Genomic DNA, 56592 nt, shown 5'->3' with positions numbered 1-56592 from the left:
CCGTCCTGCGCGGCACGGGGATGAGCGTCAAACTCGTCCGGCGCGCCCTGGACGAACCGGACACCGCACCCGTCCTGCTGCAGCAGCACATCGCGGAGGTGCGGCTTCTGCGGCAGGCCCAGGACGAAGCGATCAGTGACGCGCGCGAGTTCCTCACCTCGTGGCCGCAGGTGCGGCGGCACCATGTCCCCGAGATGACCGTGGTCTCGAAATCGGCGCCCGCCCTCCCGGCCGGCAGCGGCGAGTACGACTGGGACCAGGTCGACGCCGGCACGAACACCACCGTTCACGACGTGATCAAGGCCGTGGAGGCGTGCGGAGCCGTCGTGTCGGGCACCCCGTGGCGGACCTGGGCCACCAAGAGCGCGGAGCAGAAGCGAGCGAACCTCACCATGGAGGGGCCGTACTGGCTGGTGAAGATCCCTGTCACGGCGGACGAGCAGGCGCTCGCGGCCCTGCCCGGCGACCTCGAGGTCCAGAGCTTCGAGGCTCGGGACGAACTGTCGATATTCATCCCGGGCAGAAGCTCGATGGCGAAATTCGGCACGGCCATCTCTCGCCTGCTCACCCATCCCCTCGAGACCGCCTACCTCGACATCTCCCGCATGCGTCAGCTGCTGCACGACGACGGCATCGAAACCGCCGCGCCGCTCTGCGACCTCGACGCGCCTGAAACGACCGACTGACCCGGTGCACCGTGCCCCGGACGCAGGAACACACCGTTCCCGGAGAAAGCGCCGCATGGCAGACCCTGACCCCGAACAGGACCCCGAACAGGACCCGCGCGGCGAGACGCCGGGTGAGGGGATGGGCGTCGGCGAGCGGTTGCGGGTCGACGCCGCTCAAGCGCGCGCTCGACAACAACGTGAGCACGTCACAGTACGGGGCACCTGTCCACGCGTGCGGCCAGTCGACGACCACGACCCGATCCGTGGTCGGCAGGATGTCGACCGGATACAGGTCTCCAAGGACGAGCGTGTCGCCGGCGAACGGCGACACCGCGGCCTCCTCCACCGCGACCAGGACGTCGAAACGGTCCGCCGCCCAGGGCTCCAGCCGATCACGGTGGGGGCCGGCGCGTGCCATCCGCCCACTCGCGGTGGGGCCAGAAGGCTCCCGTCGATGGGCGACGGCGTGAGCAGCGCGGCCAACTCGGCGAGCGTCTCCAGAGCTCAATGCAGCTCGCCGCCGCGCCATGGCTGGGCGGGGAGGCGACCGTCGACCTCCTCGAAGGCCAGGGCGATCCAGTCGCCGTCGTCGTACGTGCCCAGCAGGCGCGGCACTGGTGCCTGCGCGGGGAGCCGCTCGGAGATCGCCTCACGGCGATGGAACGCCGCCACCGCGGGCGCACGCGCCGACTGCGCGGCCTTGACGAACGCAGCCCTGCCGTCGGCCAGACGCACCCGAGCCGCCAACCCCTCGCAGAAGCCGCCCGGCTGACCGGCCGCGGCGATCACCTGGCGCCGAGCAGCCGCTCGACCCCGGCGGCCACCCCGGCGGCCACCCCGGCGCCACCTCGGCGGGCACGGCCGCCCACGCCAGCCTCCGCCCGCCGGTGTCACGCGGCATGTCCACATGACCTCCACCACGTGACTCCGCACCGGCCATGTGCCCTCCGGGCACGCTCTCACGACATCACATTTCGGGGAGCTGTGTCGTCGGTGGGGTGTAACCGTCGACACGACAGGAGATCAGGATGGACGCCCGTCTCAACTACCTCGCGAACCCGGCCACGGGGAAGTTCCTGAAGCACATTCTCGGCGCGGGCAAGGTGCTGCACGAGTCGAGCGTGCCCGCCACGACGCAGGAGCTCGTGGCGCTCCGGGTGAGCCAGATCAACGGCTGCGCCGCCTGCATCGACATGCACACCAAGGAGGCCACGCGGGCGGGGGAGAGCTCCGTACGGCTCAACCTGGTCGTCGCCTGGCGGGAGGCGACGGTCTTCACCGAGGCCGAGCGGGCCGCCCTGGAGCTGGCCGAGGAGGGCACCCGGATCGCCGACGGCGCCGGTGGTGTCAGCGATGAGGTCTGGGCGAACGCCGCCAAGCACTACGACGAGGACGAGCTCGCCGTCCTGGTGGGTCTCATCTCCATGATGAACACCGTCAACCGCCTGAACGTCATCACCCGGCAGCCCGCCGGCGCCTACCAGCCCGGCCAGTTCGGATAACCGATCCGCGTCAGGCCGGATGGGATCGTACCCGGCCTGACGCCCGCGTCAGTTACGCCGTCCAAGGGCGGAGCTTCTCGGGGTTCAGGACCGCCCAGATGTGCTGGATCCGGTCGCCCGCGACGTCGAACGCCAGCACCACGGTGAAGTCGTGCAGCTGGGCCACCAGGCCGGGCTGGCCGTTGACCGTGCGCTCCGTGATCGTCAGGTCGGGCGCCTTGCCGATGGCGCCGGCGAAGAGGCGGGCGAGCCGCTTGGCACCTTCGATCGGGGGGAGCACGGCGCCGGCGAGGCCGCCGCCGTCGGTGACGCCCGTGGCGTCGGGGGCGAGCAGGCCGATGAGGGCGTCGATGTCCTGGGCCTCCCAGGCCCGCTTGAACTCCCTGACGACGCCGGCGCGCTGGGCCGCCGGAGTCGCGGGAGCCTGAGACTCGCGGATGCGGCGGCGGGCCGAGGTGGCCAGCTGGCGGCAGGCGGCCGGCGTACGGCCGACGATCTCGGCGACTTCGGTGAAGGAGTAGCGGAAGACGTCGTGGAGGATGAACGCGACGCGCTGGGCCGGGGTCATGGATTCGAGCACGACGAGGAAGGCCATGTTGATCGACTCGTCGAGGGTGATCCGGTCGGCCGGGTCGATCGCGGCGCCGCCCGACCGCCCGTTGATCCACTCCGTACGTTCCGCGGGCAGCGGCTCAGGGATCCATTCGCCCACGTAGCGCTCGCGCCGGGCCCGGGCCGAGCCGAGCACGTCGAGGCAGATGCGACTGGCGACCTTCGTCAGCCAGGCGCCGGGGGAGTCGATGGCCTGCTGCTGCTGGGGCGACATGGCGTACCAGCGGGCGTACGTCTCCTGCACGACGTCTTCGGCATCGGCCAGGGAGCCGAGGAGCCGGTACGCGACGTTGATCAGCTGATGACGCTCGCTCATGATCGCGCTCAGGCTCGGGTCGAGCCGGTCGTGTGCCGGCTCGGATGGAGTGGTCATGGCGCGCTGGCTCCCTTTGTCGTACTCGCTCTCACCAGTACGACGAGACAGCGCCCCGAAATGTGAGATGGAACGGCCTATCGTAAATCCGTTCCTGCGCCAGCGGGCCCGCTCACGCCGAAGGGCGCTCAGACCGGGGTGTCCGACTTCTCAGCCGTGACAGTCCGCAGGAGCGGGACGGCGGCGGCGAGAGCGGCGAGCGTGGCGACGGCCACCCCGGGGAGCAGCGTCGGGGGCGTGGCGGCCGTCTCCAGCAGCTCGCCCAGTGCGTCGGCCAGCGTGGCGAGCGCCAGGAGGAGGCCGCCGACCCGGCCGAGCAGCCGATCCGGGGTGAGCGCCTGACGGTGGCTGAGCAGGGCGAGGGCGGCGACGGCCGTTCCGGTCATCGGGACGAGTGTGCCGACGACGTACCAGATCGCTCCTCCGGGGGACCCGGACAGCGCGAGCAGCAGCGTGAACGGCTGGCTCACCAGGAGAGCCGCGCAGGCCAGCCGGAAGACGCCGACCCTCCGGTGGAGCAGCACGGCCAGCAGCGCCCCCACGAACGGCACGAGGAGGGCCGACAGGTTGACCACGGAGAAGTAGGAGCCGAGCGGGATCGCCGCCGACTCCGCCGCCACCCGCAACGCCTCGTCCGCCACCTCGTCGGCGAACTCCGCGACCAGCGCCGACACCACGAGGTACAGGGCGATGGCCCGCAGCACCGGGTGGCGCGCGGTGAAGCGGATCGCCTCCGTCATCTCCCACCGCAGCCCCGCGGGGGGCGGCGCCGGCTCCTCGGCGGCGTCGACCGTGCGGAACAACAACGCCGCCAGGGACGCCATCGTCACGGTGAGGATCGGGGCCGTGACATCGACCAGGTCGTCGAGCAGCGACAGGACCGACGCCAGGCAGAGGGCCAGGATCAGCGGCACCACCGACAGCAGGGCGTTCGCGGGAACCAGGCGCTCGCGGCCGGCGATGGAGGGCAGGCAGGCGTCGCGGACGACGGACGCCACCGTTGTCAGCACCCCCATCGTCGTCAGCACCGCGATGGCGTGGCCGTCGCTCTGCGAGCCGAGGGCGTCGGCCGCCAGGACGGAGAGCCCTCCGGCCGCCACCAGGAGAGGAACCACGGTCATCGCGGATCGGCGGCGGGCCCGGTCGATGAGCACGCCGAGGGGCAGCCCGAGCAGCACGAGCGCGAGGGTGGCCGCGCTCCCGCCGATCTCTTTCACTGCGCGGGGGTCAACCTGCATGTGCACGACCAGGTCGAAGTCGGCGAACATGGAGACGATCGACAGGACGGACCAGGCGAGAACGAAGACCAGGAAGCACCGGAACCGTAACGGGGGTGTCATCCGGGCATCCTTTCGATGATCATCTGTTCCTGGCAAAACGACACGAGAGGTGCCGCCATGTCCACGCCCTTATGGCCGGAGGAGCTCGTCAGCACGGGCACGGAACGCGACGTCCTGGAGGCGTTCCTCGACTGTCAGCGCAGGCAGATCGTCGCGAAGGTCGCCGGGGTCCCGGAGGAGGCCGCGCGCCGGCGCATCGTGCCCTCGAAGACCACGCTGGCGGGGCTGGTCAAGCACCTGACCGCGGTGGAGCGGAACTGGTTCCACCGGCAGCTGGCCCAGCGCGATCCCGCCGACATCCCCGGCAACTCGCGAGGCGACGACGAGAGCTGGGAGCTGGGCCCGGACGACACCCTCGACGGCCTCGTCGCCGAGTACGACCGGGTGTGCCAGGAGAGCCGGCGGATCGCGGCGGGGTTCGCGCTCGACGACACGGTGCCGTCCAAGCGGCTCGGTGAGGTGTCGCTGCGGTGGATCTACGCCCACATGATCGAGGAGACGGCGCAGCACGCCGGCCACGCCGACATCCTGCGCGAGCTCACCGACGGCGCGACCGGGCTGTAGCGGGCCCGGGGCCGGAAACGGCCCCGGGCCTGGTTCACGGGCGCGATTGGGTGCGGGGGACGTTGTAGCCGTCCACGCGGACGACCGGTTTGCCGGAAGGCAGGGCGTCGGCCGGCCAGGAGAGGGCGAAGGCGCGCGACTCGCCCGGCAGCAGCCAGACGTAGTTGTCGCTGTACAGCGTCGGCAGGACGCGCTCGCCGGTCCTGGCGTCCAGCAGCGACAGGCGGACCATCGCGGCGACCGCCTGGCCGCGGTTGCGGAGCTCGGCGGTGAGCGTGTGCCGCGTCCCCGACCTGGTCACCTTGCCCGCGTCGACGGAGAGCGCGGTCCGCTGGAGGTCGTTGAGCGCCCGCAGGTCGGACGGCTCCCGGTAACGCCAGTAGTCGTTCCTGGACAGCGGCTCGCCCCTGCCGTCCTCCAGGGTCAGGCGGAGGAGGTGGACGTCGGGCAGGTCGTCGGTCCAGCCGGCGGTGAACGCCTCGGCCGTCGCGGAGGGGGCGACGTCCACCGACTTCCGCTGGGCCGGGCCGAGCGGCCGTCCGAGGAGGTCGAAGGCGCGCGCCGTCACCGTCACGTCCTTGAGCGCCCGGGGGGTGTGGTTGACGGCGACGACCCGCCAGTCGTCGAGGCCGGCCTGCACGTGGACGGGTTCGCACGCGGCGCGGGCCCCGTAGTACATGCCGTTGACGTCGAAGTCGTAGTCGTACGTCTGCCACACAGTGCTGTGCCAGGCGGGATGGGACATCCAGAGCATCAGGCCCGTGGCGTCCTCCCACAGGTGGGCGTTCCACGCCTCGAACATGGCGCGGCCGTTCTCGTAGTTGACGAACTGCGCCTTGCGCGCGAAGTCGTCGAGGTCCGCGGCGGGCCCGAGGCGGGTCTCGATTGCCGCCTGGTAGTTCTGCGGCGCCTGGTTCCCCCTCGTGCTCCAGTCGTGGTAGTACCAGACGCCGCCGATCGGCCACTCGGGCTGGTCGCCGGCGAGTTCGCGCATGCTCTCGGCCGTGGACACCACCGGCATGCCGATCTCGGTGTGGAATCCGAAGCTCTGGCTGCCGTACGTCGTGGGCGAGTAGTAGCGCTGCGGCTCGACCCAGCCGTACGGGCCGCCGCCGGTGACGATGCCGCCGGCCGAGTTGTTCTGGTACAGGATGCCCGGGGCCTGCGACTCGACGGCGTCGCGCATGCCGGCGTCGATGGCGGCGGGCGGGTTGCCCTCGTTCGCGCCGCACCAGACCACCACGCACGGGTGGATGCGGTAGCGCCGGACGGTGTCCGCGGCCAGGTCGTTGAACGCCTGGTGGTCCGGCGGGTCCATCGCCCAGGCGTTCGGGAAGTCGTTCCACACCAGCAGGCCGTGCTCGTCGCAGGCGGCGTAGAACTCCTCGCGGGTGCTGCTGCCGACCCAGTTGCGGATCATGGTGAAGTTCATGTCGCGATGCATGCGCGCCGCCGCGTCCATCCGGCCGGCGGGCATCCGGCGCAGCAGCTCGTCCCATCCCCAGTTGCCGCCGCGGGCGAAGACGCGCACGCCGTTGACGCTGATCTTCAGCGGTTCCGGGGTGTTGTCGACGGACTTCACGTCCGTCCACGTGGAGCCGTCGTCGGAAACTTGGATCGTGTACGTCTTCGGGTAGGCCGACTCCCAGACGAGGACCACCCGGTCGAAGGAGACGGGGGAGCCGAGGTCCACCTGGATCCACTGGCCGTCCTCGTAGGCCGAGCCCCAGCGCGTGCCGGGGTCGCCGTCCGTCGCGTGGGCGGCCGGGTGGGACGACTCCTCCGTCGAGGCGGTGGCCGTCTTGCGCAGGGCCAGGTCGGTCGAGGGGGAGGCGCTGTCGATCACGGAGAGGGTCCACAGCGAGTTGCCCCAGCTCGTCGCCCGGGCGCCGCCGGTGATGCGGACGTAGCGGGCGGTGCGGGCGGGGAAGTCCACGCTCTGCAGGCTCGCGTCGCCCCGGTTGAACGGCAGCGGTACGGCGGAGTTGTCCACCGTCCTGACGTCCCGCCACGTCGCGTCGTCGTCGGACACCTGCACCACGTAGGTCTTGGCGTACGCCTGCTCCCAGGTCAGGTCGATCCGGTCGAACGAGACCACCGAGCCCAGGTCCACCCGGATCCACTGGTCGTCGGCGAACTCGGAGGACCAGCGGGTGCCCGGGTCGCCGTCGGTGACGTTCTCCGGCCGATTGCCCGGATCGTCCGCGGAGGACGCGGTGGCGGGCCGGCGCAGGGCCAGGTCGGTGCCCGGCGCGGCGCTGTCGACGACCGACAGGCTCCACAGGGAGCTGCCCCAGGAGGTGGCGCGGGTCAGGCACCTGACGCGGACGTACCGGGCCCGCTGCGGGCCCAGGTCCACCTTCTGCGTGTACGAGTCGGCGCCGCCGCCGAAGGGCAGCGGCACGTCGTGCTCGTAGCCGAACTGGCGGATGCCGAAGCGGGCGGTGCGCCGGTCGCTCTCCCGGCCGTCGATGGAGGCGAGCAGGGTGAGGTCGTGCAGGGCCGGCTCGCCGTACCCGTTGGGCCACCACAGCTCTGGGTCGCGCAGGCGCAGCCTGTCGTAGACGTCGGGAGCGAACGTGACGTCGGCCGTCCCGCCCGCGGGCACGGCGACCGTCTGGGAGACGTGCACGCCGCCGAATGCCGCCTCGACGGTGACCTGCCGGTCCTCGGCGCCGGCGTTGCGGACCGGGACCACGATCGTCACGTCGGCACGGCTGGTGTCCGGCAGGTCGGGCAGCCGGGTGTCCACCCAGGGGTCGCCGACGACGGCGTCGCCGGTGGAGCGGAGCCGTACGTGGTTCCAGATGCCGGAGACGCGGTCGCGGACCGCCGGCATCCAGTCCCAGCCCGAGGCGGCGAGGTACGTCGGCGAGTTGCGGTTCATCATGGTCGCGCCGGCGTCCACGAAGGCCAGCCCCTCAGGGCCCTTGTCGCCGGGGCTGCCGGGGTAGGGCATCGGCGAGACGTGTACGGCCAGCGCCTGCTCGCCCTCGGCGGCCAGCAGGTCCGTGATGTCGTGGGCGGAGCGGCCGAAGGGGTAGGTCAGGTCGCCCACCCGCCGGCCGTTGAGCCAGATCTCCGCCTGGTGATTGATCCCGTCGAACTCCAGCCAGACGCGGCGTCCCGGCCCGCTGCGCAGGCCGCGCGGCAGGACGAAGCCGCGCCGGTACCACCACGAGTGACGCGACAACGCCTCGGGGACGCGCAGGTTGTTGAAGCCCTGCACCGGGTCGGGCAGATGTCCCTGCTCGACCAGTGCGGCCAGCACGGTGCCGGGCACGACGGCGGGCAGCCAGGAGCCGGTGTCCACCCCGGGCCGCGACAGGGCGGCTCCGTCGCCGCCGGCCCAGTCGTCCATGGTGAGCGTCCAGCCCGACTCCAGCGGCACCGTCCCGTCGGCGGCGACCGCCAGTTCCGGCGCCTTGTGCCGGTGGGTTCCCCAGTCGGTCCAGCCGGTGGCCGCCGGGCGGTGGCCCCTGGCGGTGCCGTACACCTGGAAGCCGTTGAGGCCGAGGGGGTTGGCGTTGGAGCGCTTGTGCACGGTCATCCGCACCCAGCGGGCGACGGCGGGCTGCTCCAGGCCGATGTCCATGACGCCGCCGGTGCCGGAGCTCGTGCGGTGGACGGCGGTCCACGAGCGGTTGTCGCGGGAGGTCTCGATGACGAAGTCGACGGCGCAGCTCGACAGGATCTCCTGGCCGGTCGTGCTGTCACGCGGGTTGCCGCTCGTGGAGGGGACGAAGACGGGGTCGTCCACCGTGGCCTCGAAGACCAGGCGCAGGGCGGTGATCTCGCATTCGCCCTGGAGGTCCACGGAGATCCACTGAGGGTCGCCGGCGGCGGCCCGCCAACCGGTGCCCCGTACCCCGACGGTGCTGATCCTGTCCACCGCGAACTCGCCCGGAGTGGGCGCGTAGTCGGTGGACGACACGGTGACGGGGCGGTGGACGGCCAGTTCTTCCTGGCCGGGGGTGCGGCCGGCCGCCCGGGCCGGCGAAGGGGAGATGCCCAGGCCGAACCCGGCGAGGAGGGTCGCGCCGGAGGCGATGACCGACCGGCGTGAGAGCTGATGCGACATGGAGTGCGGAGTCCAATCCTTGCTGACAACGTTGTCATAGTTCAGCACTCAGCCGATCATGGCAAGAGGGAAGTCACTCGCACGCGGCGAGGAGGCGGCGGGCGAAGGCGGCGCAGGCCGCGCGGAAGTCGTCGGGCTCGCTGATCGAGAAGTCGGCGTCCAGGAACGCGAGGTTGAGCACGAGCCACTCCCAGGAGTCGAGCCAGACGTCGACGCCGGTCTCCCGGTCGGCCACCCGCTCGATCCGGGCGTCCTGGTACTTCAGCGCGTCCGCGACCTCGTCCGGCTCGGCCCGCACGGTGAGCCGGACGCGGCGGCGCTCGGCGTTCAGGCCCTGGCGGAGGTAGGCGAGGGCCGTGTCGGCCGGCAGCGTGCGCGAGGAGTGGCGGACGCCGGTGCGCACGAGGTCGCCGACGCGGTCGAGGCGGAACACCCGCCAGTCGTCGCGGTCGAGATCCCAGCCCAGCAGATACCAGCGCAGGCGCAGGTGGACCTGGCGGTGCGGCTCCACCCGGCGCCGGAGCGCGTTGCCGCGCCTGTCCGTGTAGTCGAACGACACGATCTCCTGGGCACTGATCGCCTCGGCGAGGTCGGCCAGCGCCTGCGGGTTCACGCTGGGCGCGCGTTGCCGGTCGGTCTCCAGGCTGGCGCGCAGCGCGGCGGCCCGCGGCCGCAGGCGCGCCGGGAGGAACTGGTCGAGTTTGCCGTACGCGCGGGTGGCCGCGTCGTCGAGGGTCCCCTCCTCGTCGGAACGCGCGGAGGCGAGCGTGGCCAGGCCGAGCAGCGCCGCGATCGCCTCGTCGTCGTCGAGCACGAGCGGGGGCATCGTCCGGCCCGCCACCAGCCGGTAGTAGCCGCCGGGCCCCGGCTGGGTCTCGACCGGGTAGCCGTAGCCCCGCAGGCGTTCGACGTCGCGGCGGACGGTCCGCGGGCTCACCGCCAGCCGGGAGGCCAGCTCCTCCCCGCTGAACGGCCGGCCCGTCTGGAGGGTGGACAGCAGGGCGAGCATGCGTTCGGTGACATCGGCCATGTCTCCATGATGCGCAGAGATGCGGTCAGGATCCGGCCACATCTCGTCGTACGTTCGGGAGCATGAACCGCAGCATCCGCATCAGGGGCGCCCGTACGAACAACCTCCGCGGCCTGGACGTGGAGATCCCCCGCAACCGGCTCGTGGTGTTCGCGGGCCTGTCGGGGTCGGGCAAGTCGTCGCTGGTCTTCGACACGATCGCGGCGGAGGCGGGTTACCAGCTCAACGACACTTTCCCGCCGTTCGTCAGGAACCGGCTGCCGAAGTGGTCGCGTCCTGACGTGGAGCACATCGAGGGGCTCTCGCCGGTGGTCGTGATCGACCAGCGGCGCATCGGCGGCAACGCCCGCTCCACGGTCGGCACGGTCACCGACGCCTGGACGTACCTGCGGCTGCTGTACTCCCGGATCGGCGAGCCCCACGTGGGCGAGTCCAACCATTTCTCCTTCAACGACCCGGCCGGGATGTGCCCGACGTGCTCGGGGCTCGGCGATGTCGTGGCCCCGGCCGTCGACAGGTTCCTCGACCTGGACAGGTCGCTCAAGCAGGGCGCGATCCTGCTGCCGGGCTTCGGCGACGGAGGCTACTGGTACTCCCAGTACGCCGACATCGGCACCTTCAGCCCCGACACGCCGCTGCACGAATGGAGCCAGGAGGAGCGGGACGCCCTGCTCCACGGCGGCACGGCGGCGGCGCGGCTGGGGCGCAGGCCGCCCAAGGACTACGAGGGCGTCGTCGAGCGATTCGTACGCATCTACCTGCACACCTCCGACAACGTCTCCGAACGCAAGCAGGAGACGATCCGCCGGTTCACCAGGTCGCAGGTGTGCCCGGACTGCCGTGGAGACCGGCTCAACGAGCGCTCCCGCTCCGCCACCGTGCTGGGGCGCACGATCGGCGAGATGTCGCGCATGGAGGTCACCGAGCTCGCCGCGCTCGTCCGGGGCATCGACGCGCCACGGGTCGCCCCCGTGGTGGGCGCGCTGGTCGCCAGGCTCGACGCCATGGACGCCATCGGGCTCGGCTACCTCACCCTGGCGCGGGCGACCACGACGCTGTCGGGCGGCGAGTCGCAGCGCGTCAAGATCGTGAAACGGCTCGGCTCCAGCCTCACCGAGATGATCTACGTGTTCGACGAGCCCACCGTCGGGCTGCACGCCACCGACGTCGAATCCGTGACCCGGCTGCTGCGGCGGCTGTGCGACAGCGGCAACAGCGTCCTCGTCGTCGAGCACGACCCGGCCGTGATGGCCGTCGCCGACCAGGTCATCGAGATCGGCCCCGGCGCCGGGGCCGACGGGGGGCGGCTGGTCTTCCAGGGCGGCTTCGAGGAGCTGCGGCGCGCCCGCACCCACACCGGCCGCGTGCTCGCCCGGCCAGGACGCGCCGCGCGGACCCCGCGTACGGCGAAGGGGGCGATCAGGATCGCCGAGGCGAGCCGCAACAACCTGCGGCGCGTCACCGTGGACGTGCCCGTAGGGGTGATGACCGTCCTGACCGGCGTCGCGGGGTCGGGTAAGTCGAGTCTCGCCGCCGAGCTGGTCGAGCAGCACGACGTCACCGTCATCGACCAGCGGCCGGTCAGCACCAACCGCCGGTCCACGCCCATCACCTACACCGGCATCGCGCCGGCCGTCAGGAAGGTGTTCGCCCGGCGCAACGGCGTCCCGGCCGCCCTGTTCAGCGCGAACTCGGAAGGGGCCTGCCCGGAGTGCGCCGGCCTCGGCATCGTCCACACCGACCTGGCGTTCATGGACGGGCAGGAGGTCGTCTGCGAAGCCTGCCAGGGGCGGCGCTTCACGCCCGAGGTGCTCGCGTACACCGTCGAGGGCCTGTCCATCGCCGACATCGACGCGCTCTCCGTGGACGAGGCCAGGCGGCGGCTGCCCGATCAGGGCATCGCCGCGGCGCTGCGCCACCTGTCGGAGGTCGGCCTCGGCTATCTGCGGCTCGGCCAGTCGCTCACCACGCTCTCCGGAGGCGAGTGCCAGCGCCTGAAGATCGCCAAGGAGCTGCGCGACAGTGAACAACCCACCACGTACCTGCTGGACGAGCCCACCACGGGCCTGCACCCGAGCGACATCGGCACCCTGCTCCACGTGCTGGACACGCTGGTCGAGCAGGGGCACACCGTGGTGGTGATCGAGCACGACCTCGACGTCGTACGCCACGCCGACTGGCTCGTCGACCTGGGGCCTGGGCCGGGCAAACACGGCGGGACGATCCTGTATGAGGGGCCCGTCGCCGCGTACACGCCGGACAAGGGCACCCCGACGGCCCGGGCCCTGCGGCGTTGACCGTCGAGGGACGCGCGCCGGAAACGGGCAGGCATGCCTTTTCCCTAGGTCTGGGTTATGGTCGGGCCTATGGCGGGGTCGTGGAGAACACCACGAGGGTCCATCGCGTTCACCGGCGCGATGGGCCTCATTCTGCTGTCCCTGCTCCTGTTCGGCCTCTCCCCGGTGTGGAACGACGCAGCTCCGGCCCACCCGGCGGGCACCTCTTCGAGCCCGGCCTGGACCGCGGGTGCGTCCGACGCGGGCCTGACGAGCCTGCCGCCGCAGGCCACCAGCGTCCGCGAGCACCACGTGCTGTCGTTGTGGCCGCCGCTGCGCGGTGACCGGCAGGGCGAGCACGCCCATCTGGCGCTGCTGACCTCCCCGGGTGCCGACACGGACGCGATCCGCGATCCCCAGCAACTCGGGCATCGCACGGCGGGCTCGCGCAGCCCGCCGCTCACCTAGCCGACGCCTTCACCTCCGCGACGCCTCCGGCCTGCGTGCCGTGAGGCCTGGCCGTGCGTGCCCACGGCCATGGACGTCGCCGCGGGCGCCCCTGCCCGGAAAGGGGCGGCCCGCTCTCACCGGCGCAAGCTAGGAGCCGATCATGGCCGATTTCAGATCAGTGCTGTACGACCAGCTCGCCGCCGCCCCGCCGCACGCGGCCGTGCTGCCCGGCGGGCTGGTGGCGCTCGACCTCGGGACCGCGCGCACCCGCTCGCTGTCGTCCGACGGGAACGCCATCGTCGAACGACCCTCGGCGGTCGGCGGAACGGACCCGGTGCGTCCCCTCCGCCACGGCATGGTCGCCGACCCGGCGGCCTGCCTGCGGCTGGTGCGCCTGGCGCTGCGCGACACCGGGGTGGCCGGCGGCCGGGCGCTCGAACGCGTGCTGGCCGGGGTGCCGGTCGCGGCGACGCGCAGCGACCGCCGGGCCGTGCGCGCCGCGGTGTCCGAGGCCGCCGGGTGCGCGGTGACGCTGGTGGACGAGCCGCTGGCCGCGGCCGTCGGCGCCGGCCTGGACGTCACCGCGCCCTGCCTGCTGCTGGACGTGGGCGCCGGCGTCGTCGAGGCCGCCGCCATCCGTGACGGCGTCATCGCCGACGCCGCCGCGCTCCAGCTGGAGGTCACCACCCGCGCCGGGCTGCCGCCGTACGCGCTGGAGGGCGTCGTCGAGATGACCGCCGGGCTGGTGCGCCGGCTGCCCGAGCACCTGCGACCGGCGGTGCGTGCGCGCGGGCTGGTCGTCACCGGTGGCGGCGCCCGGCAGGCGGAGCTGTTGCGCCGTCTGCACGCCGCGCTGCGCGTGCGGGTCGAAGCGGCGCAAGAGCCGCAGTACGCCACCGTCCGCGGCCTGATGCGCCTGTGCCTGCTGCCGGACCCGGCGGCCGGCGTCGCGCTCGGCCGTTGAGCTGCCACGTCAGCGTCTTCATCCCTTCCAGAAAGGACGTTTCACCATGACCGAGACCAGGGGAACCTCGCACCTCAGCAGCGTGCAGCTGCAGACGCTACGGCAGGACCTGCAGGAGCAGCTGGAGCGCCGCAGCCGTCACGTGCTCGGCCTGCGCGCCGAGGCGGAGGACGGCAGCGGGGCCGACGACACCTGGCAGGAACTGCTCGTCACGCTCACCGCCGCCGACCGCGCCATCGCCGAGCTCACCCAGGCGCTGGAGCGGATCGAGGCGGGCACGTACGGCCGCTGCGCCCGCTGCGAGGCCGGCATCCCGTTCGAACGGCTCAAGATCCGGCCGCTGGCCCGCTACTGCATCGGCTGCCAGCGCCACGCCGAAGCCGCCTAGCGGAGTCCACGGGGGAGCCCGGGCCGGGCTCCCCTTCACGGGAGCTGTTCATGATCACATTGGATCGGCTGGTCAACGTGCTCGGCGGGTACGGCGTGCGCCTGTGCGGCCGGCCGGAGACCCGCTCGGTACGGCTGCGCAGCGTCGCCATGCCGGATCCGGGCGACGACCGGGTCACGGGCGACGTGCTGCTCGCCGTCGGGGCCTGCTCGGTGGCCGAGGCGGTGCGGTGGGCCGTGGCCGCGCGGGCCGCCGTGGTCGTCGTACGCGGGCAGGCCCCTTCGGCCCTCGACGACCAGGGCCCGGCCGTGCTGCTCGCCGATCCGTCGGTGTCGTGGAGCCAGCTGGCGGGCGTGGTGTACGGCCTGGTGCTGGAAGGGCGCGAGACGGCGGCGGGGCGGGGCCCGACGGACCTGTTCGCGCTGGCCGACGCCCTGGCCGACCTGATCGGCGGCGCGGTGACCATCGAGGACGGGCTGTCGCGGGTGCTGGCCTACTCGCGTTCGCAGCAGGCCGGCGACCCGGCACGGCTGGAGACGATCCTCGTCCGGCAGGTCCCCGACCGGCTGCACGAGCTGTTCCGGGCGCGCGGGGTGTTCGCCCGGCTGGAGGCGAGCGACGAGCCGGTGTTCGTCGAGCCGGACGCCGGCAACGGCCTGACCGGGCGGATGGCGGTGGCGGTACGCGCCGGCCGCGAGCTTCTGGGCTCGGTCTGGGTGACCTGCGACCGCCCGCTGACCGGGGCACGACTGCGCGCGCTGGCCGACGGCGCCCGTACGGTGGCGCTGCACCTGCTGCGCTCGCGGGCGAGCGCGGACCTGGAGCGGCAGGTGGAGTCGGATCTGGTCGTGCGCCTGCTGGAGGGCACGCCGGACGCCGCGACGGTGCTCAGCCAGCTCGGGCTGGCCCCGCGCGCCATGCGGGTGGTCGCCGTCCGCGCCCACGCCGACGAGCAGGCCGCCCTGTTGCTGGCGTTCGAGCGGGCCACCGACGGCTTCGGCTGGTCCAGGCCGGGGCGCAGCGCCCTGCTGGGCACCACGCTCTACACGATCCTGCCCGTCGAGCAGGCGGACGCGGCGCGGGAATGGGTGGCGGCCCTGCGGGCCGGGCTGCCGCCGCAGGTGGGGATCACGGCCGGGATCAGCGCCCCCGCCGCGACGGCCGAGCTGCCTGCCGGGCGTCAGGAGGCCGACGAGTGCCTCGCCCTGCACGAGGCCGGGCCGCGTGAGGCCGACGAGTCCCTGGCCCTGCACGAGGCCGGCCCGCGCGCCGCCGCGCCGCCCGCCTACGACGAGTCGTGGGACGACATCCTGCTGCGGCGGCTGCGCGCCGCCGCCCGGGCGGGACGGACCCCCGCGCGCAGCCCGGTCAGCGAGCTGCGCCGGCACGACGTCCGCCACGCCACCCACTTCGTGGCCACGCTGCGCGCCTGGCTGGAGGCCCAGGGCGACCTCGCCGTGGCCGCCGAACGGCTCGGCGTGCACCCCAACACCGTCCGCAACCGGATGCGCAAGATGGCCGAGGTCACCCCGCTGGACCTGGACGACGCCCGCAAACGCCTGGCCATGATCATCACGCTGGCGGCGTACGAGGTGTAGCCGGCGTACAAGATCGGCGCGGCGATTGTCGGTTCCGTACAGCGGCCTGTGACGCCGTGGGGGCCATCCTTGGCGTGGAATGTCGTATTTCGGGAGGTCGGGCATGGGCATCGGTGAATGGCCGCGATCGGTGGTCGTGGTCGGCGCGGGCATCGTGGGGCTGTCCACCGCGTGGTTCCTGCAGGAACGCGGGGTCAAGGTCGACGTGGTCGACCGCGGCGGCGTGGCGGCGGGGGCGTCCTGGGGCAACGCCGGATGGATCGCCCCCGCGCTGGCCATCCCGCTGAACGAGCCCTCCGTCCTGCGGTACGGGCTGCGCTCGCTGCTGAGCCCGTCCGCGCCGCTGCACGTCCCGGCGAGCGTCGACCCGGGGTTGTGGGCGTTCCTGGCGCGCTTCGCCGCCAACTGCCGCTGGCCGTCGTGGACCCGTGCCGTCCGCGCCAACCTGCCGCTCAACGAGGACAGCGTCGGGGCGTACGAGGTGCTCGCCGCGGGCGGCGTGGCCGCGCCGATCGAGCAGGCGCCGATCACGGCGGCCTTCCGCACGCCGCGCCAGGCCGAGGGGCTGCTGCGCGAGCTGCGCCGGCTGGCCGAGGCCGGGCAGCACGTCGAGCACACCGTGCTGGACGGCGACCGGCTGGCCGAGCACGTGCCGCTGGCCTCCGGCGCGCTGCGGACGGGCGTGCGGATCGACGGCCAGCGCTACGTCGACCCCGGCGGCTTCGTCCACGCCCTGGGCAGGGCCGTCATGTCCCGCGGCGCGACCGTCTACGCCTTCGAGGTGGACGACGTGCGCACCGACGGCAGGAAGGCCATCGTGCTCTCCCGCAAGGGCACCACCCTGTCGGCCGACGCCGTGGTGCTGGCCACCGGGGCGTGGCTGCCGCGGCTGGCCCGCCGGTGGGGTGTGCGGGTGCCGGTGCGGGCCGGGCGCGGCTACTCCTTCACCGTGCCGGTCGACCGTCCCGTGCCCGGCCCGATCTACCTGCCGGACGTGCGGGTCGCGTGCACGCCGTACCAGGGCGGGCTGCGGGTGGCGGGCACGATGGAGTTCCGCGGCCCTGACGACCCGTTCGTCCCCGCCCGGATGGAGGCCGTCATCGGCTCCGCGCGGCCGCTGCTGGACGGCGTGCGCTGGGAGGAGCGCACCGACGCCTGGGTCGGCCCCCGGCCCGTCACCCCCGACGGACGGCCGCTGGTCGGCGCGACGAACACCCCCGGGATCTACGTGGCCGGCGGGCACGGCATGTGGGGCCTGGCCCACGGCCCGGCCACCGGGAGGCTGCTCGCCGAGCAGATCACCACCGGCAAGCAGCCCTTCGAACTGCGGGACTTCGATCCCCTGCGCTGACCCTTCCATCGGGGCGGAGCTTCTCGGCGGAACAGTCACGGCGAACACGTCACTCGTCGTTCCTCGGGTCGTATCTTGACTGGTTCCAGAAAGTGGGACAGTCTTTGGGCCGTGGCCACGACCTCGGACTACCAGCAGATGTTGCGCGGGGCCGCTTTACGGGTGACCCGTCCTCGGGTGGCGGTGCTGAGTGCGGTGCACGCACTGCCGCACGCCGACACGGATTCGATCATCCGTGAGGTGCGCCGTGAGCTGCCCGAGGTGTCGCACCAGGCCGTGTACGACTCGCTGCACACGCTGACGGCCTCGGGCCTGGTGCGGCGCATCCAGCCCTCCGGCTCGGTGGCTCGTTACGAGTCGCGTGTCGGCGACAACCACCACCACGTCGTATGCCGGTCGTGCGGTGTGGTCGCCGACGTCGACTGCGCGGTCGGCCACGCGCCCTGCTTGACCGCGGCCGACGACCAAGGGTTCACCATCGACGAGGCCGAGGTCGTCTACTGGGGCCTGTGCTCCGACTGTTCCACCACCAGCAGTGCCTGAGCTGCGTGTACCCCTGAATACGGAAGGATTCCATGTCCGAGAACCATGAGGCGATCGTCACAGACCCGAAGCCGGAGGAGGCAGGTGGCTGCCCGGTCGCGCACGGGCGCGCACTGCACCCGACGCAGGGCGGAGGGAACCGTCAGTGGTGGCCGGAACGGCTCAACCTGAAGATCCTCGCCAAGAACCCGGCCGTGGCGAACCCGTTCGGCGAGGACTTCGACTACGCCGAGGCGTTCAAGAGCCTCGACCTCGCGGCGGTGAAGCGGGACCTCGCGGAGGTCATGACGACCTCGCAGGACTGGTGGCCGGCCGACTTCGGCCACTACGGCCCGTTCATGATCCGGATGGCGTGGCACAGCGCGGGCACGTACCGGATCAGTGACGGGCGCGGTGGCGCTGGGGCCGGGCAGCAGCGGTTCGCGCCGCTCAACAGCTGGCCCGACAACGGCAACCTGGACAAGGCGCGCCGCCTGCTCTGGCCGGTCAAGAAGAAGTACGGCAAGAACATCTCCTGGGCCGACCTCATGATCCTGGCCGGCAACGTCGCCCTGGAGACGATGGGCTTCAAGACCTTCGGCTACGCCGGCGGCCGTGAGGACGTCTGGGAGTCGGAGGAGGACGTCTACTGGGGCCCCGAGACCACCTGGCTGGGCGACCAGCGCTACAGCGGTGACCGGGAGCTGGAGAACCCGCTCGCCGCGGTCCAGATGGGCCTCATCTACGTCAACCCCGAGGGCCCGAACGGCACCCCCGACCCGCTGGCCGCGGCCCGCGACATCCGTGAGACGTTCCGCCGGATGGCGATGAACGACGAGGAGACGGTCGCCCTGATCGCGGGCGGTCACACGTTCGGCAAGACCCACGGCGCGGGCCCGTCCGACCACGTCGGCCCCGACCCCGAGGCCGCCCCGATCGAGGAGCAGGGCTTCGGCTGGCGCAACAGCTTCGGCACCGGCAAGGGCGGCGACACGATCACCAGCGGCCTGGAGGGCATCTGGACCTCCACCCCGACCCGGTGGAGCAACGGCTTCTTCGAGAACCTCTACGCCTACGAGTGGGAGCTCACCAAGAGCCCCGCCGGCGCGTGGCAGTGGACGCCGAAGGACGGCGCCGGCGCCGGCACCGTGCCCGACGCGCACGACCCGTCGAAGAGCCACGCTCCGACGATGCTCACGACCGACCTCGCGCTGCGCATGGACCCGATCTACGACCAGATCTCGCGGCGCTTCAAGGACAACCCCGAGGAGCTCGCCGACGCCTTCGCCCGCGCGTGGTTCAAGCTGACCCACCGCGACATGGGCCCGGTCGTGCGCTACCTCGGCCCCGAGGTCCCGAACGAGGTGCTGCTGTGGCAGGACCCGCTGCCCGAGCGGACTTACGAGCTCATCGACGCCGACGACGTCGCCGCGCTCAAGGCCCAGATCCTGGCCTCGGGTCTGACGGTGTCGCAGCTCGTGTCGACCGCGTGGGCGTCGGCCTCGACGTTCCGCGGCAGCGACAAGCGCGGCGGCGCCAACGGCGCCCGCATCCGCCTGGAGCCGCAGAACGGGTGGGAGGTCAACGACCCCGACCAGCTCCGCACGGTGCTGCGCACCCTCGAGGGCATCCAGCAGTCCTTCAACGCCGCCCAGACCGGCGGCAAGCAGGTCTCGCTGGCCGACCTGATCGTGCTGGCCGGCAGCGCGGCCGTCGAGCAGGCGGCCAAGGACGCCGGCTACTCCGTCGCGGTGCCGTTCACGCCGGGCCGCGTGGACGCCGCGCAGGACGAGACGGACGTCGAGTCGTTCGCGGCGCTGGAGCCGACCGCGGACGGCTTCCGCAACTACGTCGGCAAGGGCCACCGCCTGCCGGCGGAGTACCTCCTGCTCGACCGGGCCAACCTGCTGACCCTGAGCGCCCCCGAGATGACGGTGCTCGTCGGCGGCCTGCGCGTCCTGGGCGCGAACTACAAGCAGTCGCCGCACGGCGCCTTCACCGAGGCCCCCGGCCGGTTGACGAACGACTTCTTCGTCAACCTGCTCGACCTGGGCATCGAGTGGAAGGCGACCTCGGCGGACGCGACCACGTTCGAGGCCCGCGACGCCTCCACCGGCGAGGTGAAGTGGACCGGCACCCGGGCCGACCTGCTCTTCGGGTCGAACTCCGAGCTGCGCGCGCTCGCCGAGGTCTACGCGAGCGACGACGCCGTGGAGAAGTTCGTGAACGACTTCGTCGAGGCGTGGGTCAAGGTCATGAACCTCGACCGGTTCGACCTGGTCTGATCGAATGAGAGGTCCGGGCCGGCCGGCCCGGACCTCTCATTTCCGGCGGCACCGCGGGCACAGGCCCCAGAACGTGACGTCGGCCTCGTCGACCAGGTAGCCGCCGTCGTCGACCGGCTCCAGGCAGCCCGGCTGCCCGACGGCGCAGTCGACGTCCTTGACCGCCCCGCAGTCGCGGCACACCAGGTGGTGGTGGTTGTCGCCGACGCGGCGCTCGTAGCGGGCCGGGCTGCCGGCCGGTTCGATGCGGCGCACGAGCCGGGCCGCGGTGAGCGCGTGCAGGGCCTCGTAGACGGCCTGGAGCGAGACGTGGCCCACGCGGTCGCGCACGCCGGAGGCGATCGTCTCGGCGTCGAGGTGGTCGCCGTCGCGTACGGTCTCCAGCAGTGCGACCCGGGCGGCCGTCACCCGCAGGCCGGCGCCGCGCAACTCCTCGGCGGTGGTCGGGGATGCGGTCATGGCGCGGCACCTGCCTTTGTCGAACGCGAACGGTTCAGGACCTTAAATAGCCCAAGTTTAGTGGTGGAACGGGCAATGCTGCCGCGTCCCGCCGGCGTCGAACCGCGGGCAAAGACCTCCCCCGCCTCTCGACGACCCTGCCATCGGTCAGGGGGCCCCGCGAGATCGTCAGCCGATCAGGCCGGCCTCGTGGGCCTGCTCGATGGCCGCGAGGGTGGAGGCCAGGTGTTGCAGCGTCAGCTCGATGATCGCGGCCTCGTCGCCCTCGCGGTAGAGCGCGATCAGCTGCTTGTGCTCGGCGTTGGCCTCGGGCACCTGCAGCGGGCGCGCCTCCAGGGAGAGGCTGATGTACGGGGCCGCGCTGTCGCGCAGCCCGGCCAGGATGCCCGCCAGCCGGCTGCCGTCCTCCAGCTCGCTGAAGATCGCGTGGAAGCGGCGGTTGAGGTCGACCCACGCCCCCAGGTCGGTCTCGGTCTCCATGGCCTGCTGGAGCTGCTCGGCCTCGGCGAGGTGGGCGTCGCCGACGGAGGCGATCATCCGCCGCACCATGAGCGGCTCCAGCGTCATGCGCAGCTCGTAGATCTCGCGCACCTCGGCGATGTCGAGCGGTCGCACCACGGCGCCCTTGTGCGGGTCCATGACGACCAGGCCCTCGGTGGCGAGGTCGCGCAGCGCCTCGCGGACGGGAGTCGTGCTGACGCCCAGCTCGGCGGCCAGCTCGGCCTGCACCAGCCGGGTGCCGCCCTTGAGCGTGCCGCCGAGGATCGCCGAGCGCAGCGTGGTCAGGACGTACTCGTGCGCGGTGCGCGACCGGTTGGCTGTCGCGAACCTGCCAAGCGCCACTGTTCCTCCTCTATCCGGATTCGCATCCGACTGTAGGGCCTGGCGCCCCTGCTCCGCGCGCCGCGAACTCCGCCCGCAGCCGCTCCTCCGGCACGCCGAGCGCGAGCAGCGAGCCGAGCAGGACGCGGGACTTGCGGGCGTCGAGGAACCCGGCGGGGATCGCCCCGCGCGCGATGAGGTCGCGCTCGGACCCGGGGAAACCATAGGTCCGGCTGGCCGTGCTGCCCGCACCGGTGCGGCTGGCCAGCACCACGGGGACGCGCGCGGCCGAGACGGTCTCGGCCAGGGCGGCCGGCACGTGTCCCACGCCGAACCCGGCCAGCACGACGCCGTCGTACTCGGCCGCCGCGTACGCGAGCAGGCCGCCGTCGTCGTCGAAGCAGGTCTCCACCAAGGCGACACGGGGACGGGGCCGGTCCTCCGGCGGCAGCGGCAGCGGCCGGTGCCGCGCGACGGGGTTGCCGTAGCGGACGCGGCGCTCGGCGACGTGGCCGAGCGCGCCGAAACCGGGCGAGGCGAACGCCTGCAGGGCGCTGGTGTGCGTCTTCCGCACCCGGTGGGCGGCGTGCACGGTGTCGTTCAGCACGACGAGCGCGCCGAGGCCGCGGGAGGCGGGGTCGGCGGCGGTGGCGACCGCGGCGTACAGGTTGGCCGGGCCGTCGGCGCCCGGCGTCGCCGGGTTGCGCATGGCGCCGGTCACGACCAGCGGCTCGTCACGGTCCCAGTGCAGGTCCAGGAAGTACGCCGTCTCCTCGATGGTGTCGGTGCCCTGGACGATGACGGCCCCGGCGGCCCCCGTCCGTACCGAGTCGCACGCCCATGTGAGGCAGCGGCGCAGGTCGGCGGCGCCGAGCGAGGCCCCCGGCGAGGTGGCCAGGGTCGTCACGGTCAGGTCGGCCGCGTCGGCGAGCCCCGGGACCGCGGAGACCAGGTCGGCGGCCGTGAGCGAGGGCCGCACCCCGCCGTCGCCGTTGCCGGTCATCGTGATCGTGCCTCCGAGCGAGGCGAGGGCCACGGGGGGTCTGCTCATTCTGCGGGTTCCTTCGTCTTGACGTGTTGCATCATGCATTTTATAGGATGCAACATCAATAGCACGGGGGGGAAGTGTTCAGGAAGGGCGAGGTAACGTGTCCGAAACAACAGCCCGGAAACCACAGGAGGGGCAGAGCGGCGCCCTACGGCTGACCAAGTCGGTCGCCATCGTCAGCTTGATCGTCCTGGCCGGCTCCTACGTCATCAACGCCATGGACCGGCAGGTCTTCTCTGTCCTGGTCCCCCACATCCGCGAGGAATTCGGCTTCTCCCTCGGCCAGGGCGGCCTGCTCGCCACGATCTTCACCCTCGGCATCGGCCTCGCGGGCGTGCCGACCGGCTACCTGCTCGACCGGCTCTCCCGCAAGGCGGTCATGCTGCTCGGGATCGTCATCTACTCGGCGTTCACCGTGCTGACCGCGGTTTCGGTGGGCTTCTTCGACATGTTCGCCTACCGCGCCCTGTCCGGCGTCGGCGAGGCGATGCAGAACGCCGCCCTCTTCTCCGCCGTCGGCGCCTACTTCTTCGCCAACCGCGCGCTCGCCCTCGGCAGCCTCAACTTCGCCTACGGCCTGGGCAGCTTCTTCGGCCCGTTGCTCGGGGCCAACATGACGACCGCCACCGGCGAATGGCGCACGCCGTTCTGGGTCTACGGGGCGATCGGCTTCGGCTTCGCGCTGCTCATCCTGGTGGCCATCAAGAAGACGTTCACCGAGCAGCGCGACGGCGGCCCCGGGGAGGCGACGCCCCGCAGCTACGACCACGTGCCCGCCGCCCTGCTCAACAAGAACATCGTGCTGCTCGCGGTGACGGCCGTCGTCGTCGGCCTGGCGATGTACGGCTACCTCGGCCTCTACCCGACCTACCTGCAGGAGGAGCTCGGCCTGTCGACCGGCGACGCGGGGCTGGCGGTCAGCATGTTCGGCATCGGCGCCCTGGCGGGCCTGCCCGCCGGCTGGCTCGGCGACCGCCTGAACCAGCGCACCGTGATGATCGTCGCGCTGCTGGCCGGCTCCGTGGTCGGCTACCTGCTGTTCAACGGGCCCACCACGGCCGGGTGGCAGATCTTCCTGTCGTTCGCCGAGGGGGCCATCGCCAGCGGCTTCCTGTTCGTCAACATCTACTCCTCCATGCAGCGCGCCGTGCGCCCGATCATGATCGGCCGCGCCTCCGGCCTCTACGTCGCGAGCTTCTACGTCCCTGCGGCCATCGCCGGGTACCTGTTCTCGGCGCTGGTCGAGTCGACCGGCTGGGGCGGCGCCGGGCTCTGGCAGCTCGCCGTGCTCCCGCTCGCCGGCGTCGTCGCGCTGCTCTTCGTCGACGTCTCCCAGTTCAGCAACGCCCGCAGGGTGGAGGTTCACTGATGGTCAAGAAGTCCGGGCCGAAGCGCTGGCACGAGCAGCGCTGGCTGATCGACTCGATCCTGCGCACCGACGGCCTCGAGTGGGACCAGCCGCGGGTGGCGTACACGCTGCGGCCGATGGGGGTGGACGCGACCGCCGACTTCCAGGTCGCGCAGTCGCGCATCCACAAGTTCGCCGACATGACGCCGGTCTTCACCGAGCTGGCCGAACGGCGCCACCGCCTCGCGGAGGAGGCCGAACGCGACGGCCGCGACGTCACCGCCCGCGAGCACTACTTCCACGCCGCCCTGCTGTACGCCACCGCCGAATGGCCCGTCTGGGAGGACACCCCGGCACTCGTCGAGCTGGACGACCGCAAGAACGCCTGCTACGCCGCCTACGGCCGGCTCGCCGACCACCGGGTGGAGCGGGTCGAGATCCCGTTCGGCGAGTCGTACATCCCGGCCTGGTTCCACCTGCCGCCCGGATACGTCGGGGGTCCGCTGCCCACCGTCATCTCCTGCGGCGGCATGGACGCGGCCAAGGAGCTGAACGTCAACCTCTACGGCGACAAGTTCCTCCAGCGCGGCTTCGCCGTCCTCGCCTTCGACGGCCCGGGGCAGGGCGAGGCGCCGATCCGCGGGGTGAAGTTCACGCCGACCGCGTGGATCGAGGCCGGCGAGAAGATCATGGCGTGGTGCCGCGACCGGGCCGAGGTGGACGACGACCGGATCGTCGGCTTCGGGCTGTCGTTCGGCTCGTACTGGATGTCGCAGATCGCCGCCACCCAGCCCGGGCTGCGCGGCGCGGCGGTCGGGCTGGTGTGCCACGAGCCCGGCTGCCACATGATCTTCGAGATGGGCTCGCCCAGCTTCAAGGCCCGCTACATGTGGATGTCGGGGCTGGAGCACGACGAGGAGGCGTTCGACCGGATGGCGCAGGAGATCGACCTGCGCCCGCTGATGCCGAACATGAGCGTGCCGTGGCTGGTCGTCGCCGGCGACGAGGACGAGCTGTCGCCCATGGAGCACAGCTACGACCTGGCCCGCCGCTCACCCGCGCCCGCGCCGATGCTGGTCTACCAGCAGGGCCGGCACGCCCTCTCGCTGCCCACCCCGTCGGTGGCGCTCGGGCCGAACTGGGTGACGTACGCGGCGGACTGGCTGCTCGACCGGACCAAGGGCCTGCCCGCCGCGGACCACGTCGACTACGTGCTGCCCACCGGCCGGATCGAGCGCCGCCCGCACCCGAAGGAGAGCGCCCGATGAGCCTGCCCGTACTCGACCGCGGCAGCACCGCCGTCGTCACCATCGACCTGCACCGCGGCCACCTCGACCCCGAGGTGGCCACCATGCCGCTGCCCGCGGCGACGGCCGAGCGGGTCACGAAGGCCAACGCGCGGCTGCTGGCCGCGGTCAGGAGCAGGGGAGTGCCGGTCGTGCACGTCGTCACCTCCTACCGGTCGGTGGCGGAGATCGCCACGAACCCGTGGTGGGCGGCCGTGGCCGGCACCGACGCGACGCGGGCGAACGTCCTGCGCCACCAGGTGCCCGCCCTGGGGCTGATGCCGGAGGTGTACGACCCCGCGTACGACCTGGTCGTCGACACCAAGAAACGCTACGACTGCTTCGCGGCCACCGACCTCGACCACGCGCTGCGCGCGCTGGGCGCGAAGACGCTGCTGCTCACCGGGGTCAACACCAACAGCTGCGTGCTGGCCACCACCGTCGCGGCCAACTCCCGCGACTATGCGCCGGTGGTGGTCGAGGAGTGCGTCGACACGATGGACCCGGCTCTGCACGACGCCGCGCTGCGGGTGATCCGCCAGGCGTTCGGCTGGGTCGCCACGACCGAGGAGGTACTCGCCGCCCTATGAGAACGATCGACGTCCACGCGCACGTCTTCCCACCCGCCCTCGTCACCGCCGCCAGGGCGGGCGACGCTCCCGACGGAATCCGCACCGAACGGGTGGACGGCGCCGAGTGGGTCGTCCACCGGCAGGGCTACCGCTATCCGCTGTCCGCGTCGTTCCACGACGTCGAGGCGCGCCTGGCGGACATGGACGCCCTGGGCATCGACCTCGCCGTGCTGTCGCCCGCGCCGCCGCTGTTCCTCTACTGGAGCGACGAAGGGGTGGACGCGGCGCGCGCGGTCAACGACGCCGTGGCCGGCATGGTCGCTCAGGCGCCCGAGCGGTTCGCCGGTCTGGCCACGCTGCCGATGAGCGACCCCGGCGCCGCCGTGGCCGAGCTGCGCCGCTGCGCCACCCTGGGCCTGCGCGGCGCGCAGATCGGCCCGCACGTCGAGGGCACACCGCTCGACGACGCCGCGCTGCGGCCGGTGCTCGCCGCCGCCCAGGAGCTGCGGCTGCCGCTCACCATCCACCCCTACTACGTCGGCTCCACGCCAGGGCTGGACGACTACTACCTGACGAACCTGCAGGGCAACCCGTGGCAGACGGCGCTGTGCGCGTCCCGGCTGATCTTCTCCGGCACGCTCGACGCGCTGCCCGAGCTCGACCTGGTGCTGGTGCACGGCGGCGGGCATCTGCCGTACCAGATCGGGCGGCTCGACCACGGGCGGCGGGTCAGGCCCGAGACCCAGGGGTGCCGTGAACAGCCCAGCGCCTACCTGCGGCGCTTCCACTACGACACGCTGACCCACAGCAGCGCGGCGACCGGCTGGCTGATCGACCTGGTGGGCGCGGACCGCGTCATGTACGGCACCGACATGCCGTTCGACATGGGCGGCGGCCCCCTGGAGGTGGCACACCCCGACATCGCCCACCGCAACGCCGAACGGCTCTACGCGCTGAAGGAGGATCCCGATGAGTGACCTGGTGCCGCTGCGCATCGGCGGCGAGGACCGCCAGGCGGCCGACGGCGGCACGTTCGAGGTGCGCAACCCCGCCACCGGCGACCTGCTGTACGAGGTCGCGCACGCCACGCCCGCCGACGTGGACGCTGCGGTGAGCGCGGCGAGGCAGGCGTTCGACGACGGGCGCTGGCGCGGCATGCCGGTCCGGCACCGCGCCCGCGTGCTGAACCGGGCGGCGGAGCTGCTGGCCGGGCGCGTCGCCGACTACGCCCGGCTGGAGACGCTGCAGATCGGCCGCCCTGTCCGGGAGATGCGGGCGCAGCTGGCCCGGCTGCCGGAGTGGCTGGAGTACTTCGGCGCGGTCGCGCAGACCGCCGAGGGCAGCGTGCCCGACTTCGGCCCCGGTTACCTGAACGTGGTGCGCCGACACCCGCTCGGCGTGGCCGGCCTGATCACGCCGTGGAACCACCCGCTGCTCATCACCATGAAGAAGCTCTCGGCAGCGCTCGCCGCGGGCAACTCACTGGTGATCAAACCGAGCGAGCTGGGGCCCGTCGTGCCGCGTGAGCTCGCGGTGCTGCTGGAGGAGGCGGGCGTGCCCGCCGGAGTCGTCAACGTGGTGACAGGCCTCGGCGCCACCACCGGCCGTGCGCTGTCGGAGCACCGCGGCCTGCACAAGCTCGACATCACCGGCGGCACGGAGACCGGCCGGGTGATCGCCGCGAACGCCGGCCGTGCGCTGATCCCGGTCACCGCCGAGCTGGGCGGCAAGGCGCCGGTCGTCGTCTTCCCCGACGCCGACCCGGAGCAGGCGGTGGCCGGCGCGCTATTCGCGTCGTTCATCGCCACCGGGCAGACGTGCGTGCAGGGCGCCCGGCTGCTGGTGCACCGCGACCGCTACGACGAGATCATCGCCGCGCTCGCCGAGCGGACCGGGGCGCTGCGCCTCGGCGACCCGCTCGACCCCGCGACGCAGATCGGGCCGCTCGTCTCGCGGGCACAGCGGGCCAAGGTCGCCGAGGCGGTCGACCAGGCCCGCGCCCAGGGCGCGACGGTCCTGTGCGGCGGGCGCGCGCCCGACGGTCCCGGCTGGTTCTACGAGCCGACCGTGCTCGCGGACGTCACTCCCGACTGCGACATCTGGTACGACGAGGTCTTCGGCCCGGTCGTCGTGGCCACGCCGTTCGACGACGAGGACGACGCGGTGGCCAAGGCGAACGACTCGCCGTTCGGGCTGGCCGCCTCGGTGTGGACCCGCGACGTGGCCCGCGCGCTGCGGGTCACCGAACGGCTGGACATCGGCATCGTGTGGATCAACGACCACCACCGCATCGACCCGGCCTCGCCGTGGGGCGGCACCAAGGACAGCGGCATCGGCTCGGAGAACGGCCTGGACGCCTACCGCTCGTACACCCGCGCCCAGAGCATGATCGTCAACACTGCGGACCAGCCGTTCGACTGGTTCGCCGGCACAGAGGAACTCAGGTACTCATGATCGACCTGCTCATCGAGGGCGGCACCGTGGTGACCCCCGAAGGACGGCGGCGGGCGAACGTCGCCGTCCAGGACGGCGTGATCGGCCACGTCGGCCCCGGCCGTCCGGCCGCCGCGGAGGTCGTGGACGCCTCCGGCCTGCTGGTGCTGCCCGGCGGCGTGGACACCCACGTCCACCTGATGGACCCCGGCAGCACCGAGCGCGAGGACTTCCCGACCGGCACCGCCGCCGCCGCGGCCTCGGGCGTCACCACGATCGTCGAGCACGCCCACGGCCGACCGGTGCGTACGGCGGCCGACCTGGAGGAGAAGCGACGCTACCTTGAGGGCCGGTCGTCGGTCGACTACGGGCTGGCCGCGCACGCCTGGCCGGGCGAGACCGGCGAGCTGCCCGGCCTGTGGGCGGCGGGCGTGACGTTCTTCAAGCTGTTCACTTGCACCACGCACGGCGTGCCCGGCCACGACGCGGCGGCGCTGAAGGCGCATTTGTCGGCCTCCGCGCGCGTCGGCGGGGTCAGCCTGATGCACTGCGAGGACGAGTCGCTGACCGAGCACGCCGAACGGCTGCTGCGCGAGGAGGGCCGCGACGACGGCGGCATCCTGATCGACTGGCGCAACCGCGACGCCGAGCTGGTGGCCGCCGCGGTCGCCGCGCTGCTGGTCCGCCGCGCCGGGGCGCGGGCCGTCGTCGCGCATGTCAGCCACCCCGAGGTCGCCTCGTACGTGGCCGCCGAACGGGCGCGCGGCGCGCAGCTGTCCGCCGAGTCCTGCCCGCAGTACTTCCTGCTGCGCGAGGACGAGGCCCTCAGCGAGGGCGCGCTGCGCAAGTTCACCCCGCCGGCGCGGGCCAGGACGGCGCAGGACGAGGCGCACATGTGGCGGCTGCTGCGCGAGGGCACGCTGACCCACATGTCGACCGACCACGCCCCCTCCACGCTGGAGCAGAAGCGGGCCGGTGACATCTGGAACGTGCACTTCGGCCTGCCGGGCCTGGACAGCACCATGGCCCTGCTGCTGGACGCCGCCGCCCGCGGGCACCTGGCGTACGAGGACGTGGCCGCCGTCTACGCCGAGCGGCCCGCCAGGATCTACGGGCTGTGGCCGCGCAAGGGCCGGCTGGCGGCGGGCGCGGACGCCGACCTCGTCCTGGTGGACCCGCAGGCCCGCCGTACGCTGCGCAACGAGGACGTGATCTCCAAGGCGGGCTGGACGCCGTACCACGGGCGCGAGGTCACCGGGCGGGTCGTCCGCACCTACCTGCGTGGTGCCCTCGTCGCGGAGAACGGCCGCCCCTTCGACCTGCGCTCCGGCCGCTTCCTGCCGGGCGCCGGAGCCGTTTCCTGATCATTTACCGATGCGAAGCCGTGTTCGTCCTGGTATGGCGGGGCGTCACCATGCGGGAATGGGTGATTCCACGCAGGGCGGCCGGCGGCTCTTCGCGGCGGGTCTGGCGGGGCTGGCTCTGGCGACCCTCCTGGTGGTCGCGGCGTTCGTGACGGCGCGGCTGTATCCCGAGGACCGGTACTGCGGCCACTACACCGGATGCCTGGGCCAGTTGGCGGCGGCGATGGAGCTGGTCTGGGATGCCGGGCGCTGGGTCGCGGTCGTCCTCGCCTGGCCGCTGCTGCGTTGCGTGGGGGTCCGCCCGGCTTGGCCGGTCGCCCTGCTGGCCGTGCCTGTGCTGATCGTGACGTGGTGGGTCGCGCTGGAGTCGCCGTTCGTCACCCGGCTCGCACTGCTGCTGTGCAGTGGTGTGATCGCGTACCCGGTGGCCGCGTGGCTGGCGACCCGATTCCGGCCGGGCGGGTGATCAATCCACCAGAACGACCACGTGTTCACGCCCGCGAGAGTCTTGGCGTACTCCTTGAGCGTGGAGGCGGCGCCCTGCTGGAGGGTGTCCGCGCGGAAGGGTGAAGCGTTCGGCCGTCACCCGCGACGCGTGCTCAGGGGTCGCCGGTGGGGCCGCGACGCTGAGGTGCAGCGTGTCGGCGCCGACCGCGACCACGCGCACGCCGAAGCGGTCCTCCCAGCCGCCCAGGCCGCGCCCGCCGCCGTAACCCACCAAGGGCGGCCCGTATCGCCGGTGAGCACGGCCGAGAGCGGCGGCTGCTCGGCCGGCCGTGGTCAGGCTGGGCCGGTGGGCGGGGTGGTCAGAGGGGTGGTGCCGACCGCGGCGATGAGCTCGACGGGGAACTCGCGGTCGGCCTGGCCGATCGCCAGGGCCAGCCACCTGTCCGTGCCCGGTCGCTGCCACACCAGCATCGAGCCGGCCACCATGGACAGCGCCGACATCGGCTCCGGCCCCTCACCCTCCAGGTACGGCCCCAGGTCGACGGGCCGGGGGTCGCCCCAGCGGGCCGAGAGGGCGGCGGCCAGGCCGCGGAGAGAGGTCTCGATCTCCTCGTAGGCCTCCTCGACGACGTCCAGGTCGGCGTCCCAGAAGTCCCGGCTGGCCTCCAGGACGCGCAGGTGGTGGCCCGGCCCGCTGGAGAGGTCGTCCTCGAGACGGCTCTCCTCCGGGAACGGCAGCGCCACCAGGTCGTCGACGGCGGCGAGATGATCGTGCGTGGTCACAGGCCAGGAGGCTACCGTGCGCCCGGCACTCCCATATAGCGACTTTTCCCGTTACAACCGGTCAGGTCGTGCGTTCCCAGCGCACCTCGCCGTCCTGCCACCGGTCCGTGCGACGCAGGCCGGCCGCCGCGGCGACGCCCGCCGAGGCGGCGTGGGAGGGGTGGATGTGGGCGACGACCGTGCCGATCCCCTCGTCCATGAGCCGTTCGACCAGGGCCTTGGCGGCGGCGGTGGCCAGCCCGCGCCCCTGCCACGGCGTCCCGACGACCCAGGCCACCTCGGCGGTACGATCATCGATCGTGGCCTGCACATATCCGGCCAGCCGGTCCTCCGCGCGCACCCGGATCACCCAGTTGCGCCAGCCGGGCGGCCCGGCGACCAGTCGCTCGTAGCGGGCCCGCAGCTCCGGCGCGGTGAGCGGGGCCCCGCCCGTGAACGTGTGCAGGGCGGGGTCCGACAGCACCTCGGCCATCTCGTCAGCGTGCTCAGGACGCAGGGGGACGAGGGTGAGCAGCGGGGTCTCGATGATGTCCACCCGGCCACCCTAGGACCCGCACACAAGGGGCGAACCTCCGCTCTTTGCCGGACCGGCACGCCGGGCTCAACGTGGTGATGCTCGTGACGGTTGCCCGACTATTCATTGAGTGTATAGTCGGCGCATGTCAACCGGTCATGTGCTGCTCGGCCTCCTCGTCGAGCGCCCGAAGCACGGTTACGAGCTCAAGAAGGAGCACGACCACCGTCTCGCCGGCGCCAAACCGCTGGCGTACGGGCAGGTCTATGCCACGCTGCAACGCCTGGAACGCGACGGTCTAGCGGAGGTGGCCGAGACGCAGCAGGAGGGCGGCCCCGAGCGGACCGTGTACGCGATCACCGACAGCGGCCGGGCGGAACTGGAGCGGTGGCTGAACACCGTCGAGCCGTCGGCGCCGTACGTCGCCAGCCCCTTGTTCGCCCGGGTCGCCGTAGCGGGGAAGGCCGCCGACGGCTATCTCCTGCGGCAACGCGAGGCGCACCTGGCCCGCATGCGGGAGCTGACCGCCGAGAAGGCGTCCGGCGCGCCCGCCCGGGTGCTGGCGGCCGACTACGCGCTCCAGCACCTTGACGCCGACCTGCGCTGGATCGAGACCGCGCTCGCGCGGATGAGGGAGGTCAGCAATGCTTGAGGCCAGGGGCCTGGGCAAGTCGTTCGGCCGGACCAGGGCGCTGACCGGCGTCTCCCTGGAGATCGCGGAGGGCGAGATCGTCGCCATCACGGGGCCGAGCGGCGCGGGCAAGTCGACGTTGCTGCACTGCCTGGCCGGGGTCGTCCGGCCGGAGTCCGGCGAGGTCGTCCTAGACGGCAGGCGGATCGACACACTGCCCGAGGCGGAGTTGACCAGACTGCGGCGCGAGAGCTTCGGTGTCGTCTTCCAGTTCGGTGAGCTGGTGCCCGAGCTGACCGCGGTCGAGAACGTCGCGCTGCCGCTGCTGTTCAATCGGCACGGCAGGCAGGAGGCGATGACCGTCGCGGCGGAGTGGCTAGGCCGGCTGGAGGTGTCCGATTGTGCCGACCAGCGCACCGGCGAGCTGTCCGGAGGACAGCGGCAGCGGGTGGCCGTCGCTCGGGCGCTGGTGACCGGTCCGCGCGTGGTCTTCGCCGACGAACCCACCGGAGCACTGGACACGCTCGGCGGTGAGCAGGTGATGAGCGCGCTGCTCGGCGCGGCCCGCACCAGCCACACCGCCGTCGTTCTGGTCACCCACGACAACCGGGTGGCCGCCTACGCCGACCGGGAGATCGCCTTGCGCGACGGTGCGGTGCTGGCAGGGGTGGACCGATGATCGCCGTGCTGCGGATGTTGAACAGGGGACGCTCGCGGGCCGAGCGGGTACGCGCCCGGCTGGTCGCCGCAGGCGCGGCGGTGGCGACGTTCCTGGTCTGCACGGCCGTCAGCCTGGCGGACCACCGGGACGAGGGCGGCTCGCTGACGGGGCTGGGCCTGGCCCTGCTGGCCGTGCCGGTCGCGGGCCTGGTCCATCAGGCCAACCGGCTGGCCTCGGCCACCAGGGAGCGGCGGCTGGCAGCCCTGCGGCTCGCGGGGGCGACGCCGGGTGACGTGCGGCGGCTGGGCGCCCTGGAAGGAGGCCTGCTGGCAGTGGGCGGGTCGCTGGGCGGTGGCGCGCTCTACGTGCTCACCCATCTCGCCGGGCCGCTGCCGCAGGTGCCGGTGGTCGTGGCTTTGGTGACGCTCGGCGGGGTCATGTCGGGGGCACGCGCCGGACGACACGTCGTCGCCTCGCCGCTGGGAGTGGACCGCCGTGCACGCGTGCGGGGGCCGAGTGTGCGCGACCTGCTCCTCTTCGCGGTGGGCGTCGGGCTCTTCATTCTCGGAGCCGTGATGAAGGGCCGTTTCCCGCTCGTCGGCGCGTACGGGTCCGTGGTGGCCATGGCGGCCGGGCTGGTACTGCTGCTGCTCGGCGTGACCCTGGCCGCGACCTGGCTGATCAGGGCGTACGCCCGCCGGGCCGGTCGGCGGGCCCGGTCGGCGGAGGCGCTGCTGGCCGCACGGCTGGTCGAGGCGGATCCGCGGGCGTGGGCCAGGGCCCTGTCCGTGGTGAGCCTGACGGTCTTCTTCGGCGCGGGGGCCGGGGCCCAGCAGGCCGGCGTCGGCTACTCCCAGGCCCACGCGCTGGTGGACGTCGCGCTCCTGGTGGCCCTGGTGACCTCGGCGGCCGCCCTGGTGGTGCACCAGGCGGAGGAACTCATCGACCTTCGCCGCTCGTTCGCCGCGCTGGCCGCTTCCGGAGTGCCGGAGCGGGCACTGGGCGGGGTGCTCGTGCGGCAGGCGGTCATGGCCGCGTTGCCGGTCTGCGTGGTGGCGGCCGTCTCGGGAGTCGCGGTGGTTGTCCTGACCGTTGTGGACGTCTACCAAGTTCAGTGGCTGGGTTGGGCGGTTGCCAGGGCCGTGGCCATGGCGGGCGTCGGGGTGCTCGCCGCGGTGCTCGTCGCCCTGGCGGCACGCCCTCTGTTGCGCGGCGCACTCCGTTTCGAGGTGCGGACATGACCACGATCTCGTAGGAGGTGATCGGGGGACGTGATCGGCAATGACGACGAGATCGGCGGCCGTCTAAGGTCAGTGCGCCCGGCCACGGTGGATGGCCGACGATCAGTCGCGGGTGTAGGTGAGCCCGAAGTCCACGCGCCAGGTCTCGCCGTCCTCCGACATCTCCCAGCGCGCGTCGATCGCGTCCCCCCCAGGGCTGAACGTGCCGTGGAAGCGCTGGTTGAAGCCGGGAGCGTGGCGCCAGATGCGCCACACCCCGTCGGCCAGCGTCATCTGGTACACCCGGTGGACGCCGCGCGCGTCGGCGTACATCATCGTGAACTGCTCCGAGGCGTCGTCGAGGCCGATCACGGAGGTGACCGGGAAGGGCGCGTTCTCGCGCCAGCCCGGCGGCGCGGACGGCGGGATCTCGGCGTCGGAGCGCTGGTGCAGGAACAGGCCGTCGTCCTGCCAGGAGAACTCCGTCCAGCTCGTGCCGACGCCGTCCACCTTGAGCCGCACCGTCCAGCGGCCGAGGAGGGTGTCGAGCCGGGCCAGTGCCGGGTGCCGGTCTGCCATGGTCATTTCCCCTTCGTCGCGTTTCCAGCGGAAGTGCACGAGGGTAGGCGTCACCCCGTGATCAATCAGATTCTCGATCCTACGGAGCCGGGCCGCGGCGGGGGAGGGGATACGTTCATCTTCTTTGTGGCAGCGACCCGTACCCTTGGTGGCGGTTCAATATCTTCATAGTTGGATCTAGCAGTATTTGTCGCTAGTCAAGCGGATTGCCGTAGCGCCTGCCAGGCCCTATTGTCGCGATCCGTGAAACTTATCCTGATTGCAGCTTTAGCCGGCGTTCTTGCCGCGCCTTTAGGCGGCACTGCTTCCGCAGAAATTACGACATACCCCGTCAAAGATCAAAAGCTCACCGCCAGCCCGCTCTACGAGACCGGCCCGCTGCCGTCCACCACGTGCGCGGAGAAGCCGGTCAAGCGCAACGACCGCAAGAAGGCCCGCGCCTACTTCGACGCGGTCATCGACTGCCTGGAGACGACCTGGGAGCAGCACCTCACCGCCGCCGGCCTGCCGTACGAGAAGGTGAAGGTACGGCACATGACCCGGATTCCGAAGAAGTACTGCGGCATGGACATAGGAAAGGAGGATTCGCAGGCCTGGTATTGCTCCGACAACGGCACCATCGCCGTCCAGATGGGGCGCGAGTGGCTCAGCGAACCCGATGACCTGTGGCTGATCGACATGGCCTCCTACGTGTACGCCTATCACGTGCAGGAACTCGTCGAAATCGGCCCCGCCTTCGAGAAATTGCCCTACGGCAAGAAGGCCGAGCTGCAGGAGCAGATCCGCCGCAGCACCCTGCAGGCCAACTGCCTGGCCGCCGCCTTCATCAAGAGCGTGTGGCCGCTGGAGGGCAGGACCGCGAAGGACTGGAACCACCTCGTGGACCTCCTCGACAGCGTGGGCGAGAAGGAGTCGTACGGCAAGCCGGCCACCATCCGTCACTGGGTGAAGCGCGGATTCTCCACGGCCGATCCCGGGTCGTGCAACACCTGGAGCGTCCCGCACACCAAGGTGGCGTGACGTCATGCGCGCGCTGCTCGCCTGCCTGCTGGCCGCGTTGACGCTGGTCGCCTGTGGCGACGACTCCCCGTACAACCCGGAGCTGCGGGCCGAACTGCTGCGGATGTTCAAGGCGGACCAGGAGATCCGCACGCTGGAGGCGTCCCAGGAGGACTGGGACCGCGTGGAGAAGACCAACACCGAGCGCATGCGTCAGATCCTCGACGAGCACGGCTGGCCGGGGTACGCCATGGTCGGCAAGGACGGGGCGCAGGCCGCCTGGGCGCTCGTCCAGCACGCCGACCGCGACCTCGACCTGCAGCGCCGCGGCCTGGAGCTGATGCGGCAGGCGGTGGAGAAGGGCGACGCCGACCGGTCGGAGCTGGCGTACCTGGTCGACCGGGTGCGGGTGGCGGAGCGAAAGCCGCAGGTGTACGGCACGCAGTGGGAGACCACGCCCGAGGGCGAGTGGCGCCCGCGCACGCAGATCGAGAACGAGGCGCAGGTGGACCAGCGGCGCGCGGACATGGGCCTCGAACCGCTGGCCGACTACCTGGAGGAGCTCAAGCCGCTGGAGTGACAGCGCTATATTCAAGCGCTGTTACATTTGAGAGGAGCCTCCTTTGCGTCCCCCTGTCGAACCTTATGACCACGGCATGCTCGACGTCGGCGACGGCAACCTCGTCTACTGGGAGGTCTGCGGCAACCCCGACGGCAAACCCGTGGCGATCGTCCACGGAGGCCCCGGGTCAGGCTGCTCGATCAACGCGCGCCGCACGTTCGACCCAGAACGTTTCCGCACCGTCCTGTTCGACCAGCGCAACTGCGGGCGCAGCCGCCCGCACGCCGCCGACCCGGCGACCGACCTCAGCGCCAACACCACCCACCACCTGGTCGCCGACATGGAGCTGCTGCGTGAGCACCTCGGCATCGACAAGTGGCTGCTGTACGGCGGGTCGTGGGGCTCGACGCTGATCCTGGCCTACGCCGAGACCCATCCGGAACGGGTGTCGGAGATCATCATTCCGGCGGTCACGATGACCCGCCGCTCCGAGATCGACTGGCTCTACCGCGGCGTCGGGCGGTTCTTCCCCGAGGCGTGGGACCGCTTCCGCCGCGGCGTGCCCGAGGCCGACCGCGACGGCGACCTGCTGAAGGCGTACGCGCGGCTGCTGTCCGACCCCGATCCGAAGGTGCGCGAGAAAGCCGCCGTCGACTGGGTGACCTGGGAGGACGCGGTCATCTCCCTGGAGGTCAACGGCAAGCCGAACGCCTACAGCGACCGGCCCGCCGACGGCGTCATGGCGCTGACCCGGATCTGCTCCCACTACTTCTCCAACGCCGCCTGGCTGGAGGAGGGCGTGCTGCTGCGCGACGCCGGCAGGCTGGCCGGCATCCCGGGCGTGCTGATCCACGGCCGCCAGGACATGGGCGGCCCGGTGCAGACCGCCTGGGAGCTGGCCCAGGCGTGGCCGGACGCCGAGCTGGTCGTCGTGGAGGACTCGGGACACACCGGCAGCGAGGCGTTCAAGAAGGCGATCTTCTCGGCCATCGACCGCTTCGCGGACCGCTGAGGGACGAACCCGCGGCTCGTCGGGGGTTTGGACGGTGCCCCTGGCGACCATCGCCTCGCCGTCGGTCGATTCCGGTACGGGAGAGCCGCGGGTTCGCGTGGCCGGCAGGCGGACAGGGTGCGCCGAGGCGCCCGGGACGCCATCACCACGCCTTGTCCGCTCGCTGACCTGCGCCAACCGTAGCCGTGGCGTCCGAGCGGCCACCACCCATTTACCGTCGGGGACGGTCAGGAACCGCCGGGCAGGAGGCGGGCGGCCAGGAGCGCGGCGAAGACGAGCAACGCGAGCCCGCAGGCCGCCTCCAGCACCCGTACGGCCGGCGTCGGCAACGCCCGGCGCAGCAGTGCGATGAGCCCGGCCGCGACGAAACACCAGGCCAGCGACGACGTCATGAACCCGGCGAAGAAGACGGCCAGGCTCGCCGGCCCCACGTCCTCCCCGAGCACGGCGCTGACCGCCCCGGCCGCGCCCGACCAGTAGACGACGTTCCAGGGGTTGCCCAGCGACATGGCGGCTCCCACGGCGAGGGCGCCCCCGTTCGCGGGTGCGTCCGTGCTCGATGGGACGGTCCTGGGGGAGACGGCGTCGCGGAGGGCGGTCAGGCCGAGCCAGGCGAGCAGGAGGCAGCCGCCGGCCGTCAGGGGCACGCGGAGGACCGGGACGGTGAACAGCGCCCCGACGCCCGCCAGCCCGAGCAGCGCCCACACGGCGTCGCCCGCCAGCGACCCCACCTGCACCGCGAACGCCGGGCCGAACCCACCCCGCACGCCCCTGCGCAACGACTCGCTGAACACCGCGCCCGGCGCCGCGTTGAACAGCAGCCCGATCCAGAGGGCCAGCACGAAGATCTCCGACATGGCGTCCACTCTGCCCGCCGGGCGGGGGAGGCGAGGCCGAGCAGCCGCCGCAGCAATCACCGTCAGCCGCTCCTCGACCAGCGCCACCGGGGGGAACCCGCCGGACGCCGGGGGACGACGGCGAGCTGGGTGCCGTCGACGTCCTGGGCCCGCATGCCGACCACCCTAGAGCCTCGCTATCTTGGAATGAACATTCCAAGATAGCGAGGGCAGCGTTGCCGGACGTCAAGCACTTCGATCCCGACGCGGTGCTGGAGCAGGTCGAGCGCCTGTTCTGGCGGCGCGGCGCGGCCACCACCGGCATCGCCGAGGTCGTCGCCGCCACCGGGTTGAGCCGTTCCAGCCTGTACGCCACCTACGGCGGTAAGCAGGACCTCTATGTCAAAGCCCTGCGCCGCTACGTCGAGCGGCGTTCCGAGCCGATGTTCCGCACCCTGACGGACGACGGTCGCGGCCTGCCCGCCATCGCCGCGTTCTTCGACGCCCTGATCGAGGCCAGGTGCACGGGGGAGTACGCCCGCTGGGGCTGCATGGCCGCCAACGCCCACGCCGAGCCCGCCGACCCGCAGGTGCGCGACCTGCTCGACCGCCACCACGGCATGCTCCGCGCCGCCCTGCGCGCCGCCCTGGAGACGGCCGGCGACCGCCTCCGCCCCGGCCTCGACCTCGACGCCACCGCCGAGTCGCTCACCCTGCTCGCCTACGGCGTGAACGTCCGCTCCCGCGCCGGCGCCGACGCCACCGCCCTGCGCCGCGGCGTCACGGCCGCACTCGACGCCCTCCGCTTCACCGCACCCTGAGGAGACGACCATGGACACCAGACCACACGTCGTGATCTTCGACGTGAACGAGACGCTCACCGACATGGAGCCGCTGCGCGCCACGTTCGAGCAGGCCGGCCTGCCCGCCGGCCGGCTGGACACCTGGTTCGCCGGCGTGCTGCGCGACGGCATCGCCCTGACCGCGGCAGGCGGCTACGCCGACTTCGCCCGGGTCGCGAAGGACGTCCTCAAAGGCATGGGCCTGCAGGACAAGGAGGCCGAGCACATCCTCGGCGCGTTCACGGAGCTGCGGGTGCACCCCGACATCCCCGACGGCATGCGCATGTTGCGCGCCGCCGGGATCCGCCTGTTCACCATGACGAACGGCGCCGCCGCCATGACCCAGGGCATCCTGCGCCGCGAGGGCCTGCTCGACCTGGTCGAGGCCACGCTCGACGTGAGCGGTCCGCGCGTGTGGAAGCCCGCCAGGGCGGCCTACGAGTACGCCGTCGCGCGGGCCGGCGTGCGCCCGGAGCAGGCGGCCCTGGTCGCGGTGCACCCGTGGGACATCGACGGCGCCCAGCGCGCGGGCCTGATCGGGGCGTACCTGGACCGGCGCGGCACGGCGTACCCCGAGGTGATGAGCACCCCGCACGTCACGGCGCCCGACCTCAGGGAACTCGCGCGCCGCTGGAGCTGACGCCGGCCAGGAACTCCAGCACCAGCGGGCTCGCCACCTCGCGGAACTCCTCGAAGTACGCGTGCCTGGCCCCGTCGATCATCCGCAGCGAGGCGCCGGGGATGCGCTCGGCCAGCAGCGGGGCGTTCGCCGCGGGGTTGAAGACGTCGTCGGTGCCGTGGACGACCAGCGTGGGCGCGGTGACGGCGGGCAGCGCGTCCCAGCTGTCGTGGCCCGCGCTCGCGGCCAGGTGACGGCGGCGGGCGTAGGCGGGCATCCGCGGGTCGCCCACCGTGTGGTAGGGCCCCGGATGCGCGGCCAGCCACGCCGGGGTGTACATCAGCTCCAGCAGCGCCCGCGTCGCCGCCGCCCGGTCCGGCTGGGCCAGCGACCGGCGCACCTCGTTGCTCCGCTCGAACCCGTGGGCGCCGCCCGGCGAGCTGCACCCGAGCACCAGCGCGCCGACCCGGCCGGCCTGGTCGGCCGCCAGCCACTGGGCCACCCGCCCGCCCATCGACGTGCCGTACACGTGGGCCCGCCGCACCCCCAGCTCGTCCAGCACCGCCACCACGTCGTCGGCGAACCCGCGCGTCGTGTACGGCTCGTCCGGCTTGTCGCTGTCGCCCGTGCCGCGATAGTCGAAGGTGATGGTCTGGTACGCCCCCTCGAAGTCCGCGCGTACCGGGTCCCACCAGTGGTGGTCGTTGGCCTGCCCCTGCAGCAGCACGAGCGGCGGCCCGTCGCCGCGGACCTGGTAGGACAGCTTCACTCCGTCGGAGGCGGTCGCGTATGGCACGTCTTCGATGGTGCCCCATCTCGCGGAGTGTGTGAGACGGTGTCCGGTAGGCGGCCCCGGCTCCGACGTCCCCGGCGAAGACACACCCGAGGAAAGGTCGACACCGTGAAGTACATGATCCTCTCGTACGGCTCCCAGCACGACTACGACGCCCTGTCCGGCAAGGACGCCGAAGGCCAGGCCGGTTGGGCGTCCGAGGACGTGGCGGCCATGCACCAGTTCATGGTGCGGTTCAACAAGGAGCTGGAGGAGTCGGGCGAGCTGGTCGAGACACGCGGGCTGGCCGCTCCCGTGCACACCAGGAGGGTCGGCGCCCGCGACGGGCAGCCGTTCGTCACCGACGGGCCGTACGCCGAGACACAGGAGGTCCTGGCCGGCTACTGGATCGTCGAGTGCGAGAGTTTCGACCGCGCCACCGAGATCGCCGGCCGCCTCGGCGAGTGCCCGCACCCGCCCGGCGTCTACGGCGACGCCTATGCCGACATCAGGCCCGTCGTCGAGTCCAGCCAGGACCTCGGGTTCTGAGCGCCGTGCCCCCGTCCGTGCCCCCGTCCGTGCCGGAGGACCTGCTGCGCGAGCTGGCGCCGCAGGCCCTCGGCGCGGTCGTGCGCCGCTACGGACACTTCGCCCTCGCCGAGGACGCCGTCCAGGAGGCGCTGCTCGCCGCCGCCACCCAGTGGCCGAAGGAGGGCGTGCCGGCCGACCCGCGCGCCTGGCTGATCACCGTCGCCGCGCGGCGGCTGACCGACCTGCTCCGCAGTGAGCAGGCGCGCCGCCGCCGCGAAGAGGTCGTCGCCGGCTGGACGCCGGACCCGTGGGCGCCCGCGGCCGACCGCACGCCCGCCGACTCCGACGACACGCTCATCCTGCTGTTCCTGTGCTGCCACCCGTCGCTGTCGCCGGCCTCGCAGATCGCGCTCACGCTGCGCGCGGTCGGCGGCCTGACCACGGCGGAGATCGCCCGCGCGTTCCTGGTGCCCGAGGCCACCATGACGCGCCGCATCACCCGGGCCAAGCAGCGCGTCAAGGACAGCGGGGTGCCGTTCCGGCTGCCCCACGGCCCAGAGCGCGAGCGGCGGCTGGGCGCCGTGCTGCACGTGCTCTACCTGATCTTCAACGAGGGGTACGCCAGCACGTCCGGCCCGAGCCTGCACCGCGCGGAGCTGACGGCCGAGGCGATCCGGCTGACGCGTATCGTGCACCGGCTGCTGCCCGACGACCCCGAGGTGGCGGGCCTGCTGGCGCTCATGCTGCTCACCGACGCCCGCCGCCCGGCGCGCACGGGGCCCGACGGCGCGCTCGTCCCCATGGCCGAGCAGGACAGGAGCCGGTGGAACGCCGCCTTCGTCGCCGAGGGCGTCGAGCTCGTCACCGCCGCGCTGTCGCGGGGCCGGCCGGGCCCGTACCAGCTGCAGGCGGCCATCGCGGCGCTGCACGACGAGGCTCCGACCGCCGAGGAGACCGACTGGCCGCAGATCACGGCGCTGTACGAGCGGCTGATGGACATGTCCGACAACCCGGTGGTCGCGCTGAACCACGCCGTCGCCGTCGCCATGTCCCGAGGCCCGGCGGCCGGGCTCGCCCGGCTGGAACGCCTCCGGCACGACACCCGCATCGCCGACGACCACCGCCTGCACGCCGTACGCGCCCACCTGCTGGAGAGGTCCGGCGACCACGCGGCCGCCCGGGAGGCGTACGAGGAGGCGGTCCGCCGCGCCATGACCCTGCCCCAGCAGCGCTACCTCCGCGCCAGGGCAATGCGATTGACGGAGTGAGTACTCACTCCATAACACGGAGAGAGCTCCGGATGCCAGGAGGGCGGCCGTCAACGACCGTGAGGCGTCGATGGCCGCCACCCGTGAGGTCCTGGCCGGCCTGTTCGAGCCCGAACGCGACACCCTCCGGCTCGCCCCCGACCGCCTCGCCGAGGCCTTCCAGTTCCTCACCATGGCCGCCGGCCGAGGCCCCACCCCCCTCACCCCCGCCGAACTGGTCGACCTCTTCCTGCACGGCGCCATCGAGACCTCATGAGCCCGCACCGCCCGGCGACACGCGGAAAATAATCCGGGCGGGCGGGGAATGACTCCCGGGCGGGTGTGGTTACATACATCGTGGCCGGTGTGTCCAGTGTCCCCGGGCCTCACCTATTGCCTTCGCGGAATACCGTTCGGCTGGAGCCGCGTTGTGCCTTTCGCCGAGAGGCGACCTGCACACCGGTACGCACGTGTGGAACGCCCGCCCTCCCACCAGAGGGCGGGCGTTCTGCGTTCACACCTTCCCGTAGTACGGGTCCGTGATTCCTCCGGGCGAGGCCAGTGCCTCGGTGTCGAGCCCGGTGAGCCGGCCCCCCGCCTGGTAGGCGCTGTCCAGGAACTCCAGCACCGCCCCCACGGGGTCGTCCATGGCCCGGACGTCGTCGTAACGCAGGACGGCCAGGTGGCTGCCCCTGGCCGGGATCCACTCGGCTTCGGCCGGCCGCAGCGGCTCGCGTTCCAGGCCCTCCGGCTCCGGCGCGGTGTAGGAGTAGAACGCCGGCCACGGCCGTTCCCTGTCGCCGAACCAGAAGCCCGAGCTGATCACCTCCCAGCTGTACGCCTCCCGCGTGACCGGGTCGGCGTCCGGTGAGACCTTCACCACGCGCCCGGTGAACCGCGTGACGGCGATGTCGAAGGTGTGCCAGTAGTGGTGCACCGGGCTGGTCTTGCCGGCGAAGTCGGCGGCGAACCGGTCGAGCAGCTGCACCACCTGCGACAGGACCCGCCAGTACCGGTTGATCAGCATCGGGTCGTAGCGCGCGTGCAGGGTGTCCTCGGGGAACGGCGTGTCGTCGTCCAGGTCGAACGGCACGGCCCAGATCTCCGGCCGGATCCCCAGACCGGCCAGCGTCTCGAACAGCCGGTCGTGGAACGACGCGACCGACCGGCCGATCAGGCTGAACTCCGCGCTGCGCCCGTCGAGCACGTCGACCACCAGGCGGTGGCGGATGAGGTCGAAGTCGATGCAGAACAGCGGCTGCTCGTCCAGCCCGCCCATCGGACGGGTGGTGAGCCCCCGTCCCGTCGGGTGGAACGGGACCTGCCACCAGTGGTTACGCCGGTTGCTGGACGAGAGACGGATCTTCCCCACGATCTGCGCGAATCTGTGGAAGGTCTCCTTCGCCTCCGTCCACTCCGCGAGCGGCATGGCCGGGAACAGCTCCATGATCGGCCCCCTCCGACGTAGAGCATTTCACCGCAATCGTAACTACCCGCAGTATTCACTTAGATCCCCGGGGTCGTGGGCCCCTGATGCGGCTACACTCCTTGACTTGAAGTGCGGTTCAAGTCAAGGAGCCCAGTGGACGACACGTTGATCGACATCGGCGAGGTGGCCAGGCGCAGCGGCCTGGCCGCGTCCGCGCTGCGGTTCTACGAGCGCAAGGGCCTCATCCAGGCCGAGGGCCGCAACGGGCTGCGCCGCGCCTACCGCCCCCAGACGCTGGAGCGCCTGGACCTGATCTCCTGCGCCCGCGACGCCGGCTTCACCCTGTCCGAGATCGCCGAGCTCCTGCGCGCCCGGCCGTCCGACACCGAGCTGCGCGCCCGCCTGGCCGGCAAGGAACGCGAGGTGGCCGAGCGGGTCGACCAGCTCACCCGCCTGCGCGACAGCCTGCGCCACGCCGCCGTCTGCGAGCACGACCCGCTGGTCGAGTGCCCGGAGTTCAAACACGCCGTACGCCGCGTGCCCGTCACGCGGAGCTGACGTACTTGCGCGGGCGCAGGGCGTGGGCGCGCAGCGCCGCCAGGGCCGCGAGCTGCCCCGGCCGGTCCATCCGCACCGCCAGCTCGTCGCCGAACGCCAGCCCCAGCGCCGTGAGCTGGGTGACCAGGTCGTCCACCGGCCGGGCCACGTCGTCGAGGCCGGTCGCCGGATGCCAGCCCTCGCCGCCCACCACCTCGGCCACCCGCTCGCGCAGCTGGGCGGGCGACATGAGCGTGCCGTCGGCCAGCAGCATCAGCGCGGCCTCCCTGGCCGCCACCTCGAACTCGTGCTCACCCCTGGCCAGCAGCAGCCGGGTGACCGCCGACCACATGGCCTCCTTCGAGCGCAGCAGCCGCATGCCGTAGTCGGTGATGGCCAGCCGGGCGCCGTCGCGGCGGATCGCGCCCAGCTCGCGTTCGGCCAGGTCACGCAGCCGCAGCGCCTCCGGCGAGAGTGCGAGACGCATGGGCAGCGTCTCGCCCGAGGCGGCCACGGACAGCAGCCGGTGCAGCGTGGGCAGCGGCTGCGCCGGCACGGGCGCGTGCAGCCGCACCTCGAACGGCTGCGCCAGCTCCCGCCGCGCCGGGCCGCGCCCCAGCACCCAGCGGTTGAGCCGCTCGCCGTGCACCCGGTTGAGCCAGCTGTCGCCGCCCAGCTCGGCGCGCGGCTCGGTGAGCCAGCGGCGGGTCAGCGTGGCGCGTTCGATCGTCTCGCCGGCCACGATGGCCAGCTCGAGCGCGGCGGAGCAGGCCAGGTGGGCGCCCAGCTCCTCCGGGCCCATGATCATGCTCCACTGCAGCTCCGGCACGTCGGGCGGGAGCACGCCGGTGGCCTCCAGCGCCTGCTGGTAGGCGCTGGTGCCGGCCTCCTCGCCCTCCTGCTGGTAGGTGCGCAGGATCTGCATGGTGGTCGGGGAGTCGCACAGGGCGGCGTACCGCTCCATGCCACCGAGCTGGAGCAGCCGGCCGAGGGAGCGTGCCAGCCGCTCGTGGTTGAGCGGGCCCACCTTGATCGGCAGGGTGTACCAGAGGAACTCGCAGACGTCGAGCTGGGTCACCGTCTCCAGCGGTTCCCCGCCCGTCAGCCATTCCACAGCGGTCCTGGCCTCTTCGGCCATGTCCGGTTGAGAGCGCTCCAACTCGGCGAGCAGGGCGGTGACATCCGGTGCACTCATGCCTCGAAGTTTGCCGTATCGACCCCGGGCCTGACGATGACCGAATCTAGTGCGAATCGGGTCTTGCACAGCTATTACTCCGAGAAGCGGTTAATGATCGGACTGCGGGACGGTCAGATCCATTGTTTCTCGAAGAGCATGCGGGCCTTCCACTCGGTGTAGGGGAGGAGTTCGCCCGACAGGATCGGGTGCAGCCACCAGAAGTTGATCAGCGCGAGCAACGCGAAGGCGCCCACGGCGGCGGCCCCGATCGTCCGCCGCACCGGCACCGTACCGGCCGCCGTGCCGACCGACGGCCCGATCAGCAACCCGGCGCACAACGTGATCGCCAGCACCATGAACGGCACCATCGGGATCGCGTAGAACAGGAACATCGTGCGGTTGTCGGCGATGGCGAAGTAGAACCACGGCAGCCACCCCATCGCGTACGCCAGCAGCACGGCCCCGGCCCGCCAGTCGCGCGAGGAGAAGTACCACACGATCAGCGCCACCAGCGCGGCCACCGCGCCGAACCAGATCACCGGCGTGCCCACCCCGAGCACCGCCTCGGAGCAGTCCTTGACGCCGCAGGCGTTCTGCCTGCCCTCGTAGTAGAAGGCCACCGGGCGCAGCAGCAGCGGCCACTGCCACGGCTCGGACATGTACGGGTGGGAGGTCACCAGGTCGCTGTGGAAGGTGAAGACCTGCCACTGGTAGTGGATCCACGACCGCATCGAGTCGAACAGGAAGAACAGCGGGTTGTCGGCGGAGGTGGCGCGATCCCAGTTGCGCCCGTAGCCGGTGGCGTTGGCGAACCAGCCTGCCCAGGTGGCCATGTACGCCACGAACGGCACCACCGCGAACGCCACCAGCCCCTGAGGCACGTCCTTGTTGAACGCCCCCACGTACGGCTGGCGCAGCCCCACGGCACGGCGGGCGCCGAAGTCCCACATCAGCGACATGATCGCGAACGCGACCGCGAACGCCAGCCCCGACCACTTGACCGACATCGCGAACGCCAGGCACACCCCGGCCCCGATCCGCCACCACCGGATGCCCAGCCCCGGGCCCTGTGGTGAGGCGGGCGAGCTCTCGTACCACGCGGCCAGCTTCTCGCGCGCCCGGTCGCGGTCGACCACCAGGCAGGCGAACGCGGCCAGCACCCAGAACATCAGGAAGATGTCGAGCAGCGCCGTGCGGGAGAGCACGTAGTGGAGGCCGTCGAGGGCCAGCAGCAGACCGGCGAAGCAGCCGAGCAGCGTCGAGCGGGTCATCCGGCGGGCGACCCTGGCCAGGATGAGGATCGACAGCGTGCCGATCACCGCCGCGGCGACGCGCCAGCCGAACGGGTTGAGCCCGAACAACCACTCGCCCGCGCCGATCATCCACTTGCCGAGCGGCGGGTGCACGACGTAGGAGGCGCACTTGTCGAGGGCGTCGGGTGCGCACGACTGCCAGATGTCGGTCCTGCCGGCGATGATCGCCTTGTCGGCGTCCTTGACCGTGACCCGCTCGACCCCCCAGTTGATCAGGGAGTAGGCGTCCTTCATGTAGTACGTCTCGTCGAAGACCACGGCCTTGGGATGGCCGAGCTGGACGAACCGCAGAATCCCGCCGAACAACGTCACGAGCAGCGGCCCCACCCATCCCCACATCACGCTGCCGCGCATGGGGGGCACCATCCGATCGCGTACGGACCGGGCCTGAGGACGGCCCTCGCCGTCGCCCGGGCTCTCGTATGCCTGGTACGAAGAGTCGGTCACCGCCACTTGGCCATCGTACGGGCCCCAGAGTGGTGGTTACCCAAGAAACACGGTCCAATCGGGATGCCCTGCCACAATGGTCGGGTGACTGGGAACGGCAGGTTGGTGCTGGCAGGAGCCCCCATAGGCCAGGCGGGCGACGTCTCGCCGCGACTACGGGAGGTGCTGGCGGGCGCCGACGTCGTGGCCGCCGAGGACACCCGCCGGCTGCGCAGGCTCGCCGCCGACCTGGGCGTCGAGATCACCGGCCGGGTGGTCTCGTACTACGACCAGAACGAAGCCGCCCGCGCCCAGGAGCTCGTCGAGATCCTCAAGGAGGGCCGCACGGTCGTGGTGATCACCGACGCGGGCATGCCGGGCGTCTCCGACCCCGGCTACCGCCTGACGCACCTCGCGATCGAGGCCGGCGTCACGGTCACCGCGCTGCCGGGGCCGAGCGCCGTCACGACGGCGCTGGCCGTGTCGGGGCTGGCCAGCGACCGGTTCTGCTTCGAGGGCTTCCCGCCGCGCAAGACGGGCGACCGGGCCCGCCGCCTGGCCGGTCTCGCGCGGGAGGAGCGGACGATGGTCTTCTTCGAGGCGCCGCACCGGCTGGCCGACTCGCTGGCGGCGATGGCCGAGGCGTTCGGCCCCGACCGGCCGGCCGCGGTGTGCCGCGAGCTGACCAAGACGTACGAGGAGGTCCGCCGGGGCGGGCTCGGCGAGCTGGCCGAATGGGCGGCCGGGGGCGTCAAGGGCGAGATCACGATCGTGGTGGCCGGCTACGTGGCGGGCGCCGCCGAGCACGACCCCGACGCGCTGGTCGCGGAGGTCGACCGCAGAGTGGCCGAGGGCGAACAGCGTAAGCTCGCCATCGCCGACGTGGCCAAGGACGCCGGCATCCCCAAACGGGAGCTGTACGACCTGGTTCACAGGAGATCCACCACGCCATAGGGTGCGCATCGTGGGCAACCGGGCGGATTCGGCGCGGCGGCTGGTCCCGCCCCTGCCGGGTTCGCCGCTGCTGGGCTGGGCCGGGCCGCTGCTGGTCGCGCTCTTCGGCGGCGTCCTGAGGTTCGTCCGGCTCGGTGAGCCCAGGGCCGTGGTGTTCGACGAGACGTACTACATGAAGGACGCGTACTCGCTGCTGGTCCACGGCGTCGAGCGGGCCATGCTGGGTGACGCCGACGACCCCGTGGCCGACCGGCGCATCCTCGCCGGGAACCTCGACGTCTTCCGTGAGTGCGCCCAGCAGAGCGACTGCGCCTCCTTCGTCGCCCATCCGCCGCTCGGCAAGTGGATGATCGCGGCGGGAGAGTGGCTGTTCGGGATGACCCCGTTCGGCTGGCGTTTCGCCGCGGCGCTGGCCGGCACGCTGTCGATCCTCGTCATGGCCAGGGTGGCGCGGCGGATGACCCGCTCCACGCTGCTCGGCTGCCTGGCCGGGCTGCTGCTGGCCCTCGACGGCCTGCACCTCGTGCTGTCGCGTACGGCGCTGCTCGACATCTTCCTGATGTTCTGGGTGCTGGCCGGGTTCGCCTGCCTGGTGGCCGACCGCGACTGGGCGCGCGGCCGGCTGGCCGCCCGGTACGACGGCTCGCCCGTCACCGAGCGGGGCCCGCGGCTCGGGTCACGGCCGTGGCGGCTGGCCGCCGGGGCCTGCCTGGGGGCCGCGTGCGCGGTCAAGTGGTCGGGCATCTTCTTCCTGCTGGCGTTCGCCGTCCTGAGCGTGATGTGGGACATGGGCGCCCGGCGGGCGCTGGGGCTGCGGCGGCCGTACCGGAGGGCTTGGGCGTACGACGTGCCCGGCGCGGCGGGGGCGCTGGCGCTGGTGCCCGCGGCGAGCTATCTGACGTCGTGGACCGGCTGGTTCGCCACCGCCGGCGGCTGGGGGCGCGACTGGGAGCGTGCCACGTCGTCAGGGCCGGCGTTCTTCGTGTTCGACTCGCTGCGGTCGTGGATGCGCTACCACGTCGACGTGCTCGGCTACCACAGCGGCCTGGCGGAGTACCACCCGTACATGTCGGAGCCGTGGCAGTGGCCGCTGCTGTTACGGCCGGTCTCCTTCCACTTCCCCTCCGACCTGCCGCCGTCGGCCTGCGGCGCCGACAAGTGCGCACAGGCCGTGCTCGGCGTCGGCACCCCCGCCCTCTGGTACGGCTCCCTGCTCGCGATCGTCGCCCTCGTCGCCTGGTACGCGGCCACCCGCGACTGGCGGGCCGGAGCCGTGCTGCTCGCGTTCGCGGCCGGCTGGCTGCCGTGGTTCTACTACGCCGTCGCCGACAACCGCACGATGTACCTCTTCTACATGATCCCCGTCGTGCCGTTCATGGTGCTGGCGGTCGTGCTCGCGGCCGGGCTCCTGCTCGGCAGGGCGGACGCGCCGCCCGACCGGCGGGCGTTCGGCGCGGCCGCTGTAGGGGCGTTCGCGCTGGTCGTGCTGGTGAACTTCGGGTGGCTCCATCCCGTGCTGACCGCCGAGACCATCACGCGCGCACAGTGGTCGACTCGGATGCTTTTCTCCTCCTGGGTGACCTCCGCCCCCAGGTGACGCCCCGGCGCAGCGTGATCGCCGCCGCGATGCAGGCCAGCGGCACGGCCGGCAGCACGTAGCGGTAGTCGAACTCCGCCGTCGCCGCCGGGGCCAGCAGCAGCCCGACCGAGCCCAGCCAGGGCAGCACCACCGGCCCGCCGAACGTCCGCCAGCGCACCACCACGCCGTACAGGCCGATCAGCAGGATGCCGCCGAGCATGATGCCGCGCAGGTAGAAGACCTTCTGGTAGCCGGCCATGATGTCGGCCCACGGATGCACGATGCGCGTCTCCGGCGGGCCCTGCTCGTAGGCGAACGCGTCGGTGTCGGTGCGGCCGCCCGCGTACGACGACCACTTCGGCAGCCGCTTGGGCTGGCCGGTCTCGTCGATCTGGACGTACGGCTTGAACTCGTACATGTTGTACGTCGACTCGTCCGGGAACCGCGGCCGCGACCAGTGGAACGAGCGCAGGAAGTCGCGCGCCACCACCTGCAGGTAGTCGCCGGGCTGCGACAGGATCGCCCGCGTGGCGAACGCGCTGGCCGCCTCGTTGGTGATCTCGCTCCACTTCTTGTTCGTGCCCCACCGGTGCAGCACCTCGCCGGTGCCGGTGCCGTCGCCGTTGCCCTGACCCCACAGGTACCACTGGGCGTAGTCTTTGCGCTGGTCGACGGGGTCGTTGATGCACAGCAGAAGGAGCTCGACCTCGCGGTACTTGTCGATGTCCATCTTGTTGCAGTCGGCGAAGATGGCCGTGCGCATGTACAGGATGAGGCCGTCGCTGTTGGTCATCGCGAACTTGCCGTACGCCGAGGCGAACCACCCCATGTAGGCCAGCACCGGGATCGCGCAGGCGGTCAGGACCGCCGTGACCGGCCGCCAGCCGGCCCGCTTGACCAGCAGGTAGAGCACCACGAGCGCGAGGATCGGCAGGCCGATCGAGCGCGTCAGCCAGGTCAGCGCCAGCAGCAGGCCGATGACCGCGCCCGCCTTCCACGTCAGCCGCCGTTTCCACAGCACCAGCGAGATGACGCCCACCACGAGCAGCATGAACAGTGTGTCGGACATCACCAGCTGCTCCAGCTGGATCTGGTAGGCGTCGAACAGCACCGGCGCCGCCGCCAGCGTGGCGCCCCACTTGGGCAGCCGGAACTTGATGCGCAGCAGGGCGTAGATGAGCGCCGCCGTGGCCAGCCCCATCAGATGCTGGGTGAAGACCACCAGGGTGAAACTGTGGAAGGGCTGGAGCAGCATCAGCCAGAAGCTGTAGCCGTCGGGCCTGATCGGGTGGGGTCTCGGGTGCAGCGCCACCGAGACGTACTCGTAGGAGTCGTTGAACCACATGGCGGGGCCGTAGCCCAGCATGGTCACGAGCCGCAGCACGGCGCCCACGCCGAAGGCCGCGGCGAACACCCGATGCCTGCGCAGAAGGGCCAGCAGACGAGCCGCCCAGCCAGGAGCGGAGGGGTCCACAGGGGTAATCTCCGCGACGCTCACCATGCTGTAAAGAATGCCAGTCGTTTCCAGGTCCGTGCCCGAGCATGGTCGCGTTCGGGGCATCATGGTCTTCTGGAAGAGCCTTAACTGAAGGGTAGACACGTGGAACTGACGGTGGTCATGCCCTGCCTCAACGAGGCGGAGACCGTGGAAGTCTGTGTGCGCAAGGCATTGGCGTGCATGGAGGAGCACGGCATCGAGGGCGAGGTGCTGATCGCCGACAACGGCAGCACGGACGGCTCGCAGCAGCTGGCCCGTGACGCCGGCGCCCGCGTGGTCCACGTCGCCGAGAAGGGTTACGGCAACGCGCTCATGGGCGGCATCAGGGCCGCCCGCGGCAAGTTCGTCATCATGGGCGACGCCGACGACTCCTACGACTTCACCGCCCTGCTGCCGTTCGTCGAGCAGTTGCGCGACGGCGCCGACCTGGTGATGGGCAACCGTTTCAAGGGCGGGATCGCGCCGGGCGCCATGCCCCCGCTCCACCGCTACCTCGGCAACCCGGTGCTGTCGTTCGTCGGCAGGTTGTTCTTCCCGTCGGCGATCGGTGACTTCCACTGCGGCCTGCGGGGTTTCCGGCGCGAGGCGATCCTGCGGCTGCAGCTGCAGACCGGCGGCATGGAGTTCGCCTCCGAGATGGTGGTGCGCTCGACGCTCGCGGGGCTCGACGTCCGCGAGGTGCCGACGACGCTCTCGCCCGACGGCCGCTCCCGCCCGCCTCACCTGCGCTCCTGGCGCGACGGCTGGCGCCACCTGCGTTTCCTGCTCCTCTACAGCCCCAAGTGGCTCTTCTTCTACCCCGGCGTGCTGATGATGGCCATCGGCCTGGTGGCCGGCACGGCGCTGACCTTCGGGCCGGTCGAGATCGGCGAGCTGGCGTTCGACGTCGACACGCTGGTGGGCACGTCCGCGCTGGTGGTGATCGGCTTCCAGGCGGCGCTGTTCGCGGTCTTCACGAAGGTGTACGCCGCCGAGGAGGGCTTCCTGCCCGAGTCGCCGCGCATCCGCAGGATCATCGACCTCGTGAGCCTGGAGAAGGGGCTCATCGCCGGCGGTCTGCTGGCGCTGGCGGGTCTGGTGGGCCTGGTGATGTCGCTGGTCCACTGGCAGGTGCGCAGCTTCGGCGAGCTCAACCCGCGCGAGTCGCTGCGCATCGTCGTGCCCTCGGCCACGGCGTTCATCATGAGCTTCCAGACCATCTTCGCCTCGCTGTTCATCAGCATCCTCGGCATCCGCCGCACCCGCGAGTCCTCCGTCGACGTGGCCGCCAAGGCGGCCGAGGAGGCCGCCGAGGCGGTCAAGCTGGAGAAGACCAAGGGCTGACCCTCCGGGGGATAATGCGTGGCCTGCGGCGGTGTCGCCGTGCCAGGGTGGCGGCCATGAACAGCCGCCTCACCCGTGACGTTTTCCGCGACCCGCTGGTCCAAGACGAAGTCCCTTACGGCGTGCTCGCGCCGGACGGGCACGGCGGGGCGTTGCCGCTGATCGTGGTGCTGCACGGCGCGAACTCCTCCAGCGACTTCCTCGCCATGCTCCAGCCGATCGCCGAAGCCCTGTGGGCCGACGGAACGCTCTCTCCCTCCCTGATCGCCTGCGCGTCGACCCCCACGGCCGGCGGCTTCTACATCGACCGGCCCGGCAACGCGTGGGAGAGTCTGATCGCCACGGCGTTCCCCCGCCTGCTGGAGAAGGAACACGGCGCCGACCCGGACCGCGTGGCGCTGATGGGCGCCTCCATGGGCGGCTACGGCGCCCTGAAGATCGCCTTCGCCGATCCGGCGCGGTGGCTCGCCGTCGCGGCGGTCGCCCCCGCCCTGCTGCCGGCTCCGGCCCCGGAGGACCTGCGCCCGCGCAACACCCTCGACGTGCTCGGCAGGCTGGGCCGCGAGATGGCCGCCGAAGGCGACGGGTACGCGGCCAACAGCGTCCTGCACCGGCTGCGCGGCAACGCCGACGCCGTCAGGGCCGCCGGGCTGCCGATCCTGCTGCGCTGCGGCGACCAGGACGTCTTCGCCCTGCACGACGGCTCCGAGCAGCTCCACCGCGCGCTGTGGGACCTCGACATCGGCCACGACTACCACCTCGTCCACGGCGGCGACCATCTCGGGCCCGAGGCGGTCGCCTCCCAGCGCGCCGCGCTGGCCTTCGTCGGCGCGGCCCAGCGCCGAGCGGCGGGGGAGGACCGAACGGACGCCGACCGCGAGCTGGAGGCCGCCTGGCGCGACTGGGCAGCCGCCGGCCGGCAGGGAGCACCGCCCCGGCTCGACGCCTTCGGCGTCAGCGCCCCCACGGCCGTCCGCGCCATGCTCGCACCGGAGCTGGCCGAGGCGTCCCGGCGCGACCCCACGACCGCACGCCGCTACGGAATCCTCCCGCGCGGATGACCCCGGGGATTCGGTACGAGGTGTCCGCGCGGTCCCCGTAGGCTTAGGGACATGTCCCAGCACATCCTGACCGCCGTCGCGTGGCCGTACGCTAACGGCCCCCGCCACATCGGGCACGTCTCCGGTTTCGGCGTGCCCTCCGACGTCTTCAGCCGCTACCAGCGGATGGCGGGCAACAAGGTGCTGATGGTGTCCGGCACCGACGAGCACGGCACGCCGATCCAGGTGCAGGCCGACCAGGAAGGCGTCAGCGCGAAGGAGCTGGCCGACCGCTACAACCGCGTCATCGCCGAAGACCTGACGGGCCTCGGCCTGTCGTACGACCTGTTCACCCGCACGACCACGAAGAACCACTACGCCGTCACGCAGGAGATCTTCAAGGGCCTCTTCGACAACGGCTATATCTTCCCCAAGACCACGATGGGCGCGATCTCGCCGTCCACCGGCCGCACGCTGCCCGACCGCTACATCGAGGGCACCTGCCCCATCTGCGGCTACGACGGCGCGCGCGGCGACCAGTGCGACAACTGCGGCAACCAGCTCGACCCGATCCAGCTGATCAACCCCGTGAGCCGCATCAACGGCGAGACCCCGGTGTTCGCCGAGACCGAGCACTTCATGCTCGACCTGCCCGCCTTCGCCGAGGTCCTCGGCTCCTACCTGCAGTCCAAGCAGGGCGAGTGGCGGCCCAACGTGCTGAAGTTCGCCCTCAACCTGCTCGGCGACCTGCAGCCGCGGGCGATCAGCCGCGACCTCGACTGGGGTGTGCCGATCCCGCTCGACGGCTGGCGCGACCAGCCCAACAAGCGGCTCTACGTCTGGTTCGACGCGGTCATCGGCTACCTGTCGGCCTCCATCGAGTGGGCCAGGCGCTCCGGCGACCCCGACGCCTGGCGCCAGTGGTGGCAGAATCCCGACGCCCGCGGCTACTACTTCATGGGCAAGGACAACATCGTCTTCCACGCCGAGATCTGGCCGGCGATGTTGTTCGGCTACAGCGGCCAGGGCGACCGCGGCGGCAAGTCCGGCTCCCTGGGGGCGCTGGAGGTGCCGTCCGAGGTGGTCTCCAGCGAGTTCCTGACGATGGAGGGCCGCAAGTTCTCCTCCTCCCGCCAGGTCGTCATCTACGTCCGCGACTTCCTCGCGCGCTACGACGCCGACGCCCTGCGCTACTACATCGCGGTGGCCGGTCCCGAGAACCAGGACACCGACTTCACCTGGCAGGAGTTCGTCAACCGCAACAACGGCGAGCTGGTCGCCGCCTGGGGCAACCTGGTCAACCGGTCGATCTCCATGGCGGCGAAGAACTTCGGGGTCGTGCCCGAGGCCGGCGAGCTGACCGACGCCGACCGGGCGCTGCTGGAGCGCTCGCGCAACGCGTTCGGCCCCGTGGGGGCCGAGCTCGCCAGGTCGAGGTTCAAGAACGCGATCACCGAGGCGTTCGACGTGGTGCGGGAGGCCAACCGCTACCTGGCCGAGCAGGAGCCGTGGAAGCTCAAGGACGACGCCGAGCGGCAGAAGTCCATCCTGCACGTCGCCCTCCAGGTGGTCGACGACGCCAAGACGATGCTCACGCCGTTCCTGCCCAGCTCGTCCAACAAGGTCTTCGCCATGCTGGGCGGCGAGGGCGTGTGGTCGGGCATGCCGGAGATCCGCGAGGTCGACGAGGACGGCGGCACACCGTACCCGGTGATCACCGGCGAGTACGACGGCGCCGCCCGGTGGGAGCACCGGCCGATCCGGCCGGGCAGGCCGCTCGCGCCGCCGGTGCCGCTGTTCAAGAAGCTCGACCCGAAGGTCGTCGACGAGGAGCTGGCCCGGCTGGGCGAGTGAATCATCGGGGCGGCTACGGTTGATGCCGTGAGCAAGCTTCCCGCCGCGCCAGAGCCGCTTTCCTCGCCCGTGTTCGACAGCCACTGCCACCTCGACATCATGGTCGGCAACCGGCAGGCGTCCTCGGGCGATCCGGTGGCGCAGGCCGCGCAGGCGGCCTCCGCCACCGTGCGGGGCATCCTCGACGACGCGCGGGCGGTCGGCGTGACGCGGCTGGTCACGATCGGCTACGACCTGCCCTCCTCCCGGTGGAACGCCGACGTGGCGGCCCAGCAGGAGGGCGTCTACGCCGGCGTGGCCATCCACCCGAACGAGGCGCACGCGTCGACGCCCGAGGTGCTGGCCGAGATCGAGGCGCTGGCCGGCCGGCCCGAGGTGCGGGCCGTGGGGGAGACGGGGCTCGACTACTACCGCGACTGGGCGAGCAAGGAGGACCAGCACGCGAGCTTCCGGGCGCACATCGAGATCGCCAAGCGCACCGGGAAGGCGCTGGTCATCCACGACCGCGAGGCCCACGACGACGTGTTGCGGGTGTTGGCAGCGGAGGGGGCGCCGGAGAAGGTGGTGTTCCACAGCTACTCCGGCGACGCCGAGATGGCGAAAAAGTGCGTTGCGGCCGGATATTTCATGTCTTTCTCGGGGCCGGTGACGTACAAGAACGCCGGCTACCTGCGTGCGGCCGCCGAGGTCGCGCCGCCGGAGCTCATGCTGGTCGAGACCGACGCCCCCTACCTGCCGCCGGTGCCGCACCGCGGCAAGCCCAACGCCCCCTACCTGATCCCGCTCACGCTGCGCTGCCTGGCCGAGGTCAAAGGCATCCATCCCGGCCGATTGAGTGAGGCGATCAGTGCCAACGGAGTCACGGTCTTCGGCGAGTGGTGACCATCTTTTGGTGAACCAGGTGATGGGCGCGCACACCGGGCGTTAGCGTTCGGGCCGATTCCGTATACGGAGGTGGCTCGTGCGAGGCAAGAGACGTGCGCCCCGTCCGCCGATTCCGTGGCGTTCCCCGTGGGCGCCGGTCGTGTGCGTGGCGGGCGCGGTCGCGGTCAGCGCGATCGTGGCGGTGTCGGCGCTGGTGAAAGACGTCGTCGTGGTCGTCGACGGCGCACGCAAACCGGTGCGCGGCTTCGCCGGCACCGTCGAGGAGGTGCTCGCCGACGCGGGGGTCTCGCTGGGCTTCGCCGACGTCGTACGCCCCGCCACCCAGGAGACGGTCTCCGACGGGGCCACCATCGAGGTACGCCGCGCCAGGCCCCTCACCCTGACCCTGGACGGCCGTACCAGCCGGCACCTGGTCACCGCCACGAACGTCGGCGACGCCCTGGCCGAGCTGGACATCGCCCCGGCCGGTGGCCGGCTGTCGGCCCCGCCCTCGGACGTGGTGCCGCTGGAGGGCATGGAGCTGACCGTCGACACGCGGCGCAGGGTGTACGTCGTCGCGGGCAGCACGCGGCTCGCCTCCCGGACCACCGCCAGGACCGTGCGCGAGGTGCTCCGGCAGAAGCGGGTCTCCCTGAGCCCCGGCTCCCAGGTGCACCCGCCGCTGGCCACCTTCCCGAAGGACGGCACCGTCATCACCGTCACCCCGCCCCGCACCACCCCGATCCCGCCCGAAGTGGCGAACCTCGACTGGCCCGCCCTGGCACTGTGCGAGTCGGGCGGCGACCCGCTGGCGTACAACCCCGAGGGCCCCTACTACGGCCTCTACCAGTTCAGCGTCCCGATGTGGCAGGCGGTGGGCGGCATGGGCCTGCCGAGCGCGTGGCCCGAGGACGAGCAGACCTACCGCGCCCAACTGCTCTACCAGCACGTCGACGGCCACTGGAAAGGCCAATGGCCCACCTGCGGCCCCCACCTCTTCCCTCCGC

Annotated in this window: 55 protein-coding genes (1 of these 55 only partly in view); 37 read left to right on the top strand and 18 right to left on the bottom strand. The window is 71.9% G+C overall.

The features are described from left to right. Positions 1–686: the 3' portion of a MerR family transcriptional regulator gene (locus E1286_RS10375; RefSeq protein ID WP_132611113.1), read on the top strand. 157 nt of this gene lie to the left of the window's left edge; 686 of the gene's 843 nt are visible here — the last part of the coding sequence; its start codon lies beyond the left edge, outside the window; it ends in the stop codon at positions 684–686. A gap of 486 nt (positions 687–1172) precedes the next feature. Here the strand turns inward: E1286_RS10375 and E1286_RS10370 are convergent, their stop codons facing one another. After that, on the bottom strand, positions 1173–1457 hold the full coding sequence (locus E1286_RS10370) for a hypothetical protein (protein ID WP_132611111.1): 285 nt from the start codon (positions 1455–1457) through the stop codon (positions 1173–1175). Between the two features lie 239 nt (positions 1458–1696). Here E1286_RS10370 and E1286_RS10365 point away from each other — a divergent pair, with 239 nt between their 5' ends. Further along, positions 1697–2170 carry a carboxymuconolactone decarboxylase family protein gene (locus E1286_RS10365; RefSeq protein WP_132611109.1) on the top strand — a complete coding sequence of 158 codons (474 nt, stop codon included), beginning with the start codon at positions 1697–1699 and terminating at the stop codon, positions 2168–2170. 52 nt (positions 2171–2222) lie between these two features. Here the strand turns inward: E1286_RS10365 and sigJ are convergent, their stop codons facing one another. Together sigJ and E1286_RS10355 are read right to left on the bottom strand one after the other, a co-directional pair. Then, positions 2223–3155: an RNA polymerase sigma factor SigJ gene (sigJ, locus tag E1286_RS10360; protein WP_132611107.1), complete on the bottom strand. Its 933-nt coding sequence runs from the start codon at positions 3153–3155 to the stop codon at positions 2223–2225. A 128-nt stretch (positions 3156–3283) separates the two neighbouring features. Further along, a complete protein-coding gene (locus E1286_RS10355) occupies positions 3284–4495 on the bottom strand; it encodes an MFS transporter (RefSeq protein ID WP_132611105.1) in 1212 nt (403 codons plus the stop codon). Between the two features lie 57 nt (positions 4496–4552). Between E1286_RS10355 and E1286_RS10350 the strand changes: the two genes are divergently transcribed. After that, on the top strand, positions 4553–5059 hold the full coding sequence (locus tag E1286_RS10350) for a DinB family protein (protein WP_132611103.1): 507 nt from the start codon (positions 4553–4555) through the stop codon (positions 5057–5059). Between the two features lie 34 nt (positions 5060–5093). On the opposite strand, the gene E1286_RS10345 is transcribed toward E1286_RS10350, so the two are convergent. Together E1286_RS10345 and E1286_RS10340 are read right to left on the bottom strand one after the other, a co-directional pair. Continuing rightward, positions 5094–9140 carry a discoidin domain-containing protein gene (locus E1286_RS10345; protein ID WP_132611101.1) on the bottom strand — a complete coding sequence of 1349 codons (4047 nt, stop codon included), beginning with the start codon at positions 9138–9140 and terminating at the stop codon, positions 5094–5096. A 73-nt stretch (positions 9141–9213) separates the two neighbouring features. Continuing rightward, positions 9214–10170 carry a helix-turn-helix transcriptional regulator gene (locus E1286_RS10340; RefSeq protein ID WP_132611099.1) on the bottom strand — a complete coding sequence of 319 codons (957 nt, stop codon included), beginning with the start codon at positions 10168–10170 and terminating at the stop codon, positions 9214–9216. 62 nt (positions 10171–10232) lie between these two features. Here E1286_RS10340 and E1286_RS10335 point away from each other — a divergent pair, with 62 nt between their 5' ends. The 8 genes from E1286_RS10335 (at position 10233) to katG (ending at position 20004) form a co-directional block, all read left to right on the top strand. After that, the gene (locus tag E1286_RS10335; RefSeq protein ID WP_132611097.1) at positions 10233–12467 is read left to right on the top strand and encodes an ATP-binding cassette domain-containing protein; all 2235 of its coding nucleotides are present in this window, start codon (positions 10233–10235) and stop codon (positions 12465–12467) included. A 69-nt stretch (positions 12468–12536) separates the two neighbouring features. Further along, a complete protein-coding gene (locus E1286_RS10330) occupies positions 12537–12914 on the top strand; it encodes a hypothetical protein (RefSeq protein WP_132611095.1) in 378 nt (125 codons plus the stop codon). Positions 12915–13056: 142 nt separating this feature from the next. Then, positions 13057–13860, top strand: coding sequence for a rod shape-determining protein (locus E1286_RS10325; RefSeq protein ID WP_132611093.1), 804 nt, complete (start codon positions 13057–13059; stop codon positions 13858–13860). 46 nt (positions 13861–13906) lie between these two features. Further along, positions 13907–14248, top strand: coding sequence for a TraR/DksA family transcriptional regulator (locus E1286_RS10320; RefSeq protein ID WP_132611091.1), 342 nt, complete (start codon positions 13907–13909; stop codon positions 14246–14248). 50 nt (positions 14249–14298) lie between these two features. Beyond that, positions 14299–15846, top strand: a complete 1548-nt coding sequence (locus tag E1286_RS10315) for a PucR family transcriptional regulator (protein WP_132611089.1) — start codon at positions 14299–14301, stop codon at positions 15844–15846. Between the two features lie 103 nt (positions 15847–15949). Beyond that, complete coding sequence (locus E1286_RS10310; RefSeq protein WP_132611087.1) at positions 15950–17197, top strand: NAD(P)/FAD-dependent oxidoreductase; 1248 nt, start codon at positions 15950–15952, stop codon at positions 17195–17197. Positions 17198–17335: 138 nt separating this feature from the next. Beyond that, complete coding sequence (locus E1286_RS10305; RefSeq protein ID WP_281282650.1) at positions 17336–17740, top strand: Fur family transcriptional regulator; 405 nt, start codon at positions 17336–17338, stop codon at positions 17738–17740. A gap of 32 nt (positions 17741–17772) precedes the next feature. Next, complete coding sequence (gene katG, locus E1286_RS10300) at positions 17773–20004, top strand: catalase/peroxidase HPI (RefSeq protein ID WP_132611085.1); 2232 nt, start codon at positions 17773–17775, stop codon at positions 20002–20004. Positions 20005–20040: 36 nt separating this feature from the next. Here katG and E1286_RS10295 read toward each other — a convergent pair whose 3' ends face one another. The 3 genes from E1286_RS10295 to E1286_RS10285 all read right to left on the bottom strand — a co-directional run bounded on the left by E1286_RS10295 (position 20041) and on the right by E1286_RS10285 (position 22336). Next, complete coding sequence (locus E1286_RS10295; protein WP_132611083.1) at positions 20041–20463, bottom strand: Fur family transcriptional regulator; 423 nt, start codon at positions 20461–20463, stop codon at positions 20041–20043. 168 nt (positions 20464–20631) lie between these two features. Beyond that, positions 20632–21306 (bottom strand): GntR family transcriptional regulator, encoded by a 675-nt coding sequence (locus E1286_RS10290; protein WP_132611081.1) that lies wholly within the window; start codon positions 21304–21306, stop codon positions 20632–20634. Positions 21307–21316: 10 nt separating this feature from the next. Continuing rightward, positions 21317–22336: an asparaginase gene (locus E1286_RS10285; RefSeq protein ID WP_132611079.1), complete on the bottom strand. Its 1020-nt coding sequence runs from the start codon at positions 22334–22336 to the stop codon at positions 21317–21319. A 97-nt stretch (positions 22337–22433) separates the two neighbouring features. Here E1286_RS10285 and E1286_RS10280 point away from each other — a divergent pair, with 97 nt between their 5' ends. From E1286_RS10280 to E1286_RS47745, 7 genes are read left to right on the top strand one after another with little or no spacing between them, the layout of a single operon-like run. Further along, on the top strand, positions 22434–23702 hold the full coding sequence (locus tag E1286_RS10280; RefSeq protein WP_132611077.1) for an MFS transporter: 1269 nt from the start codon (positions 22434–22436) through the stop codon (positions 23700–23702). After that, positions 23702–24949, top strand: coding sequence for an alpha/beta hydrolase family protein (locus E1286_RS10275; protein ID WP_132611075.1), 1248 nt, complete (start codon positions 23702–23704; stop codon positions 24947–24949). Before E1286_RS10280 ends, E1286_RS10275 begins: the two co-directional genes overlap by 1 nt. Further along, on the top strand, positions 24946–25557 hold the full coding sequence (locus E1286_RS10270) for a cysteine hydrolase family protein (RefSeq protein ID WP_132611073.1): 612 nt from the start codon (positions 24946–24948) through the stop codon (positions 25555–25557). Before E1286_RS10275 ends, E1286_RS10270 begins: the two co-directional genes overlap by 4 nt. Beyond that, positions 25554–26516 carry an amidohydrolase family protein gene (locus E1286_RS10265; RefSeq protein WP_132611071.1) on the top strand — a complete coding sequence of 321 codons (963 nt, stop codon included), beginning with the start codon at positions 25554–25556 and terminating at the stop codon, positions 26514–26516. The genes E1286_RS10270 and E1286_RS10265 overlap by 4 nt, the downstream gene beginning before the upstream one ends. Beyond that, positions 26509–27993 carry an aldehyde dehydrogenase gene (locus E1286_RS10260; protein ID WP_132611069.1) on the top strand — a complete coding sequence of 495 codons (1485 nt, stop codon included), beginning with the start codon at positions 26509–26511 and terminating at the stop codon, positions 27991–27993. The genes E1286_RS10265 and E1286_RS10260 overlap by 8 nt, the downstream gene beginning before the upstream one ends. Continuing rightward, positions 27990–29336, top strand: coding sequence for a dihydroorotase (locus E1286_RS10255; protein WP_132611067.1), 1347 nt, complete (start codon positions 27990–27992; stop codon positions 29334–29336). Before E1286_RS10260 ends, E1286_RS10255 begins: the two co-directional genes overlap by 4 nt. A 58-nt stretch (positions 29337–29394) precedes the next feature. After that, complete coding sequence (locus E1286_RS47745; RefSeq protein WP_165969675.1) at positions 29395–29802, top strand: hypothetical protein; 408 nt, start codon at positions 29395–29397, stop codon at positions 29800–29802. Here E1286_RS47745 and E1286_RS50075 read toward each other — a convergent pair whose 3' ends face one another. From E1286_RS50075 to E1286_RS10240, 3 genes are all read right to left on the bottom strand, one after another. Then, positions 29803–29997 (bottom strand): DUF4253 domain-containing protein, encoded by a 195-nt coding sequence (locus tag E1286_RS50075; protein WP_246074687.1) that lies wholly within the window; start codon positions 29995–29997, stop codon positions 29803–29805. A gap of 119 nt (positions 29998–30116) precedes the next feature. After that, a complete protein-coding gene (locus E1286_RS10245; RefSeq protein WP_132611065.1) occupies positions 30117–30566 on the bottom strand; it encodes a hypothetical protein in 450 nt (149 codons plus the stop codon). Between the two features lie 61 nt (positions 30567–30627). After that, positions 30628–31101: a GNAT family N-acetyltransferase gene (locus E1286_RS10240; RefSeq protein ID WP_132611063.1), complete on the bottom strand. Its 474-nt coding sequence runs from the start codon at positions 31099–31101 to the stop codon at positions 30628–30630. A gap of 124 nt (positions 31102–31225) precedes the next feature. Here E1286_RS10240 and E1286_RS10235 point away from each other — a divergent pair, with 124 nt between their 5' ends. From E1286_RS10235 to E1286_RS10225, 3 genes are read left to right on the top strand one after another with little or no spacing between them, the layout of a single operon-like run. Beyond that, positions 31226–31732, top strand: coding sequence for a PadR family transcriptional regulator (locus tag E1286_RS10235; protein ID WP_132611061.1), 507 nt, complete (start codon positions 31226–31228; stop codon positions 31730–31732). Next, positions 31725–32390, top strand: coding sequence for an ABC transporter ATP-binding protein (locus E1286_RS10230; protein WP_132611059.1), 666 nt, complete (start codon positions 31725–31727; stop codon positions 32388–32390). Before E1286_RS10235 ends, E1286_RS10230 begins: the two co-directional genes overlap by 8 nt. Further along, a complete protein-coding gene (locus E1286_RS10225; protein WP_132611057.1) occupies positions 32387–33613 on the top strand; it encodes a hypothetical protein in 1227 nt (408 codons plus the stop codon). The genes E1286_RS10230 and E1286_RS10225 overlap by 4 nt, the downstream gene beginning before the upstream one ends. 102 nt (positions 33614–33715) lie before the next feature. On the opposite strand, the gene E1286_RS10220 is transcribed toward E1286_RS10225, so the two are convergent. Further along, positions 33716–34177, bottom strand: a complete 462-nt coding sequence (locus E1286_RS10220; protein ID WP_132611055.1) for a hypothetical protein — start codon at positions 34175–34177, stop codon at positions 33716–33718. A 237-nt stretch (positions 34178–34414) separates the two neighbouring features. On the opposite strand from E1286_RS10220, the gene E1286_RS10215 reads away from it, so the two are divergent. Genes E1286_RS10215 through pip form a run of 3 tightly spaced genes read left to right on the top strand, consistent with a single transcriptional unit; the run spans position 34415 to position 36744 of the window. After that, complete coding sequence (locus tag E1286_RS10215; protein ID WP_132611053.1) at positions 34415–35191, top strand: neutral zinc metallopeptidase; 777 nt, start codon at positions 34415–34417, stop codon at positions 35189–35191. A 4-nt stretch (positions 35192–35195) separates the two neighbouring features. Then, positions 35196–35750, top strand: coding sequence for a DUF6624 domain-containing protein (locus E1286_RS10210; RefSeq protein ID WP_223189789.1), 555 nt, complete (start codon positions 35196–35198; stop codon positions 35748–35750). 43 nt (positions 35751–35793) lie between these two features. Beyond that, a complete protein-coding gene (gene pip / locus E1286_RS10205; protein WP_132611051.1) occupies positions 35794–36744 on the top strand; it encodes a prolyl aminopeptidase in 951 nt (316 codons plus the stop codon). A gap of 227 nt (positions 36745–36971) precedes the next feature. Here pip and E1286_RS10200 read toward each other — a convergent pair whose 3' ends face one another. Then, positions 36972–37601: a LysE family transporter gene (locus E1286_RS10200; RefSeq protein WP_132611049.1), complete on the bottom strand. Its 630-nt coding sequence runs from the start codon at positions 37599–37601 to the stop codon at positions 36972–36974. A gap of 215 nt (positions 37602–37816) precedes the next feature. On the opposite strand from E1286_RS10200, the gene E1286_RS10195 reads away from it, so the two are divergent. Next, positions 37817–38401 carry a TetR/AcrR family transcriptional regulator gene (locus E1286_RS10195; RefSeq protein WP_132611047.1) on the top strand — a complete coding sequence of 195 codons (585 nt, stop codon included), beginning with the start codon at positions 37817–37819 and terminating at the stop codon, positions 38399–38401. Positions 38402–38411: 10 nt separating this feature from the next. Beyond that, positions 38412–39062, top strand: a complete 651-nt coding sequence (locus E1286_RS10190; RefSeq protein WP_132611045.1) for a haloacid dehalogenase type II — start codon at positions 38412–38414, stop codon at positions 39060–39062. On the opposite strand, the gene E1286_RS10185 is transcribed toward E1286_RS10190, so the two are convergent. Beyond that, positions 39034–39837, bottom strand: a complete 804-nt coding sequence (locus E1286_RS10185; protein WP_132611043.1) for an alpha/beta fold hydrolase — start codon at positions 39835–39837, stop codon at positions 39034–39036. The two genes, E1286_RS10190 and E1286_RS10185, sit on opposite strands and share 29 nt — an antisense overlap. A gap of 114 nt (positions 39838–39951) precedes the next feature. Between E1286_RS10185 and E1286_RS10180 the strand changes: the two genes are divergently transcribed. The 3 genes from E1286_RS10180 to E1286_RS10170 all read left to right on the top strand — a co-directional run bounded on the left by E1286_RS10180 (position 39952) and on the right by E1286_RS10170 (position 41868). Then, a complete protein-coding gene (locus E1286_RS10180; protein WP_246074685.1) occupies positions 39952–40362 on the top strand; it encodes a YciI family protein in 411 nt (136 codons plus the stop codon). Next, positions 40359–41612, top strand: coding sequence for an RNA polymerase sigma factor (locus E1286_RS10175; RefSeq protein ID WP_425464749.1), 1254 nt, complete (start codon positions 40359–40361; stop codon positions 41610–41612). Before E1286_RS10180 ends, E1286_RS10175 begins: the two co-directional genes overlap by 4 nt. Before the next feature lie 70 nt (positions 41613–41682). Continuing rightward, positions 41683–41868, top strand: a complete 186-nt coding sequence (locus E1286_RS10170) for a tunnelling fold family protein (protein WP_187368148.1) — start codon at positions 41683–41685, stop codon at positions 41866–41868. Between the two features lie 237 nt (positions 41869–42105). Here the strand turns inward: E1286_RS10170 and E1286_RS10165 are convergent, their stop codons facing one another. After that, positions 42106–43038 carry a DUF5996 family protein gene (locus E1286_RS10165; protein WP_132611039.1) on the bottom strand — a complete coding sequence of 311 codons (933 nt, stop codon included), beginning with the start codon at positions 43036–43038 and terminating at the stop codon, positions 42106–42108. A gap of 135 nt (positions 43039–43173) precedes the next feature. On the opposite strand from E1286_RS10165, the gene E1286_RS10160 reads away from it, so the two are divergent. Beyond that, complete coding sequence (locus E1286_RS10160) at positions 43174–43578, top strand: MerR family transcriptional regulator (protein WP_132611037.1); 405 nt, start codon at positions 43174–43176, stop codon at positions 43576–43578. On the opposite strand, the gene E1286_RS10155 is transcribed toward E1286_RS10160, so the two are convergent. Further along, a complete protein-coding gene (locus E1286_RS10155) occupies positions 43565–44752 on the bottom strand; it encodes a hypothetical protein (protein ID WP_165969677.1) in 1188 nt (395 codons plus the stop codon). The genes E1286_RS10160 and E1286_RS10155 overlap by 14 nt on opposite strands. Before the next feature lie 113 nt (positions 44753–44865). Then, positions 44866–46500: a dolichyl-phosphate-mannose--protein mannosyltransferase gene (locus tag E1286_RS10150; RefSeq protein WP_132611035.1), complete on the bottom strand. Its 1635-nt coding sequence runs from the start codon at positions 46498–46500 to the stop codon at positions 44866–44868. 78 nt (positions 46501–46578) lie between these two features. Here E1286_RS10150 and rsmI point away from each other — a divergent pair, with 78 nt between their 5' ends. Both rsmI and E1286_RS10140 read left to right on the top strand, forming a co-directional pair. Then, positions 46579–47427: a 16S rRNA (cytidine(1402)-2'-O)-methyltransferase gene (gene rsmI, locus E1286_RS10145; RefSeq protein WP_246074679.1), complete on the top strand. Its 849-nt coding sequence runs from the start codon at positions 46579–46581 to the stop codon at positions 47425–47427. 10 nt (positions 47428–47437) lie between these two features. After that, positions 47438–49024 carry a dolichyl-phosphate-mannose--protein mannosyltransferase gene (locus E1286_RS10140; RefSeq protein ID WP_246074678.1) on the top strand — a complete coding sequence of 529 codons (1587 nt, stop codon included), beginning with the start codon at positions 47438–47440 and terminating at the stop codon, positions 49022–49024. Here E1286_RS10140 and E1286_RS10135 read toward each other — a convergent pair. Then, entirely contained in the window at positions 48960–50507 is a 1548-nt protein-coding gene (locus tag E1286_RS10135; RefSeq protein ID WP_246074676.1) for a hypothetical protein, read from the bottom strand. The two genes, E1286_RS10140 and E1286_RS10135, sit on opposite strands and share 65 nt — an antisense overlap. Positions 50508–50606: 99 nt before the next feature. Here E1286_RS10135 and E1286_RS10130 point away from each other — a divergent pair, with 99 nt between their 5' ends. From E1286_RS10130 to E1286_RS10110, 5 genes are all read left to right on the top strand, one after another. After that, positions 50607–51827, top strand: coding sequence for a glycosyltransferase family 2 protein (locus E1286_RS10130; RefSeq protein WP_187368147.1), 1221 nt, complete (start codon positions 50607–50609; stop codon positions 51825–51827). 56 nt (positions 51828–51883) lie between these two features. After that, the gene (locus E1286_RS10125) at positions 51884–52888 is read left to right on the top strand and encodes an alpha/beta hydrolase-fold protein (RefSeq protein ID WP_165969676.1); all 1005 of its coding nucleotides are present in this window, start codon (positions 51884–51886) and stop codon (positions 52886–52888) included. A 51-nt stretch (positions 52889–52939) separates the two neighbouring features. After that, positions 52940–54721 (top strand): methionine--tRNA ligase, encoded by a 1782-nt coding sequence (gene metG / locus E1286_RS10120; RefSeq protein WP_132611029.1) that lies wholly within the window; start codon positions 52940–52942, stop codon positions 54719–54721. Positions 54722–54748: 27 nt separating this feature from the next. After that, entirely contained in the window at positions 54749–55603 is an 855-nt protein-coding gene (locus E1286_RS10115; RefSeq protein ID WP_132611027.1) for a TatD family hydrolase, read from the top strand. 79 nt (positions 55604–55682) lie between these two features. After that, a partial coding sequence (locus E1286_RS10110) for a resuscitation-promoting factor (protein WP_132611025.1) occupies positions 55683–56592 on the top strand: 910 nt, incomplete at its 3' end.

It is taken from the genome of Nonomuraea terrae (genome assembly GCF_004348995.1).
Classification (GTDB): Bacteria; Actinomycetota; Actinomycetes; order Streptosporangiales; family Streptosporangiaceae; genus Nonomuraea; species Nonomuraea terrae.
Note: the sequence above shows the minus strand (reverse complement) of the source record. Positions and strands in the feature narration are given on the sequence as shown.

Coding starts and splice junctions, on each gene's coding strand:
- E1286_RS10230 (WP_132611059.1), top strand. CDS start 31,725: ATGCTTGAGGCCAGGGGCCTGGGCAAGTCGTTCGGCCGGACCAGGGCG.
- E1286_RS10285 (WP_132611079.1), bottom strand. CDS start 22,336: ATGAGCAGACCCCCCGTGGCCCTCGCCTCGCTCGGAGGCACGATCACG.
- E1286_RS10235 (WP_132611061.1), top strand. CDS start 31,226: ATGTCAACCGGTCATGTGCTGCTCGGCCTCCTCGTCGAGCGCCCGAAG.
- E1286_RS10270 (WP_132611073.1), top strand. CDS start 24,946: ATGAGCCTGCCCGTACTCGACCGCGGCAGCACCGCCGTCGTCACCATC.
- E1286_RS10190 (WP_132611045.1), top strand. CDS start 38,412: ATGGACACCAGACCACACGTCGTGATCTTCGACGTGAACGAGACGCTC.
- E1286_RS10225 (WP_132611057.1), top strand. CDS start 32,387: ATGATCGCCGTGCTGCGGATGTTGAACAGGGGACGCTCGCGGGCCGAG.
- E1286_RS10165 (WP_132611039.1), bottom strand. CDS start 43,038: ATGGAGCTGTTCCCGGCCATGCCGCTCGCGGAGTGGACGGAGGCGAAG.
- katG (WP_132611085.1), top strand. CDS start 17,773: ATGTCCGAGAACCATGAGGCGATCGTCACAGACCCGAAGCCGGAGGAG.
- E1286_RS10310 (WP_132611087.1), top strand. CDS start 15,950: ATGGGCATCGGTGAATGGCCGCGATCGGTGGTCGTGGTCGGCGCGGGC.
- E1286_RS10155 (WP_165969677.1), bottom strand. CDS start 44,752: ATGAGTGCACCGGATGTCACCGCCCTGCTCGCCGAGTTGGAGCGCTCT.
- E1286_RS10265 (WP_132611071.1), top strand. CDS start 25,554: ATGAGAACGATCGACGTCCACGCGCACGTCTTCCCACCCGCCCTCGTC.
- sigJ (WP_132611107.1), bottom strand. CDS start 3,155: ATGACCACTCCATCCGAGCCGGCACACGACCGGCTCGACCCGAGCCTG.
- E1286_RS10200 (WP_132611049.1), bottom strand. CDS start 37,601: ATGTCGGAGATCTTCGTGCTGGCCCTCTGGATCGGGCTGCTGTTCAAC.
- E1286_RS10350 (WP_132611103.1), top strand. CDS start 4,553: ATGTCCACGCCCTTATGGCCGGAGGAGCTCGTCAGCACGGGCACGGAA.
- E1286_RS10180 (WP_246074685.1), top strand. CDS start 39,952: ATGATCCTCTCGTACGGCTCCCAGCACGACTACGACGCCCTGTCCGGC.
- E1286_RS10295 (WP_132611083.1), bottom strand. CDS start 20,463: ATGACCGCATCCCCGACCACCGCCGAGGAGTTGCGCGGCGCCGGCCTG.
- E1286_RS10275 (WP_132611075.1), top strand. CDS start 23,702: ATGGTCAAGAAGTCCGGGCCGAAGCGCTGGCACGAGCAGCGCTGGCTG.
- E1286_RS10365 (WP_132611109.1), top strand. CDS start 1,697: ATGGACGCCCGTCTCAACTACCTCGCGAACCCGGCCACGGGGAAGTTC.
- E1286_RS10255 (WP_132611067.1), top strand. CDS start 27,990: ATGATCGACCTGCTCATCGAGGGCGGCACCGTGGTGACCCCCGAAGGA.
- E1286_RS47745 (WP_165969675.1), top strand. CDS start 29,395: ATGGGTGATTCCACGCAGGGCGGCCGGCGGCTCTTCGCGGCGGGTCTG.
- E1286_RS10340 (WP_132611099.1), bottom strand. CDS start 10,170: ATGGCCGATGTCACCGAACGCATGCTCGCCCTGCTGTCCACCCTCCAG.
- E1286_RS10125 (WP_165969676.1), top strand. CDS start 51,884: ATGAACAGCCGCCTCACCCGTGACGTTTTCCGCGACCCGCTGGTCCAA.
- E1286_RS10220 (WP_132611055.1), bottom strand. CDS start 34,177: ATGACCATGGCAGACCGGCACCCGGCACTGGCCCGGCTCGACACCCTC.
- E1286_RS10315 (WP_132611089.1), top strand. CDS start 14,299: ATGATCACATTGGATCGGCTGGTCAACGTGCTCGGCGGGTACGGCGTG.
- E1286_RS10320 (WP_132611091.1), top strand. CDS start 13,907: ATGACCGAGACCAGGGGAACCTCGCACCTCAGCAGCGTGCAGCTGCAG.
- E1286_RS10170 (WP_187368148.1), top strand. CDS start 41,683: ATGGCCGCCACCCGTGAGGTCCTGGCCGGCCTGTTCGAGCCCGAACGC.
- E1286_RS10135 (WP_246074676.1), bottom strand. CDS start 50,507: ATGGTGAGCGTCGCGGAGATTACCCCTGTGGACCCCTCCGCTCCTGGC.
- E1286_RS10260 (WP_132611069.1), top strand. CDS start 26,509: ATGAGTGACCTGGTGCCGCTGCGCATCGGCGGCGAGGACCGCCAGGCG.
- E1286_RS10305 (WP_281282650.1), top strand. CDS start 17,336: ATGTTGCGCGGGGCCGCTTTACGGGTGACCCGTCCTCGGGTGGCGGTG.
- metG (WP_132611029.1), top strand. CDS start 52,940: ATGTCCCAGCACATCCTGACCGCCGTCGCGTGGCCGTACGCTAACGGC.
- E1286_RS10330 (WP_132611095.1), top strand. CDS start 12,537: ATGGCGGGGTCGTGGAGAACACCACGAGGGTCCATCGCGTTCACCGGC.
- E1286_RS10325 (WP_132611093.1), top strand. CDS start 13,057: ATGGCCGATTTCAGATCAGTGCTGTACGACCAGCTCGCCGCCGCCCCG.
- E1286_RS10210 (WP_223189789.1), top strand. CDS start 35,196: ATGCGCGCGCTGCTCGCCTGCCTGCTGGCCGCGTTGACGCTGGTCGCC.
- E1286_RS10345 (WP_132611101.1), bottom strand. CDS start 9,140: ATGTCGCATCAGCTCTCACGCCGGTCGGTCATCGCCTCCGGCGCGACC.
- E1286_RS10355 (WP_132611105.1), bottom strand. CDS start 4,495: ATGACACCCCCGTTACGGTTCCGGTGCTTCCTGGTCTTCGTTCTCGCC.
- E1286_RS10335 (WP_132611097.1), top strand. CDS start 10,233: ATGAACCGCAGCATCCGCATCAGGGGCGCCCGTACGAACAACCTCCGC.